50 protein-coding genes, 1 tRNA gene and 2 pseudogenes are annotated in these 57,547 nt (G+C 33.5%); 26 read left to right on the forward strand and 27 right to left on the reverse strand.

The window, feature by feature from the left end:
* Both PHR76_RS08240 and gyrA read right to left on the reverse strand, forming a co-directional pair.
* Positions 1–711: pseudogene (locus PHR76_RS08240) on the reverse strand (hypothetical protein); the annotation flags it as partial.
* A gap of 25 nt (positions 712–736) precedes the next feature.
* On the reverse strand, positions 737–3,319 hold the full coding sequence (gyrA, locus tag PHR76_RS08245; RefSeq protein WP_300060847.1) for a DNA gyrase subunit A: 2,583 nt from the start codon (positions 3,317–3,319) through the stop codon (positions 737–739).
* A 257-nt stretch (positions 3,320–3,576) separates the two neighbouring features.
* On the opposite strand from gyrA, the gene PHR76_RS08250 reads away from it, so the two are divergent.
* Both PHR76_RS08250 and rimK read left to right on the forward strand, forming a co-directional pair.
* Positions 3,577–6,126 (forward strand): ATP-dependent Clp protease ATP-binding subunit, encoded by a 2,550-nt coding sequence (locus PHR76_RS08250; RefSeq protein ID WP_300060850.1) that lies wholly within the window; start codon positions 3,577–3,579, stop codon positions 6,124–6,126.
* A gap of 86 nt (positions 6,127–6,212) precedes the next feature.
* A complete protein-coding gene (rimK, locus tag PHR76_RS08255) occupies positions 6,213–7,583 on the forward strand; it encodes a 30S ribosomal protein S6--L-glutamate ligase (RefSeq protein ID WP_300060854.1) in 1,371 nt (456 codons plus the stop codon).
* A 46-nt stretch (positions 7,584–7,629) separates the two neighbouring features.
* Here rimK and PHR76_RS08260 read toward each other — a convergent pair whose 3' ends face one another.
* On the reverse strand, positions 7,630–9,324 hold the full coding sequence (locus tag PHR76_RS08260) for a T9SS type A sorting domain-containing protein (RefSeq protein ID WP_300060856.1): 1,695 nt from the start codon (positions 9,322–9,324) through the stop codon (positions 7,630–7,632).
* 54 nt (positions 9,325–9,378) lie between these two features.
* A complete protein-coding gene (gene hutH / locus PHR76_RS08265) occupies positions 9,379–10,878 on the reverse strand; it encodes a histidine ammonia-lyase (protein ID WP_300060858.1) in 1,500 nt (499 codons plus the stop codon).
* A 116-nt stretch (positions 10,879–10,994) separates the two neighbouring features.
* Between hutH and PHR76_RS08270 the strand changes: the two genes are divergently transcribed.
* Entirely contained in the window at positions 10,995–12,371 is a 1,377-nt protein-coding gene (locus PHR76_RS08270; RefSeq protein WP_300060861.1) for a TlpA disulfide reductase family protein, read from the forward strand.
* Positions 12,372–12,374: 3 nt separating this feature from the next.
* Here PHR76_RS08270 and PHR76_RS08275 read toward each other — a convergent pair whose 3' ends face one another.
* The 3 genes from PHR76_RS08275 to PHR76_RS08285 form a co-directional block, all read right to left on the reverse strand.
* Complete coding sequence (locus PHR76_RS08275) at positions 12,375–13,874, reverse strand: NAD(P)H-hydrate dehydratase (protein WP_300060862.1); 1,500 nt, start codon at positions 13,872–13,874, stop codon at positions 12,375–12,377.
* 310 nt (positions 13,875–14,184) lie between these two features.
* The gene (locus tag PHR76_RS08280; RefSeq protein ID WP_300060865.1) at positions 14,185–14,784 is read right to left on the reverse strand and encodes a GNAT family protein; all 600 of its coding nucleotides are present in this window, start codon (positions 14,782–14,784) and stop codon (positions 14,185–14,187) included.
* A 33-nt stretch (positions 14,785–14,817) separates the two neighbouring features.
* Positions 14,818–15,483 (reverse strand): uracil-DNA glycosylase, encoded by a 666-nt coding sequence (locus PHR76_RS08285; protein ID WP_300060868.1) that lies wholly within the window; start codon positions 15,481–15,483, stop codon positions 14,818–14,820.
* A gap of 113 nt (positions 15,484–15,596) precedes the next feature.
* On the opposite strand from PHR76_RS08285, the gene PHR76_RS08290 reads away from it, so the two are divergent.
* The 3 genes from PHR76_RS08290 to PHR76_RS08300 all read left to right on the forward strand — a co-directional run bounded on the left by PHR76_RS08290 (position 15,597) and on the right by PHR76_RS08300 (position 18,403).
* On the forward strand, positions 15,597–17,768 hold the full coding sequence (locus tag PHR76_RS08290; RefSeq protein WP_300060871.1) for a DNA mismatch repair protein MutS: 2,172 nt from the start codon (positions 15,597–15,599) through the stop codon (positions 17,766–17,768).
* A gap of 2 nt (positions 17,769–17,770) precedes the next feature.
* Entirely contained in the window at positions 17,771–18,187 is a 417-nt protein-coding gene (locus PHR76_RS08295) for a thiol-disulfide oxidoreductase DCC family protein (protein WP_300060874.1), read from the forward strand.
* A gap of 78 nt (positions 18,188–18,265) precedes the next feature.
* Positions 18,266–18,403, forward strand: a complete 138-nt coding sequence (locus PHR76_RS08300; RefSeq protein ID WP_300060877.1) for a hypothetical protein — start codon at positions 18,266–18,268, stop codon at positions 18,401–18,403.
* A gap of 39 nt (positions 18,404–18,442) precedes the next feature.
* Here the strand turns inward: PHR76_RS08300 and PHR76_RS08305 are convergent, their stop codons facing one another.
* The 3 genes from PHR76_RS08305 to aroC are packed head-to-tail and all read right to left on the reverse strand — an operon-like array spanning position 18,443 to position 21,788.
* Entirely contained in the window at positions 18,443–19,402 is a 960-nt protein-coding gene (locus PHR76_RS08305; protein WP_300060879.1) for a choice-of-anchor J domain-containing protein, read from the reverse strand.
* A gap of 42 nt (positions 19,403–19,444) precedes the next feature.
* A complete protein-coding gene (locus PHR76_RS08310; protein ID WP_300060882.1) occupies positions 19,445–20,722 on the reverse strand; it encodes a dicarboxylate/amino acid:cation symporter in 1,278 nt (425 codons plus the stop codon).
* Between the two features lie 4 nt (positions 20,723–20,726).
* On the reverse strand, positions 20,727–21,788 hold the full coding sequence (gene aroC / locus PHR76_RS08315; protein WP_300060885.1) for a chorismate synthase: 1,062 nt from the start codon (positions 21,786–21,788) through the stop codon (positions 20,727–20,729).
* A gap of 133 nt (positions 21,789–21,921) precedes the next feature.
* Between aroC and PHR76_RS08320 the strand changes: the two genes are divergently transcribed.
* The gene (locus tag PHR76_RS08320) at positions 21,922–22,710 is read left to right on the forward strand and encodes a hypothetical protein (RefSeq protein WP_300060888.1); all 789 of its coding nucleotides are present in this window, start codon (positions 21,922–21,924) and stop codon (positions 22,708–22,710) included.
* A gap of 66 nt (positions 22,711–22,776) precedes the next feature.
* Positions 22,777–23,265, forward strand: coding sequence for a hypothetical protein (locus PHR76_RS08325; RefSeq protein WP_300060891.1), 489 nt, complete (start codon positions 22,777–22,779; stop codon positions 23,263–23,265).
* Between the two features lie 50 nt (positions 23,266–23,315).
* Here the strand turns inward: PHR76_RS08325 and PHR76_RS08330 are convergent, their stop codons facing one another.
* From PHR76_RS08330 to PHR76_RS08340, 3 genes are all read right to left on the reverse strand, one after another.
* Entirely contained in the window at positions 23,316–23,738 is a 423-nt protein-coding gene (locus tag PHR76_RS08330) for a protease complex subunit PrcB family protein (RefSeq protein ID WP_300060894.1), read from the reverse strand.
* A 1-nt stretch (position 23,739) separates the two neighbouring features.
* A complete protein-coding gene (gene bshA / locus PHR76_RS08335; protein WP_300060897.1) occupies positions 23,740–24,888 on the reverse strand; it encodes an N-acetyl-alpha-D-glucosaminyl L-malate synthase BshA in 1,149 nt (382 codons plus the stop codon).
* An 80-nt stretch (positions 24,889–24,968) separates the two neighbouring features.
* Entirely contained in the window at positions 24,969–25,430 is a 462-nt protein-coding gene (locus PHR76_RS08340; protein WP_300060900.1) for an Lrp/AsnC family transcriptional regulator, read from the reverse strand.
* Positions 25,431–25,598: 168 nt separating this feature from the next.
* Between PHR76_RS08340 and PHR76_RS08345 the strand changes: the two genes are divergently transcribed.
* The 11 genes from PHR76_RS08345 (at position 25,599) to ribB (ending at position 36,603) form a co-directional block, all read left to right on the forward strand.
* Positions 25,599–26,807 (forward strand): aminotransferase class I/II-fold pyridoxal phosphate-dependent enzyme, encoded by a 1,209-nt coding sequence (locus PHR76_RS08345; protein WP_300060903.1) that lies wholly within the window; start codon positions 25,599–25,601, stop codon positions 26,805–26,807.
* Positions 26,808–26,918: 111 nt separating this feature from the next.
* Complete coding sequence (nhaC, locus tag PHR76_RS08350) at positions 26,919–28,400, forward strand: Na+/H+ antiporter NhaC (RefSeq protein ID WP_300060906.1); 1,482 nt, start codon at positions 26,919–26,921, stop codon at positions 28,398–28,400.
* Between the two features lie 265 nt (positions 28,401–28,665).
* Positions 28,666–29,301: a peroxiredoxin gene (locus PHR76_RS08355; protein ID WP_300060909.1), complete on the forward strand. Its 636-nt coding sequence runs from the start codon at positions 28,666–28,668 to the stop codon at positions 29,299–29,301.
* Between the two features lie 40 nt (positions 29,302–29,341).
* Positions 29,342–29,656 carry a thioredoxin family protein gene (locus PHR76_RS08360; RefSeq protein ID WP_300060912.1) on the forward strand — a complete coding sequence of 105 codons (315 nt, stop codon included), beginning with the start codon at positions 29,342–29,344 and terminating at the stop codon, positions 29,654–29,656.
* Positions 29,656–29,913, forward strand: a complete 258-nt coding sequence (locus PHR76_RS08365; protein WP_300060915.1) for a hypothetical protein — start codon at positions 29,656–29,658, stop codon at positions 29,911–29,913. The genes PHR76_RS08360 and PHR76_RS08365 overlap by 1 nt, the downstream gene beginning before the upstream one ends.
* A gap of 118 nt (positions 29,914–30,031) precedes the next feature.
* The gene (gene tpx / locus PHR76_RS08370) at positions 30,032–30,529 is read left to right on the forward strand and encodes a thiol peroxidase (protein WP_300060917.1); all 498 of its coding nucleotides are present in this window, start codon (positions 30,032–30,034) and stop codon (positions 30,527–30,529) included.
* Positions 30,530–30,536: 7 nt separating this feature from the next.
* Positions 30,537–30,911 carry a diacylglycerol kinase family protein gene (locus PHR76_RS08375; protein WP_300060969.1) on the forward strand — a complete coding sequence of 125 codons (375 nt, stop codon included), beginning with the start codon at positions 30,537–30,539 and terminating at the stop codon, positions 30,909–30,911.
* Positions 30,912–30,948: 37 nt separating this feature from the next.
* On the forward strand, positions 30,949–33,384 hold the full coding sequence (locus PHR76_RS08380; protein ID WP_300060920.1) for a DNA translocase FtsK: 2,436 nt from the start codon (positions 30,949–30,951) through the stop codon (positions 33,382–33,384).
* 1 nt (position 33,385) lies between these two features.
* Positions 33,386–34,027 (forward strand): outer membrane lipoprotein carrier protein LolA, encoded by a 642-nt coding sequence (locus PHR76_RS08385; protein WP_300060923.1) that lies wholly within the window; start codon positions 33,386–33,388, stop codon positions 34,025–34,027.
* 7 nt (positions 34,028–34,034) lie between these two features.
* The gene (locus tag PHR76_RS08390) at positions 34,035–35,462 is read left to right on the forward strand and encodes an LptF/LptG family permease (protein ID WP_300060925.1); all 1,428 of its coding nucleotides are present in this window, start codon (positions 34,035–34,037) and stop codon (positions 35,460–35,462) included.
* A 10-nt stretch (positions 35,463–35,472) separates the two neighbouring features.
* Positions 35,473–36,603, forward strand: coding sequence for a 3,4-dihydroxy-2-butanone-4-phosphate synthase (gene ribB, locus PHR76_RS08395; protein ID WP_300060928.1), 1,131 nt, complete (start codon positions 35,473–35,475; stop codon positions 36,601–36,603).
* A 51-nt stretch (positions 36,604–36,654) separates the two neighbouring features.
* On the opposite strand, the gene PHR76_RS08400 is transcribed toward ribB, so the two are convergent.
* Together PHR76_RS08400 and PHR76_RS08405 are read right to left on the reverse strand one after the other, a co-directional pair.
* Positions 36,655–36,861: a helix-turn-helix transcriptional regulator gene (locus PHR76_RS08400; protein ID WP_300060931.1), complete on the reverse strand. Its 207-nt coding sequence runs from the start codon at positions 36,859–36,861 to the stop codon at positions 36,655–36,657.
* Positions 36,862–36,864: 3 nt separating this feature from the next.
* Complete coding sequence (locus PHR76_RS08405) at positions 36,865–37,401, reverse strand: DUF2975 domain-containing protein (protein ID WP_300060933.1); 537 nt, start codon at positions 37,399–37,401, stop codon at positions 36,865–36,867.
* Between the two features lie 484 nt (positions 37,402–37,885).
* Here PHR76_RS08405 and PHR76_RS08410 point away from each other — a divergent pair, with 484 nt between their 5' ends.
* The 5 genes from PHR76_RS08410 to PHR76_RS08430 are packed head-to-tail and all read left to right on the forward strand — an operon-like array spanning position 37,886 to position 43,854.
* A complete protein-coding gene (locus PHR76_RS08410) occupies positions 37,886–39,592 on the forward strand; it encodes an amidohydrolase (protein WP_300060935.1) in 1,707 nt (568 codons plus the stop codon).
* Between the two features lie 15 nt (positions 39,593–39,607).
* The gene (locus PHR76_RS08415; RefSeq protein ID WP_300060937.1) at positions 39,608–40,381 is read left to right on the forward strand and encodes a glucose 1-dehydrogenase; all 774 of its coding nucleotides are present in this window, start codon (positions 39,608–39,610) and stop codon (positions 40,379–40,381) included.
* A gap of 11 nt (positions 40,382–40,392) precedes the next feature.
* On the forward strand, positions 40,393–41,292 hold the full coding sequence (locus PHR76_RS08420; protein ID WP_300060939.1) for a DMT family transporter: 900 nt from the start codon (positions 40,393–40,395) through the stop codon (positions 41,290–41,292).
* Between the two features lie 9 nt (positions 41,293–41,301).
* On the forward strand, positions 41,302–42,756 hold the full coding sequence (gene cls, locus PHR76_RS08425) for a cardiolipin synthase (protein WP_300060941.1): 1,455 nt from the start codon (positions 41,302–41,304) through the stop codon (positions 42,754–42,756).
* Positions 42,757–42,765: 9 nt separating this feature from the next.
* Positions 42,766–43,854, forward strand: coding sequence for a mechanosensitive ion channel family protein (locus PHR76_RS08430; RefSeq protein ID WP_300060943.1), 1,089 nt, complete (start codon positions 42,766–42,768; stop codon positions 43,852–43,854).
* A 153-nt stretch (positions 43,855–44,007) separates the two neighbouring features.
* Here PHR76_RS08430 and PHR76_RS08435 read toward each other — a convergent pair whose 3' ends face one another.
* Together PHR76_RS08435 and PHR76_RS13180 are read right to left on the reverse strand one after the other, a co-directional pair.
* On the reverse strand, positions 44,008–44,385 hold the full coding sequence (locus PHR76_RS08435; protein WP_300060945.1) for a GreA/GreB family elongation factor: 378 nt from the start codon (positions 44,383–44,385) through the stop codon (positions 44,008–44,010).
* Positions 44,386–45,074: 689 nt separating this feature from the next.
* A pseudogene (locus tag PHR76_RS13180) lies at positions 45,075–45,403 on the reverse strand (DUF1810 family protein).
* Positions 45,404–45,728: 325 nt separating this feature from the next.
* On the opposite strand from PHR76_RS13180, the gene PHR76_RS08440 reads away from it, so the two are divergent.
* Positions 45,729–48,728 (forward strand): ATP-binding protein, encoded by a 3,000-nt coding sequence (locus PHR76_RS08440; RefSeq protein WP_300060947.1) that lies wholly within the window; start codon positions 45,729–45,731, stop codon positions 48,726–48,728.
* A gap of 349 nt (positions 48,729–49,077) precedes the next feature.
* Here the strand turns inward: PHR76_RS08440 and PHR76_RS08445 are convergent, their stop codons facing one another.
* The 9 genes from PHR76_RS08445 to PHR76_RS08485 form a co-directional block, all read right to left on the reverse strand.
* Complete coding sequence (locus tag PHR76_RS08445) at positions 49,078–49,629, reverse strand: hypothetical protein (RefSeq protein ID WP_300060949.1); 552 nt, start codon at positions 49,627–49,629, stop codon at positions 49,078–49,080.
* A 256-nt stretch (positions 49,630–49,885) separates the two neighbouring features.
* Positions 49,886–50,167: a hypothetical protein gene (locus tag PHR76_RS08450; protein WP_300060952.1), complete on the reverse strand. Its 282-nt coding sequence runs from the start codon at positions 50,165–50,167 to the stop codon at positions 49,886–49,888.
* Between the two features lie 117 nt (positions 50,168–50,284).
* A complete protein-coding gene (locus PHR76_RS08455; protein ID WP_300060954.1) occupies positions 50,285–50,563 on the reverse strand; it encodes a hypothetical protein in 279 nt (92 codons plus the stop codon).
* Positions 50,564–50,747: 184 nt separating this feature from the next.
* A complete protein-coding gene (locus PHR76_RS08460; protein ID WP_300060956.1) occupies positions 50,748–51,293 on the reverse strand; it encodes a hypothetical protein in 546 nt (181 codons plus the stop codon).
* Between the two features lie 101 nt (positions 51,294–51,394).
* Complete coding sequence (locus tag PHR76_RS08465) at positions 51,395–51,589, reverse strand: hypothetical protein (RefSeq protein ID WP_300060958.1); 195 nt, start codon at positions 51,587–51,589, stop codon at positions 51,395–51,397.
* A 3-nt stretch (positions 51,590–51,592) separates the two neighbouring features.
* Complete coding sequence (locus tag PHR76_RS08470) at positions 51,593–52,162, reverse strand: hypothetical protein (protein ID WP_300060960.1); 570 nt, start codon at positions 52,160–52,162, stop codon at positions 51,593–51,595.
* Between the two features lie 152 nt (positions 52,163–52,314).
* Entirely contained in the window at positions 52,315–54,159 is a 1,845-nt protein-coding gene (locus PHR76_RS08475) for a hypothetical protein (RefSeq protein ID WP_300060962.1), read from the reverse strand.
* A gap of 31 nt (positions 54,160–54,190) precedes the next feature.
* Positions 54,191–54,340, reverse strand: coding sequence for a hypothetical protein (locus tag PHR76_RS08480; RefSeq protein WP_300060964.1), 150 nt, complete (start codon positions 54,338–54,340; stop codon positions 54,191–54,193).
* Positions 54,337–54,918, reverse strand: coding sequence for a DUF6155 family protein (locus tag PHR76_RS08485; protein ID WP_300060966.1), 582 nt, complete (start codon positions 54,916–54,918; stop codon positions 54,337–54,339). Before PHR76_RS08485 ends, PHR76_RS08480 begins: the two co-directional genes overlap by 4 nt.
* 1,024 nt (positions 54,919–55,942) lie before the next feature.
* Here PHR76_RS08485 and PHR76_RS08490 point away from each other — a divergent pair.
* Positions 55,943–56,027: transfer RNA gene (locus PHR76_RS08490), tRNA-Ser, on the forward strand.
* A gap of 237 nt (positions 56,028–56,264) precedes the next feature.
* Here the strand turns inward: PHR76_RS08490 and PHR76_RS08495 are convergent.
* Complete coding sequence (locus PHR76_RS08495; protein WP_300060967.1) at positions 56,265–57,404, reverse strand: ATP-binding protein; 1,140 nt, start codon at positions 57,402–57,404, stop codon at positions 56,265–56,267.
* Between the last annotated feature and the right edge of the window lie 143 nt (positions 57,405–57,547).

A 57,547-nucleotide genomic window follows, 5' to 3' on the forward strand; every position in this document is an offset into this window, starting at 1 on the left:
TCCGATCTGATAAATTTCTCCACGCATTGAAGCTACTTTTTCATCTCTAGCATTTTCGTGTGAACCAGCCTTAATAAATAAATCACGTTCTGCTTTCGAGCTAAATAAAACTTCTTTTTTGGTTCCTTTATCAACAGCATAATACTCCGTTGCTTTCCCGGTGTAATTCATGTTTTTTAATTGAGCCAAATAGTCGATTGCCGTATCATAATCTTTTGTACGAATTGCACCATTAGCCGCATAATATAAAAAAACAGTGTCTTTTGGACTAATTCTATATGCTTCATACAATTTAACCGTACCTTCTTTGTACCTATCGTTTTTATTGTCTTCTACGGCTGAATTAATCAAATTGTCTTTTACAGACAACAAGGCAATTTCTGCCTGATTGCTATACTTGGATTTCCCAATTGTTTTCTCTAAAGCTATCGCATCTTGATAGGCTTTGGCTGCTCCAACTAGATTAGTTCCAGAATCTACATTGTTTTTTGAAAGTTCAAATAATGCATTCCCTTTTAAATAATAAAATTGTGCTTTTTCTGCATCTCCTGCATTAGCAACCGCTGATTCTGCAGCCATTAACGTATTCTTTACATTATTGGCATCAAAATTCTTAGTTGCTTTTTCCAACGCTTTAAATTGATCTTTTTGGGCTACTGAACCCATACTTAACAATAAAGCAAACGCTGGAATGACGTATCTACTTTTCATGGTAATTTAAATTTATAATTAATATTTATTCTTGGTTTTCATTTTGCTCATCGGTGTTCTCCTCGTCGTTATCAGTTTGTGATTCGTTATCAGCTGATTTTACTTCTTCACTAACATCTTCAAATTCGACTTCTTCTGCTTCTTCTTCTTTCATGACCTTAGTCACGGCGGCAATAGAATCATTTCCTTTGATATTAATAAGACGAACTCCTTGTGTGGCTCTTCCCATAACACGCAAATCAGAAACTTCCATACGAATGGTTAATCCAGATTTGTTAATAATCATTAAATCATCAGCATCTGTTACGGCACTAATTGAAATAAGAGCTCCTGTTTTTTCCGTAATATTTAAGGTTTTCACTCCTTTTCCACCCCGGTTTGTAATTCGGTAAACATCTACGCCATCGTCATCGACTAATTTGGTTCGTTTTCCGTATCCTTTTTCAGTTACCACTAATAATTGTGTGTCGTTAATAAACTCTTTATTTACAGAAACCATGCCAATTACTTCATCTTTCTCATCGGCAAGTGTAATTCCACGAACTCCAGACGCGTTTCTTCCCATCGGACGGGTCTTCCCTTCTTCAAAACGAACTAATTTCCCAGATTTAACCGCTACTAGAATTTGGCTATTTCCGTTTGTTAATTTTGCTTCTAATAATTCATCGTCTTCTTTGATGGTAATCGCTGCAATTCCGTTTTGTCTCGGGCGAGAATATTGTTCTAACGAAGTCTTTTTCACTTGACCTTGTTTAGTAACCATAATCACATAATGATTATTGATATATTCTTCGTTCTTTAAATCTTGGGTACAAATAAACGCTTTTACTTTATCATCATTTTCAATGTTGATTAAGTTTTGAATCGCTCTGCCTTTTGCTGTTTTACTTCCTTCAGGAATTTCATAAACCCGCATCCAGAAACATTTTCCTTTTTGCGTAAAAAACAACATGTATTGGTGATTGGTTGCAACAAATAAATGTTCTAAGAAATCTTGATCTCTTGTCCCCGCACTTTTTTGTCCAACTCCTCCTCTATTTTGAGTTTTATACTCCGATAAGTTGGTTCGTTTAATATAACCCGCATGCGAAATTGTAATAACCACATTTTCATCGGCAATTAAATCTTCAATACTTACATCGCCACCGGCATATTCAATGATAGAACGACGCTCATCACCATATTTATCGCGAATTTCAACTAACTCATCTTTAATTACTTGCATTCGCATTTCTTTGCTAGCTAATAATTCTCTTAAATACGTAATCAATTTCATGATTTCTTCATACTCTGCTCGCAACTTATCTTGTTCAAGACCAGTTAATTGACGTAAACGCATTTCGACAATTGCTCGAGCTTGAATTTCCGAAAGTGAAAAACGCTCAATTAATTTTGATCGGGCCTCGTCTCCGTCTTTTGAACTTCGAATTAAAGCGATTACTTCATCAATATTATCAGAAGCAATGATTAAACCTTCTAAAATATGAGCTCTTTCTTCCGCTTTGCGTAAATCAAATTGAGCTCTTCGAACGACTACTTCATGACGGTGTTCTACAAAATAATGAATCAAATCTTTTAAATTCAACATTTGCGGACGACCTTTCACAAGAGCAATGTTGTTCACACTGAACGAAGATTGCAACTGCGTATACTTATATAAGGTATTTAAAACTACATTTGGAACGGCATCACGCTTCAATTCGTAAACAATACGCATTCCGTTTCTATCGGACTCGTCTCGAATATTTGAAATTCCTTCGATTTTTTTATCATTAACCAAATCAGCAGTTTTTTTAATCATATCTGCTTTATTGACTTGGTATGGAATTTCGGTTACGATAATTGCTTCCCTGCCATTGCTTTCTTCAAAACTCATTTTGGCACGCATCACAATTCGACCACGTCCTGTTTTAAAAGCTTCGCGAACGCCTTCATAACCATAAATGATTCCACCTGTTGGGAAATCGGGAGCTTTGATGTAATCCATCAATTCGTCGATTTCTATTTCTTCATTATCGATATAGGCCAAAATACCATTGACAACTTCTGTTAAATTGTGTGGAGGCATATTTGTTGCCATACCCACCGCAATACCTGAAGCTCCATTTATCAAAAGGTTAGGCACTTTTGTAGGCATTACTTTAGGCTCATAAAGCGTATCGTCAAAATTCAGTTGAAAATCAACGGTTTCTTTTTCGATATCCGCCATGATTTCCTCTGAAATCTTTCGCATTCTAGCTTCTGTATAACGCATTGCTGCCGGACTATCGCCATCTACCGAACCAAAGTTACCTTGACCATCCACAAGCAAATAACGCAAACTCCACTCTTGAGCCATACGAACCATCGCATCATAAACAGAGGTGTCACCATGTGGGTGATACTTTCCAAGCACTTCTCCAACAATTCTGGCCGATTTTTTGTGAGCTCTATTCGAAAAAACTCCTAAATCATACATTCCGTAAAGAACTCTACGGTGTACTGGCTTTAAACCATCTCTAACATCTGGTAAAGCACGTGAAACAATAACTGACATCGAATAATCAATGTAAGCTGATTTCATTTCGTCCTCGATGTTAATAGGAATTAACTTTTCTCCTTCAGACATAAGTATTTATAGATTAAAATTATAATTATTTCAAAACGTGCTAATATACGAATTTTTCTCGCTTTTTAAAGCAAAAGCAAGAAGTAATTTTCATGATTTATTAACAAAAAAGCCTTCTTTTTAGTTTATAATTTAGTAGCACATTCGCTTTTATTATTCATTATTTTTTTGTCAATTAGCTGACAATAGAATGGTATCGGTACAATCTTTGCATTTACCACTCAGATTCACTAAATTTACTTATTAAAAAAAATGCGATGGATGATAATTTTTCTCCAAGAGTCAAAGATGTAATTACCTACAGTAAAGAAGAAGCCTTGCGATTAGGCCATGATTTTATAGGTACAGAACATTTGATGTTAGGAATTTTAAGAGACGGAAACGGAAAAGCAATTACGATACTCAATAATCTAACTATTGATTTAGATTATTTACGAAAAAAAGTGGAAGTGCTTAGTCCGCCAAATCCAAATGCCGAGGTAGGTAATGAAAAGAAAAACCTTCACCTTACCCGTCAAGCGGAACGTGCTTTAAAAACTACTTTTTTAGAAGCCAAAGTCTTTCAAAGTTCTTCGATTAGTACGGCACATCTTTTGCTCTGTATTTTAAGGAACGAAAACGATCCGACGACTAAATTATTAAACAAGCTCAAAATCGATTACGATACGGCTAAAGAACAATATTTAAATATGATACCAAATAACAACGAAGACGAATATAATGACAGCTTTCCTAAAAGCGAATCATTTAATGATGATTCCGGACAAGATGACAGTATAAAAGAAGGCAATTTTAATAATCCCGCCAATAAAACCAATAAAAAATCTAAAACTCCGGTGCTAGATAATTTTGGACGTGATTTAACCGAAATGGCCGAAGAAGGTAAACTCGACCCCGTAGTGGGCCGTGAAAAAGAAATTGAACGCGTTTCGCAAATTCTAAGCCGAAGAAAGAAAAACAATCCGCTTTTAATTGGTGAACCAGGTGTGGGAAAATCAGCAATTGCCGAAGGATTGGCGTTGCGAATTATACAAAAAAAAGTGTCTCGTATTCTTTTTAACAAACGCGTCGTGACCCTTGATTTAGCCAGTTTGGTTGCTGGTACAAAATACCGTGGCCAATTTGAAGAACGGATGAAAGCGGTGATGAATGAATTAGAAAAAAATGACGATATCATTCTTTTTATCGATGAAATTCACACCATCGTTGGTGCTGGTGGAGCAACAGGTTCACTTGATGCATCCAACATGTTTAAACCGGCTTTAGCAAGAGGTGAAATTCAATGTATTGGTGCCACCACGTTGGATGAATACCGACAATATATTGAAAAAGATGGAGCATTAGAAAGACGTTTTCAAAAAGTTATTGTCGAACCAACGACCATTGAAGAAACGATTACTATTTTAAATAACATTAAAGGAAAATATGAAGACCACCATAGTGTGACTTACACGCCAGAAGCGATTGATGCCTGTGTGAAGTTAACAAGTCGCTATATGTCTGACCGCTTTTTACCAGACAAGGCTATTGATGCTTTAGATGAAGCAGGCTCACGCGTTCACATTACCAACATTGATGTACCTATACAAATTTTGGAACTCGAAAAACAATTGGAAGACGTGCGAGTATCTAAAAATACTGTTGTTAAAAAACAAAAATACGAGGAAGCTGCCAAATTACGTGATGATGAAAAACGCATTGAAAAAGAATTAGCAATTGCCCAAGAACAATGGGAAATTGATTCTAAAAACAACCGAATTACCGTTACCGAAGACAATGTAGCCGATGTCGTTTCAATGATGACGGGCATTCCGGTGAACCGTATTGCTCAAACAGAAAGCAATAAATTAGCACATTTACCTGAATTAATTCAAAATAAAGTAATCGGACAAGATGAGGCGGTAAAGAAAGTCGCTCGTTCGATTCAACGGAACCGAGCAGGTTTGAAAGATCCTAATCGCCCAATTGGTTCTTTCATTTTCTTAGGCCAAACTGGTGTTGGAAAAACACAGTTGGCGAAAGTGTTAGCCAAAGAATTATTTGATTCTGAAGATGCTTTAGTTCGTATTGACATGAGTGAATACATGGAGAAATTTGCCATTTCACGATTAGTCGGTGCTCCTCCTGGTTATGTAGGCTATGAAGAAGGCGGTCAATTAACAGAAAAAGTACGTCGCAAACCCTATTGTGTAGTTTTATTAGATGAAATCGAAAAAGCACATCCTGATGTATTTAATATGATGCTGCAAGTGTTGGACGACGGTTATATGACCGACAGTTTAGGTCGTAAAATTGATTTTAGAAATACGATTATCATTATGACTTCTAACGTAGGAGCTCGTCAATTAAAAGATTTTGGACAAGGAGTTGGTTTTGGAACGGCAGCAAAAGTGTCGCAGGCCGATGAACATTCCAAAAGTGTGATTGAAAACGCCTTGAAAAAAACGTTTGCACCCGAATTTTTAAATCGGATTGACGATGTGATTGTATTCAATGCGTTAGAGAAAGAACATATTGATTTAATCATCGAAATTGAATTGAAAAAACTATATGCTCGAATTAAAGATTTAGGTTATTCTTTAAATTTATCAGACAAAGCCAAAGCATTTATTGCAGAAAAAGGATTTGACAGACAATTTGGAGCTCGCCCTTTAAAAAGAGCCATTCAAAAATATGTAGAAGATTCGTTAGCAGAGGAAATAATTACCTCTAAAATTGGCGAAGGCGATGAAATTTTTATGGACATAGAGGACAATGCCGAAGAGTTGACCGTAAAAATTAAAAAAGCAGAAAAACCAACGAGTTAAAAATTATTTTACAATAAAACCACGAATTCACGAATTGTATTTTTCGAGAATACGTGGTTTTTTTTATCTAAATATCTATTACAAAAATGTTAGACAATAAACTTATTCTTGGTAGTGAGGAATGGTGTTCTTTTCCAGAAATTGGTATTCCTATTATCAAAGCTCGTGTTGATTCGGGAGCCAAAACATCGGCACTTCATGCCCTTAATATTAGTCCGTTTTTAAAAGATGGCGAACATTGGGTTAAATTTGACATTAATCCTATTCAAAATAATGTCAAAACCATTATTCATTGTCAAGCACCGTTAATTGATAAACGAATTGTTAAAAGCTCTAGCGGTTTTCGGGAGCAACGATTTGTCATTCAAACGCAATTACAATTGGGTGAATTATCTTGGACAATCGAAATGACCTTAACTAATCGAGATTCCATGGGATTTCGAATGTTGCTAGGTCGCGAAGCCATGAGCGGCAGAGCCTTAGTTGATCCGGAACAAAAATATTTATTAGGCGAAGCAACTCCTGCGAATTTAAAAAATATGTATCCCGAAGTTTTAGCTGAAAAAAGCGGCTTGCGAATTGGCTTATTAGCCAGTAATCCTGAACTCTATAGCAATAAACGAATCATGGAAGCGGGTGAACGCAGAGGCCACGAAATGCAGTTTCTAAACATCAAAGAATGTTATATGCGGTTGGATGCCAATACACCAGAAATTCATTACCGTGGCGGAAAAATACTCACCAATTTTGACGCGGTAATTCCACGAATTCGTCCCAACATCACGTTTTATGGTTGTGCATTAACGAGACAATTTGAAGCTTTGAAAGTATTTTGTCTGAATTCATCTTCTGCTATTACACAATCACGGGATAAATTATATTCCTTGCAATTGCTTTTAAATCATGGTATTGATATTCCAACAACGGGGTTTGCAAATTCACCCTTAGATACCGATGATTTGATTAAGATGGTTGGCGGAACGCCCTTGATTGTGAAGCTTTTAGAAGGAACACAAGGAAAAGGAGTTGTTTTGGCAGAAACTAAAAAAGCAGCCGAATCGGTTATCAATGCATTTAAAAGTTTGAATGCCAATATTTTAGTACAAGAGTTTATTAAAGAGGCCAACGGAAAGGATTTGCGGTTGTTTGTTATTGACGGAAAAGTAGTGGCAACAATACAACGGGAAGCGTTGGCGGGCGAATTTAGAGCCAACATCCATTTGGGCGGAACAGCTTCTGTTATCAAGCCTACAAAAGAAGAAAAAATAATTGCCATTAAAGCCGCAAAAGCCATGGGATTAAAAGTGGCGGGTGTGGATATTATCCGCTCTAGCAAAGGACCGCTTTTATTAGAAGTGAATTCATCTCCCGGTTTAGAAGGAATTGAAGGAGCAACTAATAAAGATATTGCTGCTGAAATGATTAAAGCGATTGAAAAGAATTTTAAGATGAAGTAAAACATAAAAAAGACCGAAATAGTTTATACATTTTCGGTCTTTAAGTTTAAAATGATTTTACAATTTTTTTTATGGTTTTTTTATGGTTTATAAATTCGATTTCTACCAAATAAACTCCACGCTGTAACGTATTTAAATTTACTTGAAAACGTTCGGAATTAACACTTAAATAGCTTTTCACTTCTTTTCCAAGTAGATCAAATAGCTTAATTGTTTTTATTTTATTTGGATAATCAAAAGCTACATAATCTTGAAAAGGATTGGGATAAATAACACCCTGCTTTTCACTTATTTCATTAATTGATAAATTTTCTAAGGAGAATTTACTCAAAAAATTGTCGCTTTCGTTGTTATATTCATTAATAAAGGAGTCGGGTGTGCTTAGGTTCTCATTGTTTGTGTTTCCTAACAAATAAAAACCGTTCGCTGTAAACATCGCGTTACGCCCACCATCACCATTTTCTAGACCAAAATAGGTTCCCCATAATTTATATCCAGCAAGATTATATTTCATAACAAACGCATCTGTATCACCTAAAGTTAATTCTTGTTTATAGCTTCCGGGTGTGCCCATTTCACTTAAACTTGACGTTCCAGTGACATATAAATCATCCTCATGAAGCACTATAGAAGAAGACAAAGTATGACTGAAAACATTTGGATTTGCTCGGCCTGAATAGGTGCTCCATTCAATTGCTCCGGTAGAAGTCATCTTAGAAATAAGAAAAGAAAAACTTCCGCCTATATCTTCTTGAAAAGCTCCAGGAGTGGCAAGGTTATTATTACTTGTTGCAAAACAAAAATATAATTCGTTATTTTTCCCTACAAGGTGATTACTTCCTAAAGCAAAATCCTGAGCTATACCTCCAAAATAGGTTCCCCAAATTCTGTTGCCCTCAAAATCAAATTTAGCTAAAAATAAATCGGCACCAGAATCAGCCGTTTCTTTATGACTCCCGGTTGTACTATAAAAAGTAAACCCACTCGCTTCATTTGAAAAAACCATTCCCATTAAGTAAATCCCTTCTGAACAGACAACAATATTTCTAAGAAAACTTAAATTATTAGGTCCATAATAGGTTGCCCAAATTTTATTTCCTAAACTATCTAACTTTGCTATAAAAGGCAAAGCAAATCCTTCTTCGTTAAATTCTTTAAAGGAGTTTGGCGTTGCTAAATTGGTCGTGCTTCTGCTCTCGCCTACTAGATAAATATCATCTTGTTCTGAAAGAGAGAGGTTAAATAAATTATCTGATAAATTGCCTCCTATACATTTACTCCAAATAAAATCTCCATTTGTAGTCAACTTGGCAACATATCCATCATTGATTCCGTTTAAGCTATTGGAAGAAATAATATTTCCATCTGTACTCCCAGTTGTTCCTATGATAAAAAGATGGTTGTCTTTTATTTTAAGATGGGTAATATTATCATTTTCAGTCCCACCATAATTTCTAAACCAAATCAAATCTCCGTCAGAGTCAAATTTTGCGATGAAACCATCTAAATTACCATGATGATTATATAAAGAGTCGTCATCGCTGTATAAATCAAATTGACTTTGAATTGAACCAACAATATAAATATGATTTAACTCATCTATAGCCGAATTTAACACCGTTAAATCATTGCTTTCTGAGTGAAAATAAGTACACCATTTTAGAGAATAATCAAAGTTTTCAAATTGAGCATGAGAAAAAAAAGGAACGGTTAAAAGAATTAATTTCAAAAGATTTTTCATATCCAATAAGTTAATATACATATATATATAAAATGAAATTGAATTTTCCTATAACTAGTCTACTTCAATCTCAAAACTCCTCAAAAAAGCAATCGTTTTTTCGATATCATAATGCAAAATACGATCTTCTTTGACAAAAGAAACTTCTTCGCGATAAGATTTGATAAACATTTCTATAAAATCACTTGATTTCAATGGTCTTCTAAACTCCAAAGCTTGTGAAGCATTCATCAATTCAATAGCTAAAATACGTTCAAGGTTTTCAACGACTTTCAAACATTTAGTCGCTGCATTGGCTCCCATCGACACATGGTCTTCTTGTCCATTGCTGGAAACAATACTATCAATACTGGCTGGAGTGGCCAATTGTTTATTTTGACTTACGATGCTCGCCGCTGTGTATTGCGGAATCATAAATCCAGAATTCAGTCCCGGATTATCTACTAAAAACGCGGGTAAACCCCGTAATCCTGCAATCAACTGATAGGTTCTTCTTTCGGAGATACTTCCTAATTCTGCCAACGCAATGGCTAGAAAATCTAGCGGAAGTGCAAGCGGTTGACCGTGAAAATTTCCACCAGAAACAATCAAATCTTCACCCACAAAAATATTTGGATTATCGGTAACCGAATTAATCTCTGTTTTAAAAACACGTCGCACATATTCAATTGTATCCTTTGAGGCTCCATGAACTTGCGGCATACAGCGGAAAGAATACGGATCTTGCACATGTTGTTTGGGTTGACTAATAATTTGACTTCCTTCTAAAAAATCAGTGATTTGTTGAGCCGTTTCAATTTGTCCTTTGTGCGGACGAACCAAATGAATTAATTCATGAAATGGCTCAATTCTTCCATCAAAACCTTCTAAAGAAATGGTTCCGATTAAATCGGCTAAATACGATAATTTAGAAGATTTTAGTAGAATATAAACGCCATAAGCACTCATAAACTGCGTTCCGTTTAATAAAGCTAATCCTTCTTTGGATTGCAATACAATCGGTTGCCAACTATAATGAGCCAGCACCTCTTTTGACCACACTTTTTTTCCTTCAAAATAGACTTCACCTTCGCCCAATAAAGGTAAGCTTAAATGAGCTAACGGAGCCAAATCGCCAGAAGCTCCTAAGGAACCTTGCGTATAAATTACCGGCAAAATGTTTCGGTTATAAAATTCGATTAATCGTTCTACCGTTTCTAACTGAACGCCTGAATTTCCATAACTCAACGATTGAATTTTTAGCAAAAGCATCAGCTTCACAATGGGTTGCGGCACTTCATCTCCTGTTCCGCATGCATGCGATTTTACTAAATTCTCTTGTAAAAGAGTTAGGTTTTCGTTTGAAATAATGACATTACATAGCGACCCAAAACCCGTGTTAATTCCGTAGATGGGTGCGTCATGTTTACGCATTTTTTCGTCTAAATAATTTCGGCATTTCTGAATGTTCACTTTGGCTTCTTCAGATAGAGCCAATGCTTTATTTTCAATTATAATTTGATTGATAACGTCCAAAGTAAGTACATCGGAACAGATATAATGATGATGATCCATTTATTGATTGGTTGAGTTTTCAAAATTCCGCAAACGTTTGCATAAAAACAAAAGAAATACCTTTTATTTAATAACAATCGAACAATTTCAGTATTTTTAAACCAAATTTTAAACAAATGAAAAATATCCTCTTCCTTTTTAGTTTGATTTGCGTTGTGGCTTGTCAAAAAAACGAACAATTTACCCTTCTTTCTGGAACGATTCAAAATGCTGATTCTACTAAAATTACGTTAGAAGGAATTAACTTTTCAAAAGAAATTTCAATGAAAAACGGAATTTTTGCGGATACCTTGACCTTGCCTTATGAAGGATTGTATAACCTGATTTTGAATGATGAAAATATGTTTTTTATTTATCTTGAAAACGGTTTTCAATTGAATTTTGTGACGGAAAGCGACGATTTTTATCAAAAAATGAACTTTACAGGAACGGGCAGTGCCGAAAACAATTTTTTAGTCCTAAAAAGAACCGTCGAACAAAAAACATACGGCCTTCTTACCTCGCGTGCAGAAGCCATAAAAGTATATTCGGTTGATGAAAACGCTTTTTTAGCGAAAGGGGATTTATATAAAAAGGAAATGAATCAACGCATTAAAGATTCTAAAATTCCAAATTCCAAGTTTTTAGCGACAGAAACAAAAGACATCGACTTTTATATCTTAAAAATGAATGATAATTTTCCGCGTTACCATGCTTTTTTCACTGAAAATCCTGATTTTAAACCTAGTGCTAATTTTCCAAAATTAACGGCGGATTTTAATATGGATGACGAAACGCTTTACCTCAATTCATTTTCTTATCAAACCTTAACTTCTGTGGCTTTTCAGGAATATATGTATGATGAATCAGATGATAAATCCTTGCCGATAGAAAAAGGTTTTGCAAAATTAAAAACCTTATCGAGTAAACGCATTCAAAGTGATTTGGTTAAAATGATGAGTTATGAATTTAATGGAGAGACGCCAAATTTAGAAGCGGTTTATAAAGAGATGATGGCTTATGCGGTGGATGAGCAATTTAAAAAGAAAATCACAGAAAAATTTGAAATTCTAAAAAACATTACCAAAGGCTCTCCCTCTCCTACTTTTGATTATGAAAATGTGAATGGTGGAACAACTTCCTTAGAAAGTTTAAAAGGTAAATTGGTATATATTGATGTTTGGGCAACTTGGTGCGGACCTTGTATTGGTGAAATTCCAGCTTTAAAAGAAGTTGAAAAAACCTACCATGGAAAGAACATTGAATTCGTAAGTATCTCGATTGATGACCGAAAAGACCATGAAAAATGGAAAAAAATGGTAGCTGATAAAGAGCTAAAAGGCATTCAGTTGTTTGCCGATGCAGATTGGAAATCTGATTTTGTAAAAAAATATGCTATTGATGGAATTCCGAGGTTTATACTCTTAGATGCAGAAGGCAAAATTGTCAATGCCGATGCTCCACGACCATCTGACCCTAAATTAATTGATTTGTTAACAAAAAACGGTTTGTAAAGACTAATTTGAATTCAATTCTAAGAAAGCTTTACCTAAATAATGGATAATATCAGAAGCAATAAAACTTTCGTGACCTATTTCTGGCACCGCTAGGTTGGCTGTTTTTCCGTGTAAATAAACGCCAATTAATGCGGCATCAAAAGCGGTATAACCTTGTGCACGAAGACTCGTAATCATTCCAGATAACACATCGCCACTTCCACCGGTAGCTAACGCTTGATTTCCAGTTGGATTCACAAAAACCGTTTTGTCGCTGATGATTAAGGTATATGCTCCTTTTATCAATACAACCAGTTGATATTGTTGGGCTAATTGTTGTGTTTTTTTAATTTTATCAAAATCATCTTGCCAAGTGCCGATCAAACGTTCTAATTCTTTGGGATGTGGCGTTAAAATAGAATTTTCAGGAAGTAATGTCAACCACTCCGGATGCGTGGCCAGTATATTTAAACCATCGGCATCAATCAGTACTGGCAATTTGTTCTTTAACAAAAAATCATAAAAAGCGGCAATTGTTTCTTCTTCTTGGCCAATTCCCATTCCGATTCCGATGGCTTTGGGCGTAAACTCAAAATCAATTTGGGTGATTTTTTTATCATTCTCATCTGTAATCACCATGGCTTCTGGCGAAGCTGTTTGCAGGATTTCATAGCCGCATTTTGGAATAAATACTGTGGCTAATCCACAGCCTGAACGTAAAGCGGCTTGAGCGGCTAACACCATCGAACCTATTTTTCCATAACTTCCTCCAATTAATAAAGCGTGGCCTTGGGTTCCTTTATGTGAAAATTTAGCAATTGGATGATATCTTTTTTTGACTTCCTTCACATCGGCATAAAAAAACGAGGTTGGTGTTTTATCGATTGCTTTGGAGTCAAGTTCAATATTTAAAATAACAATTTCAGTCACAAATGCTTCGTTTTCTGGCATAAAAAAAGCAAGTTTTGGAAATTGAAAGGTTAAAATTACATCCGATTGAATCGCTAATTCCGTTTTTCTAGTTAAAAAAAGACCAGAAGGAACATCAATAGCCACTTTAAAACTAGGTTGCTCATTTAATTTTTGAATGATTTTTTGCACCCAAGGAGCGAGTTCACGCGTGAGACCAATTCCAAAAATGGCATCAATAATAATGTCTTGATGGTCTATGGTTGGAAAAGTAGCCGATTCATCCAATAAAGTATGGTTTAAATTTACTTCTTTTAAGCGTTGCAGATTTGTTTTAAAATCTTCGGAATACGACGTGGCAAAAGGAATAACATACACTTGCACCGAAAAGTAATTTTGTTTTAATAAACGAGCAACTACGAGTCCATCACCGCCATTATTTCCAACACCACAAAACAGATGAAACACTTTCTTTTTATCTGAAAAATGATTCACTATCCACAAAAAAACTTGAAGAGCGGCCCGTTCCATCAATTCTAACGAAGTGATTTGTTGCTGCTCCATCGTTAATCGATCTAGTTCATGGATGTTTTTTGAATCAAAGATTTTCATGATTTTGTCTCCTCGTAAAAATTAACTGGTAAGCAATGGAAAGGCTTTGAGTTGAAATTCCGCTAGCAGTTGCACAAATAAATTTGGCATCACACTTTGCTCAATCAAATTTACAGAATTATTAAATAGGTTAAACACTTTCTGTTTGAATTTTAAAAAATGCTTCACGATTTACTCTTACAAAATAGAAAACAATTCTTACAAAAACGGAGGGCTTAAAAACATAAACTATAAAAATTTGCGGATTAGCGGTTAACATATAAAATCCCGTGAAACGGAAATTCAAACACAGTCCAACTTAGATGCATGCCTAAAGCGAGCACAACTTTCTCAAATTCTCTTTCACACTTTGCTCCCATTCCGCTTTCAAAATACTCAGTACAATACTACTTCGTCGTTCACCATTTGGTTTTACTCCGTTACTTCGCAAAACACCTTCTTCCACACAACCAATTCGTTTCATGGCAGCAATGCTTCGTTTATTTTGCTCATCAGCACGAAATTCAACCCGTTCCATTTGCATAATTCTAAAAGCAAAATCGAGCAATAATAACTTACATTGCTGATTCAAACCTGTTCCTTGAAATGCTTTACCATACCAAGTAAATCCCAATTGAAGCGATTGAGCAGCCAATTGAATATCATAAAATCGTGTGCATCCCGCAATCGCGTCACGGGTTTTATCATAAACCACAAAAGCATATTCTCGCTGGTTTTCTCGCCCTTCTAAAGCCAACTGAAGGTACTTTTGCAGGGCCAGCTCATTACTCGCAGGAACCAATGAATAGGTCCACAGTTCGGGTTCTTCTTTTGAAAAATGAACTAACAAATCATAATCTTCTGCAGATAATGGTCGCAATTGAACCCTATCATTTTCCAGAATATAGGAAGTTTTAAAATCAAATGCCATAGCTATAATCTTAATTGAATTAAATATAATCTTTTACCAATCGATTGGTTTTATGTTCAAATTGGTTAAAATCGCATTGGTTTTACTAAAATGTTTATTGCCAAACCAAAAACCGCGATTGGCACTCAATGGCGAAGGATGTCCCGCCTCCAAAACAAAGTGATTCTCTCTGTCAATTTGCTTTCCTTTTTTATGAGCAAATCCGCCCCAAAGCAAAAAGACAACATCCTTTTTTTCAGTCGAGATAAGCTTGATAACCGCATCTGTAAACTCTTCCCAGCCTTGCCCTTGATGACTTCCTGCTTCACCCTCGCGAACGGATAATGTGGCATTTAATAATAAAACACCTTGTTTGGCCCAGCGTTCTAAATTTCCAGAAATGGGAATGGGTACGTTTAAATCATTTTCTAATTCTTTAAAAATATTTCGCAAGGAGGGCGGAAAAGCTACGCCATCATAAACCGAAAAACATAAACCGTTTGCCTGACCAAAACCGTGATACGGATCTTGCCCAATGAGAACTACCTTAACGTTTTCCCAGGTACAAGAAGCAAAAGCTTCAAAAATAAAATCTTTATTGGGATAGCATCGTTGTGTTGCATATTCTTGCTCCAAAAAGTTTTGTAATTGAATAAAATAAGGCTTTGAGGTCTCTAAAGCTAATTTACTTTGCCAAGAAAATGGTAATTCTAGATTCATTGGTACTCATTTTTCACAAAGTTAGGAATACTTTTAAGAAAACATCAACAAAAGTCCAACACCATTACAGAAAAATTATCGCTAAATTTGCGTAAAATTGCGATACTACATACATGATTTCTATTACCGAAAAAACAAGAAAAGATTTAGAATTTGATACCGTTTTACAAACTGTTTCAGACCGTTGTCATACCGAAATTGGTAAAGAAAAAGCATTGGCAATTGTACCGTTCTCCACAAAAGAACGCTTGATGGAAGCCTTATGGCAGACGTCTGAATATTTGTCTTCTTTTTCTAATAACAACGCCTTACCTAACCACGGCTTTGAGTCGGTTACCAAAGAAATAAAGTTTATCGGAATTGAAGATAGTTTTTTAGAAGTGGGTAGTTTTCAAAAAATTGCACAATTATCGGAAACGGCAAATACATTGCTTTTGTTTTTAAAAAAATTCAGCGATTATTATCCCACGTTAAACCAACGGGCTTTAGAAGTAGAATACACTAAATTTATCGTACAAAAAATTGAGGAAGTGGTAGACAAATACGGTGAAATTAAAAATAATGCTTCTGCTGATTTAATTCATATTCGAAAAGAAATGAGTGTGGTTCGCGGCAAAGTGAATCAAAGTTTCGGAATGGCATTAAGTCAATATCAGTCGTTAGGATATCTCGATGATATTAAAGAAAGTTTTGTTGAAAACCGTCGTGTTTTAGCGGTTTTGGCCATGTACAGACGAAAAGTTAAAGGAAGTATTTTAGGAAGCTCAAAAACAGGAAGCATTGCCTATATTGAACCGGAAGCAACCTTGCGATATTCTAGAGAATTAAGCAATTTAGAATATGAAGAACGAGAAGAAATTACGCGAATTTTAAAACAATTGACCAATGCGATTCGTCCGTATAAAGAGCTTTTAAATCAGTACCAAGACTTTCTGAGTGATATTGATGTGATTGCTGGAAAAGCAAAATATGCTTTTAAAATCAATGCTATTCTACCAACAATTACGACAGAAAAAAGATTGTTTTTTAGAGATGCCTATCATCCTATTTTATATTTAAATAATACTAATAAAGGCGAGAAAACGTTTCCGCAAACTATTGAATTAGATAATACGAGTCGGATTATTGTTATTTCTGGTCCGAATGCGGGTGGAAAAACCATCTCCCTAAAAACTATCGGATTATTACAATTAATGCTTCAAAGTGGTTTGTTAATTCCGGTTCATGAACGAAGCGAAACCTTTATTTTTGATCGTATTTTAACTGATATTGGCGATAATCAATCTATAGAAAATCACTTAAGTACGTATAGTTATCGCTTGAAAAACATGAACTACTTTTTGAAAAAGTGCAATGCAAAAACACTGTTTTTAATTGATGAATTCGGAACTGGTTCTGACCCCGAATTGGGTGGAGCATTAGCAGAAATTTTTCTAGAAGAATTTTATCATCGGGAAGCGTTTGGTATTATTACGACGCATTATTCCAACTTGAAAATATTAGCCAACGAACTCCCCTTTGCTTCTAATGCCAATATGCTTTTTGATGAAAAGACGTTAGAGCCGCTGTATCAACTAATTTTAGGCCAAGCGGGAAGTTCTTTTACATTTGAAGTCGCTCAAAAAAACGGAATTCCGTATGGATTAATTAATCGAGCGAAGAAAAAAATTGAAGGCGGCAAAATACGATTTGATAAAACCATTGCTACGTTACAAAAAGAACGTTCAAAAATGGAAAAAACAGCTACCAATTTAAAGGAAGAAGAAAGCAAAGCCCGTGAGGAAGGTAAGAAAATGGAAACCATCAATGCCAAAATTCAAGATAAACTTGAGCGTTATCAGGAATTATACGATTCGAATCAGCGGTTGATTTACATGGGCCAGAAAGTAGATGATTTAGCTGTAAAATATTTTCAAAATAAAGATAAAAAAGTGTTGATTGGTGAGTTATTAAAAGTGATAGAAATAGAAAATGCCAAGCGGAAAAAAGTTTCTGCAAAAGAAATAAAAGAAAAGGAAATCGTTCAAAAACAAATAGTTGAAGAAGTTACGGTTAAAGTAGACGAAATTAGACAAGACAAAAAAGAAAAAAAAATAAAAGCTCAAAAAGTAGCTGCCGAAAAACCAAAAGTAGTGCTTAAAGTCGGTGATCGCGTGCGAATGATTGATGGCAAAGCAGTGGGAACTCTAGATAATATTGAAAAAAACAAAGCAACTGTAAATTATGGTGTGTTTACCTCGAAAGTAAGTTTAGATAATTTAGAATTTGTAGAAGCAAAAAAATAAAAATGAACGAATTACCCGAAGGAAAAAAAATAATTCTTTTTGATGGCGTTTGCAATCTTTGTAATCATGCCGTACAATTTATCATCCAACACGATGCGAAAGATGTTTTTCGTTTTGTGGCTTTGCAATCTGAAACCGGACAAAAAATATTAACCCATTTGGGTGTAGCTTCGTCTTCAATTGACAGCATTGTTTTATATGTACCTGGCGAAGCCTATTATATTAAAGCAGAAGCAGCCATGCAGATTGCGAAAGATTTAAATAGTTGGCATAAAATAATATCGTATATGTCTTTTACGGGTTCATTTGGGAATTTTGTGTATGATTACATTGCAAAAAACCGCTATCAATGGTATGGAAAAAAAGAAGCTTGTATGATTCCAACACCCGAATTGAAAGCAAAATTTTTAGATACTTAATTAAGAATTACAACTGATAAATATCATAAATTAAAACGGTTAAATTTCTTATATTTGACTAACTTTAAACTTAATCAAATGAACAAATTAACATTAGCACTTTATTCGTGGGAAAACGGAGCTATAATTATGGTTGGCGTTTTTGGCTTAGTAATTATCGGACTTATAGCAGCCGTCATGATGATGATGAATAGTGACAAAAAGAAAAAAGACTAAGTTTTCACTTAGTCTTTTTTTTAATCTTGTTTGATGAACTTATTTTTTGATAAATTTCTTAGTTGCAATTCCTTCTTCCGTTGCGATATTAATAAAATACATACCTGCAGCTAAATCAGAAACAGCGATGTCTGCTTTATCTACTCCACCTAATTCTACTGTTTTCATAATTCTACCATTCATGTCAGAGATTGAAACTGCATTTACTGCAATTTTATCTAAGTTAGCAATAGAAACTACTGTAGAAGCCGGATTTGGATACATTGAAAATTTAGCATTAAAATTATCTTTAACACCTAAAGTAGTAGCGGTAATTTTAAAATCGTCTACCATAAAGAAATAGGCGTCAGAAGAAACACATTGAATTCCAACACGAATTTGTTGGTCATTAAATGAAGCTGGGATATTAACAATTCTAACAGTCCAGTTTGGATAAGAAGCAGAATAAGGTGTTGCAGCTCCTCCAATTAATGTAAAATCAGTTGATGTTAGCGGAGTTCCTGTTCCTGAATAAATCCCTACTTTATAACGCTCATTTCCGTAGCAATTAGAAAGATTTTTTACCCAAAAGCTAATTGTATTACCTGTTCCTAATTGAACCACTGGGCTAATTAACCAATCGTTATTAGCAACTGCTGTTTGTTGGTTAGAGTTTGGCACACCAGCCCAACAACCTACATATTTTGTACCTGTTCTAGGTGCAAAAGATCTTGTTTCAGTGTCAGCAGTACATTCTAAATTTTCATCGGTTGCACCTGCTAAAGCAGGATCAAAAACCATAAAGGATTGTGGTACTGAAGCCGTTGGCCAAAATTCATATCCATCTGGATACCCAGAAGGATTGTACGTATTTAGTAAGTCTAAATCTATACCATCCCATTCGCCAAAGCTGTCAATGGTAAAGCTATCATAACTTTCAAAGCTATCCTCAATCAAGGTAATTTGAGAAAATCCTGAAAACGAAGCCAACAATGTTAAAGAAAGTAATAATTTTTTCATAATTTAATTATTTAATATTTTTACGAAAATAAGAAAATTTTTTTAATCTTCCCTATCAACTGGATTTAATTTACCAACAGAATGTGCCACGATAGTTGAAACAGTAGCATCACTAGTAACATTAACCACCGTTCGACACATATCTAAAGGCCTATCAATAGCGAATATAAGTGCTAAACCTGCTTCTGGAATTCCTGCTTGTCCTAAAACGATGACAAGCATGACCATTCCAGCACTTGGAACTGCTGCAGAACCAATTGATGCGAGTGTTGCGGTGACAATAATCATCAATTGTGTTTGTAAATCCAACGGAATCCCCATTACTTGAGCAATAAAAATAGCGGCTACCGCTTGGTATAAACTCGTTCCATCCATATTAACTGTTGCTCCTAAAGGGAGGACAAAACTAGCTACTTCTTCATCTACCCCAACGTGTTCTATTACTCTTTCCATCGTAACGGGCAACGTAGCCGCACTTGAACTCGTTGAAAAAGCTAACAATTGAGCGGGTGCGATGGCTTTAAAAAATTTGACCGGAGAATGTTTTGTAAATACATATAATAAGGTAGGATATAAAACAAAAGTCATTATTGCTAAGCCTAAAATTACAGTAAATGCATAAACCAATAAAGCATTTAAAGTAGAAAAATCGGGAATCTCAACCATTAACGCAGCCATCAACGCAAATACTCCAATTGGAGAAAAAAGCATAATAATATCGATGATTTTCAAAATAACTTCATTTAAACCTTTAAAAAAATCAACAACAGGTTTTGCTTTTTGTTCCTCAATTAAAATTAAGCCAATTCCTAATAAAATTACAAATAAAATAACTTGTAGCATCGAGGCATTATCCGTCATGGCTAAAAAGAAATTATCTGGAACAACATCAATTAGAGGTTGCAATGGGCCACTACTTTTTGCTTTTTCGGCTAATTCAATTTTTTGAGCGGCTTCTCCAGCAAAATTTTCCAATAAGCTTTGACGGGATTCTTCATTGATAAATTCACCTGGTTTTATGACATTAGCCAAAACCAATCCGATAGAAACCGCAGAAACTGTTGTAAATAAATATAAACCAACCGTACGTCCTCCTAATTTAGATAATTTAGCAATATCTTTTAAATCGGATAAACCCACAATTAACGAAACGACAATTAAAGGAACCGCAATCATTTTTAAAAGATTGATAAAAATAGTACCGAAGGGCTTAATCCAATCGACAACAATTCCTTTCATTTCCAGGTTTTGCATAACAAAACCGAAAGTCAATCCTAAAACCATTCCGATAACAATTTTCCAGTGGAGAGCTAATTTCATATATTTATTGGTATATTTTGTTTAGTAAATAAAAATCGGCCAAAACCAAAGCGGCCATGGCTTCTACGATGGGAACAGCTCTTGGCACAACACAAGGATCATGACGACCTTTGCCTTCCAATTCGACACTATTTCCTTTATTATCAATGGTTTGTTGTTTCTGCATGATGGTGGCTACGGGTTTAAAAGCCACTCGAAAATAAATATCCATCCCGTTTGAAATTCCACCTTGAATTCCACCAGACAAATTGGTTTTTGTTGAGCCATCCAGATTAAATAAATCATTATGTTCACTTCCTTTCATTTGAGCTCCACAAAAACCACTCCCCAATTCAAAGCCTTTAACCGCATTGATAGAAAGCATTGCTTTTCCTAATTCGGCATGTAGTTTATCAAAAACTGGTTCGCCCAAACCGATAGGTACATTTTGTATTACACACATAATCATGCCGCCAACGCTATCGCCTTCTTTTCGAATTTCTTTGATATGGGCTTCCATTTTAGCCGCGGTTGCTTCATCGGGACAGCGAACGGGATTGGATTCAATTTTAGAAAAATCTAATTCTTGATACGGTTTGTCAATAAAAATAGTTCCAACCGAAGAAACAAAAGCATTAATTTTAATAAAAGAAATCAATTGTTTTGCAATAGCTCCAGCAACAACTCGGCAAGCTGTTTCTCTAGCCGAACTTCTTCCTCCACCACGATGGTCGCGAATTCCATATTTTTTTTCATAAGTAAAATCGGCGTGACTTGGACGAAAGGTATCTTTTAAATGCGTATAATCGTTCGTTTTCTGATTGGTATTGTTAATCATAAATCCAATAGGTGCACCTGTCGTTTTTCCTTCAAAAATACCGCTTAAAAACTGTACTTCATCGGCTTCCTTTCGTTGCGTCACTAGAGCAGATTGACCGGGTTTTCTGCGATTCATTTCGGTTTGAATAGCTTCAAAATCAATTTCTAAACCAGCAGGACAACCGTCAATTACACCGCCGATAGCTTCGCCATGCGATTCTCCAAAAGTGGTTAATTTAAACACAGTACCGAAACTATTTCCTGCCATAAATGGATTGTTTTGAACAAAAATAAGTTTTTTATAACAAACTAAGAAGATTAATTAGATTTGAATAGAAGAATCCGCACAATTGTTAACTCTTTTTTGCGTTAATTTGTTTTCTTAAACACGATAAACGGATATGAAAACAACATTTGGAATTCTTTTTAGCCTACTATTACTTACAATTTCTTGCTCTTCTGATGACGAAGGTAGCTCAAATGCAGATTATTTACCTTTAAATTTTGGTAACAGTTGGACTTATGAAGTCAATGCTCCCAATACAACTTTTGATAAAATTAATGTAGGTGCCGAAGTCTTAATCCAAAACAAAACCTATCAAAAGATGGAAGTAGCAGCGGTTCCAACTGGGTTTTATGCTACACTTTTAAATGAAAATGGTTTGCGAAAAGAGAATGCCAAAGTGCTTTTTGCAGGTGATTTAGCACTGGATTTAGGAATTGATATTCCGCTAAACTTCTCATTATCCGATTTTGTTCTAATTGATGCTCAAGCAAATAACAATACTGTTTTAGCTTCTCAATCTAATAGTATTTCGCAAGATTTTAATGGTTTTCCGATAACAATCGATTATAGTATCAAATCAACCGCTTTAGAATCGTTATCGAGTTTTACTACTTCAAAAAATGAAACCTATCCAAATGTCAAAAAAGTAAAATTTGCTTTAACTATTAAGGTAACTACGTTACAAACTATTCCTGGAACTACGATTACGATACCAATTACGATTTTAAATAATCAAGACGTGCTTTTAGCAACACATTATTATGCTGAAAATATAGGAATGGTTTATGGAAATACCGTTATTTCCTATAATTTAGCCATCAACCCATCAGAATTTGGTTTAGACATTCCCCAATCAGGCTCGCAAACCCAAGAAGAATTCTTAACTACTTATCTATTAAATTAAATTATCCTGTACGATTAAGGCTTATTATACGTTACCTTTACAAAAACATTATAAATAACTTTAAATATGAAAAGAATTCTTTTATCACTTGTCTTATTAATTGCATTGTCATTTCAAGCTTCTGCCCAAGAAATTTCAAAAAATGCTTTAGGATTACGGCTTGGTAGTAATGATGGGATTGGAGCAGAAATATCCTATCAACGCGGACTTTCATCAAACAATCGACTAGAGCTAGATTTGGGGATTCGCAATTCTGATGATGACGATGCTTTTAAATTAGTCGGCCTTTATCAATGGGTTTGGACTATTGAAAATCGTTTTCAATGGTATGCTGGTGTTGGTGGTGGAGTTGGAACGTGGGACAACAACAATAAAAACAAAGATTATGACGATGGCTCTTTTTTGTTGTTAGCCGGAAATATTGGAATTGAATATAATTTTAGTATTCCGCTTTTACTTTCTTTAGATTATAGACCAGAACTTTACTTTGGAAACAATTATCGCAATGATAATTTTGGTTCAGATATCGCGTTGAGTATTCGTTATCAGTTTTAGAACAACTAACTCGTTAAAAGTCCATTTTAGTGAACTAAAATGGACTTTTTTTATTTTATAATGATATTCTTTTTAGAGTTGATTTTTACAATCGTCATCGGATTGGTCATCACCGAGGTTGCCATTCCTGTTGGAGCATTTTCTTTTATAGTCACAATAACATCGTTTTCCAATTCTTGAATACTATCGATACTAATTGAATAGCCACCCGAAGTTTGTGGTCCCATATTCAATAATAAAAAATTTGCGGTATAAATATCGGATGCTTTTACTTTCTTTTTTAAATCGGGGTCGTTTAAAAGCATTTTAAATTCTTTTGCCTCTGTGATAATTTCAAAAAATTTAAATTCCGCTCCGCCATATTCTGATTGTTTTAAAATCTCAAACATTTCCGTTTTTTCTGAGGCAATTGGTTTTGGAGCACAAGCAAAAATAACCAACGCAATTGTGGCGATAAAAATTGTTTTTTTCATACTATTCTGTCTCTTCGATTAAATTATTCGCCAACGCTTTTTGATAAACCGCTTCATATAGGGGTAGAATTTTTGCAAGATCAAATTGTTCTGCTACTTCCAACGCATTCTTTTTAAAAGTGGCTAGTGTAGCTGGATTCGCTAAAATCTTGATTGCATTTTTAGCCATTGATTCAATATCGCCAACATTGCTCAAGTATCCCGAAAAACCTTCGCTATTGACTTCGGGTAAACCGCCAGTATTACTAGAAATTACGGGTACGCTACAAGCCATAGCTTCTAAAGCGGCTAAACCAAAGCTTTCGGTTTCAGAAGGCAATAAAAACAAATCTGAAAAACATAATATTTTATCAATTTCGTGACTATTTCCAAAAAAGATTACCTTGTTGGCAATGCCTAATTCCTCACACAATGATTCGGCTTTTTCTTTTTCAGGTCCGTCACCCACCATCATTAATTTTGCTGGAATTTGTTGCTGAATTAAATGAAAAATTTTAATAATATCAGGAATTCGTTTTACTTTTCTAAAATTAGAAATATGTGTAATAATCATTTCAGAATCGTGAGCCATCAAGGAGCGATAACAGGGTTCTCCTTCTTTAATTTTAGCATTTTTCAATTCAATAAAATTGGGAATGACTTCAATTTCTTTCGTAATATTAAAAAGTTTATAGGTTTCGTCTTTCAAACTTTGCGAAACCGATGTAACAATATCCGACTTATTAATACTAAAACTCACTGCTGGTTTATAATGCGGATGATTTCCCACAAGGGTAATATCTGTACCGTGTAAAGTGGTAACCATTGGAATATGAATACCTTCATCTTTTAACATTTGTTTAGCCATGTAACCAGCATACGCATGCGGAATAGCATAATGCACGTGAAGTAATTCGATTTTATACAACTTCACCATATCGACTAATTTACTAGACAACGCTAATTCATAAGGTTGATAATGAAAGAGCGGGTATTCTGGCACATTCACTTCATGATAAAATACCCTTGGATTTAATAAGGCTAAGCGAACGGGTTGACTGTAGGTTATAAAATGAATTTCATGTCCCCGATGAGCTAATTCTAGCCCTAATTCAGTAGCAACAACACCACTTCCTCCAAACGTTGGATAACAAACAATAGCGATTTTCATGCAAAAATATTAGATAAACAAAGCTACTCTTTTTGAATCGAGCGAATGATAAGAAATAGTTAAAATTGTTTTTTTTTCATTTAGTTAAGTTCAAAAACGGTTGTATTCTTGACTTCTCCAATCATAAAAGAACTATGAGTGCTTCCAATATAATGTAAGGCTGTCAGTTTTGTGACCATGAATTCACGGTATTCTTCCATACTTCCTAAGCAAATTTTAAGAATATAATCATAATCGCCACTTACGTGAAAGCACTCTACTACTTCGCTTAATTTTATCACTTCATTTTCAAAAACTGTAAGGTATTCTCGAGTGTGTTGCACTAATTTGATATGACAAAAAACCACAAAACTTTTATTGATTTTTGAACGATTTAAAAGTGCCACATAATGCTGAATGATTCCGTTTCGTTCTAATTTTTTTATTCGTTCATAAACCGCAGTAACAGAAAGATTCAATTTTAGCGATAACTCTTTTGTAGTTTGTTTAGTATCTACTTGAAGCAAAGCAAGTAATCTTTTATCAATTTTATCTAAATCCATTTGATGTTGTTTTAAAAATTTCGGTTAAAGTTAGTTAACGGATTCGAAAATAGTTTAAAAAACTATAAAAAATTAAAATTACAAAATAAAAAACTAAATTTTAAATCATCCCTTGATTAATAATCTAAAAATAATGTAATTTGTTAAACAACTTTTAAACTACTACCGATGAAAAACTCAGATTTCAATCCTGCCGATCAAATTCAAGACTTACAATATTTTGGCGAATTTGGAGGTGTTAACCCTTCTATTTCAGATAGTTCCACCTATACTTTTTTGTCTGCCAAAACAATGTTCGATACGTTTGAAGGCAATGCAGAAGGTTGTTATTTATATTCACGTCATTCTTCACCTAGTAATTTATATTTAGATCGAGCTCTTGCCGCTATGGAAGGAACAGCGAGTGCCAATGTAGCTGCCTCTGGAATGGGAGCAATTACGCCAACACTTTTGCAATTATGTGGCAACGGAGACCACATTGTTTCTAGCCGAACTATTTATGGCGGAACCTATGCTTTTTTAAAGAATTTTGCTCCGCGATTAGGTGTAAAAACAAGTTTTGTTGATATTACAAAGTTAGATGTTGTAGAAGCAGCTATCAATCAGCATACTAAAGTTTTATATTGTGAAACCGTTAGTAATCCTTTATTAGAAGTTGCCGATATTACTTCGCTTTCTAAACTTGCAAAAAAACATAACTTAACGTTAGTTGTTGACAATACCTTTTCGCCATTATCCGTTTCTCCTATCAAGTTAGGAGCTGATATTGTTATACATTCACTTACAAAATATATTAACGGAAGTAGTGACACTGTTGGTGGTGTAGTTTGTGCCTCACAGGAATTTATCAATGACTTAAAAAATGTAAATTCAGGGGCAAGCATGCTTTTAGGTCCAACCATGGATAGTATGCGAAGTGCAAGTGTGATGAAAAATTTAAGAACGCTTCATTTACGGATGAAACAACACAGTTATAATGCGGCTTATCTAGCTGAAAAATTTGAAAAAGATGGACTTAAAACCGTTTATCCAGGATTAAAAAGTCATCCAAGTCACCAACTTTATTCAACAATGATTAACCCAGAATTCGGTTATGGCGGTATGATGACCGTGGACGTTGGTTCTCTAGACAAAGCCAATGCGTTAATGGAGTTGATGCAAGAAAAAAACCTTGGTTACCTAGCCGTAAGTTTAGGGTTTTACAAAACCTTATTTAGTGCTCCGGGTTCGTCTACTTCATCAGAAATTCCAGCTGAAGAACAAAAAGAAATGGGCTTGTCTGACGGACTCATTCGTTTTTCGATTGGTTTAGATAACGACATCGAACGCACCTATCAAATGATGAAAAAATGCATGATTGAGCTTGGTGTTTTATAAAAATCATCCTGCTCAATTTAACGAAAATCCGATTCAACATTGAGTCGGATTTTTTTTGTATTAAATTTAATTTCATGTTTTTTTTATATATTGCATCCACAAAAAAAATAAATGGAAAGCCAAGACATTAAAACTCAAGATCCAAAAGACGAGCAACTTATTGAAAATAAGGAACTTTCAATTTTAGAAGCCCTCACTCCTATTTTTCTCTTAATATTAATTTTGGCTTATAACGTTTATGCTTTTGGTGATAGTGCTACCTCAGGTCCGAATCAATTTGCTTTAATTTTAGGTGGAGCCATTGCTGCCATTGTCGGTTTTCGAAATAAAGTTTCGTATGGTGCCATGATGGAAGAAATTGCAAAAAACATAAAATCAACAGCTGGAGCCATCTTAATTTTGCTATTAGTAGGAGCTCTTTCAGGAACTTGGTTGTTGAGTGGGGTCATTCCAACCATGATTTATTACGGACTCCAACTACTCCATCCCGCAATCTTTTTACCTGCTTGTTTAATTATATGTGCGGTAATTTCTATTGCTACTGGAAGTTCATGGACGACCTCGGCTACTGTTGGAATTGCTCTAATCGGAATTGGTTCTACTATCGGAATGCCACTCGGAATGGTAGCTGGTGCCGTGGTTTCTGGTGCTTATTTTGGAGATAAATTATCGCCGCTTTCCGACACAACCAACCTTGCTCCTGCGATGGCTGGTACCGATTTATTTACGCACATTCGCTATATGACACTCACCACCGTGCCCACCATGATAATTACTTTTATAATTTTTATCTTTTTGGGTTTAGCTCAAACTACCAGTGGAATAGGTGATAATTCGGCTACCTTACAAGCAATAAAAGAAACCTTTACAATAACGCCTTGGTTATTTTTAGTTCCTGCCATCGTTATTTTATTAATTATAAAAAAAACAGAGCCACTTATAGCGTTGTTGATTGGTACTTTACTTGGTGGTGTTTTTGCTTTAATTTTTCAACCAGAATTAGTAGCCAAAATTGGAGGAAGCAATGAGTTAACCTTTATTTCTGGCTACAAAGGCGTGATGAATTCAATCACCGTTGAAACAGCTATAGAAACTAAAAATGAAATGTTATCCGAATTATTTTCTTCCAAGGGAATGTATGGAATGTTAAGTACCATTTGGTTAATCCTTTGTGCGATGGTTTTTGGTGGAGTCATGGAGGCAATTGGTGCATTAACACGAATAACAGACTCCTTATTAAAACTCTTTCATACCACTTTTGGATTGTTTGCGAGTACGGTTGCGAGTTGTTTAGCGTTAAACTTAACGGCATCAGATCAATATTTAGCTATTGTAGTTCCCGGAAAAATGTTTGCCAAAGCTTATCGCGATAAAGGTTTAGCCCCAGAAAACCTGAGTAGAACGCTAGAAGATTCTGGAACGGTGACTTCTGCTTTAATTCCTTGGAACACATGTGGAGCTTATCAATCTGGGGTTTTAGGGGTTTCTACTTGGAGCTATTTGCCTTATGCGTTCTTTAATATTATTAGTCCGTTCATGACACTAATTTTTGCAGCTTTTCAGATTAAAATCAAACAATTAAATTCAAAATAAGTAATTAAAAAAATAATTAAGCTGTTATTTTTTTAATTTAATACAACTTTAACCATATCAAAAACATCCTATTTTAACAAAAAAATAGAAAAATATTCAATATATTGAGTTAAATCGTACTACAAATACATAATATATTAGCAAAAACAGTCTGTATCATCATTTCAAATAGCTCTATTGGTAAAAGGTATGACTTATGTCATTTGTACTCACAAATTAAGTCTTAAATTTGCAATAGAATAATAACTATAAAAACAATATAATTATGTCATTAGTAGGTAAAACATTTCCAAACATCACCGTTGACGCCATTTCTGAAATGGGTGATAATTTAAGAATCAATGTACTTGAAGAAGCTTTAAACAACAACAAAAAAGTACTTTTATTTTGGTATCCTAAAGATTTCACATTCGTTTGTCCAACAGAATTACATGCTTTTCAAGATGCTTTGGGTGAATTTGAAAAAAGAAACACTATCGTAATTGGTGCTTCCTGTGATACGAACGAAGTACATTTTGCATGGTTAAATACACCTAAAAATAACGGAGGAATTGAAGGCGTAACTTATCCAATTCTTGCAGACACCACTAGAAATCTTGCTGCTGCTTTAGATATTTTAGATGCAGAATGGGTTTATGATGAAAACTTGAATGATGAAATATTAGAAGGTTCAAATGTAACTTTTAGAGCAACTTATCTTATTGATGAGGCCGGAAAAGTTTTCCACGAAAGTGTAAATGATATGCCATTAGGTAGAAATGTAAATGAATATTTACGTTTAATCGATGCGTATACACACGTTCAAACCAAAGGAGAAGTTTGTCCAGCAAATTGGGAAGAGGGAAAAGAAGCAATGCATGCTGATCGTTCAAGTACTGCAGCTTATTTGAGCCATAACTAAAAAACATCAACTCTTTTATTTTTTAACTTAAAATAATATTATGTTAATCGAATTAACTGAAGATACATTACACGACGTAGTAAAACAAAATAACAAAGTTGTGGTTCAATATTCTGCTTCATGGTGTGGCAATTGCCGAATTATGAAACCGAAATTTAAAAAATTAGCCTCAGAAAACGAAACATTGACCTTTGTACTAGTAGATGCAGAAAATGCACCGGAATCAAGAAAACTAGCCAATGTATCTAATTTGCCTACTTTTGCTACGTTTCTAAACGGGGTTTTAGTCAATCAAACACAAACCAATAAAGCGGAAGTTTTAGCCGAATTGGTTTCAGAAATTGCTCAGAACTAATGAAATTACCAATCATCAAACACCTCACGCAATTCATAGAGGAAAACGACCAAGATTATTTGGTTGAAACCATTGAAGTATTAGAGGCTTTAACCGAAGTTTCTTCCTTAAAAGAAGAAGAATTGGATGTCATTGGAGAGTTAATTTCAAACTTGTATGGTGCTTTAGAAGTACACAAATCTATTCAAAGCGGGATGGAAAAAAAAGAAGCTTTAAATTCTTTTATGAGCCGCGTTTTAGGTTCAATTGATAAATAATTTCCAAACAAATACCTCTTTAAAACGCTTTCTTCGGAAGGCGTTTTTTTTGTTCACTAATTCCACTTAAAAATCACTAAAATTTTCTTACTTTTGAAATCTTATAAAATATCAACTTATGGCAGTAATTACTTTGGGTGGAAACCCTATACATACCTCTGGTGAACTTCCTAAAAAAGGAATACAAGCACCTAATTTTACTTTAGTAAAAACCGATTTATCAATTGCAACCTTAGCAGATTATGCGGGAAGCAAATTGGTTTTAAATATTTTCCCAAGTATTGACACAGGAGTTTGTGCTACCTCAGTTAGAACTTTCAATCAGAAAGCAGGGGAATTAATAAACACTAAAGTACTGTGTATTTCACGTGATTTACCTTTTGCTCAGAAACGTTTTTGCGGTACAGAAGGGCTTGAAAATGTAGAAAATTTATCTGATTTTAAAGAGGGTAGTTTTGGTGATGCTTATGGTTTAACCATTACAGATGGTCCGTTGGCAGGCTTACATTCTCGTGCGGTTATCGTAGTAGACGAAAAAGGTCTAGTTACTTATGCTGAACAAGTACCCGAAATTGGACAAGAACCTAATTATGAAGCAGCTTTGGCTGCCCTATAATCCCATTATGGAATTTCAAAAAGACAACTCCCTTTTCACTGGTCGTTTAAAAAGCATGGTTTTTGCTTTAAAAGGAGCTTTTAAACTATTGACCACCGAACACAGCGTAATGGTTCAATTTTCGCTAGGGATTCTTATTACCATTGCTGGATTTTATTTTCAGATTTCAAAAACGGAATGGTTATTGCAAACCTTAGCTATAGGATTAGTGCTTTCTATTGAAGGATTGAATACTGCTGTTGAAAAAATAGCCGATTTTATTCATCCCGAATTTCATGAACGCATTGGATTTATTAAAGATATTGCGGCAGGAGCTGTTTTTTTTGCTGCAATGACCGCCATAGCAATTGGAGTCATTATTTATATTCCGTATTTAACCTAAAATTTTAAATTAAAAAAAGTAAATCTGTTGGTATAAAATGGCTAAAACATCGACAAATACTACAAAAAAACAAGCGATGACAGACAAGGAACTTAAAACACCTTGGAAGTTTAACAAACAACACAAATTTTTATTGGGTTGTTTTTTGCTATTAGTATCACTCGTGCTATTTTTATCGATGATTTCTTTCTTTTTTTATTCAAAAGAAGACCAAAGTGCAGTTCACAGTTTTGCAGATAGAGCGGTTGAAGTCAATAATTGGTTAGGAAAAGTGGGAGCTTATTTAGCCGATTTCTTCCTCCATAAAGGATTTGGAATTGCTTCTTTCTTGCTTGTTCGACTTTTATTTTTATCAGGAATCTACTTGATTCTAAATTTATCGTTTAAAAAGCTAAAGAACACTTGGTTTTGGGATTTATTTGCAATGGTAAATTTCTCCTTATTATTTGGTTTTTTCTCCGATTATATTCCTGAATTAGGCGGTGTGATTGGCTTCGAAATGAATTCTTTTATTCAAGATTTCATGGGTAAACCAGGTACTTTAATCGTTCTTGTTTTTAGTTTATTAATCTACTTGATTTTTAGAGTGAATGTTTCGCCAGAATCATTTCAAAAACTTTTTGAACGAAAGAAAAAAGAAGTCAAAGACGATTTATCGGAAGCAGAACTTGCGTTTAACCAACCGTTGCCCAAAGAGGAAATTAAGGAAGATGAAGAAGACATAATTTTGATGAAACCTTCTGCTTTTGAAATTAATAAATACGATTTAAAACCAACCATCGAGCATTCGTCAGAAATTGATTTGATGCCGAAAGCCAAAACAGATGAGTCAAAACTAGCTATAAAACCAAAGGAAGTTGAACTAATCCATACTGATGACGAACATTTTGTGATTGAAAAAGCGACCGAAGAAGAACAACTCGAAGAAAATTTAGCGGAGCGATTAGTGGCCGATTTTGGCGAATTTGATCCCACCTTAGAGCTTTCAAAATATAAATTTCCAACACTCGATTTATTGAAAGATTATGGTTCTGCCGGAATTACCATCAATCAAGAAGAATTAGAAGAAAATAAAAATCGCATTGTCGATACCTTACGAAATTATAAAATTGATATTGCACAAATTAAAGCAACCGTCGGTCCGTCGGTGACTTTATATGAAATTGTGCCAGAAGCTGGTGTTCGAATTTCTAAAATTAAAAGTTTAGAAGACGACATCGCCTTATCGCTTTCTGCTTTAGGAATTCGTATCATCGCTCCAATTCCAGGAAAAGGAACGATTGGTATTGAAGTTCCAAACAAAAATCCAACCATGGTTCCGATGAAATCAGTATTGTCATCGCAACGTTTTCAAGAAGCAGAAATGGAATTGCCAATTGCTTTAGGAAAAACCATTTCTAACGAAACCTTTGTGGTTGATTTAGCTAAAATGCCGCACTTGTTGATGGCTGGAGCAACAGGTCAAGGAAAATCGGTTGGTTTAAATGCGGTACTAACGTCGCTATTATATAAAAAACATCCTGCGGAAGTCAAATTTGTATTGGTCGATCCAAAAAAAGTAGAGCTTACTTTATTCAATAAGATTGAGCGACATTATTTGGCAAAACTACCTGATAATTCAGATGCCATTATTACAGACAATACCAAAGTAATTAACACGTTGAATTCGTTGTGTATCGAAATGGATAATCGGTATAATTTATTGAAAGATGCAATGGTTCGGAACATCAAAGAATATAACGATAAATTCAAAAACCGAAAGCTTAATCCAAATGATGGTCATCGTTTTTTACCCTATATTGTTTTAGTTGTGGATGAATTTGCCGACTTAATTATGACTGCTGGAAAAGAAGTGGAAACACCAATTGCTCGTCTAGCTCAATTGGCTCGTGCGATTGGAATTCATTTGATTATCGCTACACAAAGACCTTCTGTCAACGTTATTACAGGTTTAATTAAAGCGAATTTCCCAGCTAGAATTGCATTTAGAGTAACTTCCAAAATAGATTCACGAACCATTTTAGACACACAAGGAGCCGACCAATTAATTGGCCGTGGTGATATGTTATATACCAACGGTAATGATTTAGTGCGAGTACAATGTGCTTTTGTGGACACGCCAGAAGTAGAACGCATCACGGAATATATTGGTTCTCAAAAAGCGTATGCCACTGCTTATTTGCTTCCAGAATACTCTGGGGAAGAGAATGGCATAGTGCTTGATATAGATATTTCTGAACGCGATGTGATGTTTAGAGAAGCAGCCGAAATAATTGTAATTGCTCAACAAGGCTCGGCTTCACTTTTGCAACGAAAATTAAAATTAGGATACAACCGAGCTGGTCGATTAATTGACCAATTAGAAGCAGCTGGAATTGTAGGCCAATTTGAAGGTAGCAAAGCAAGAGGTGTAAACATTCCCGATTTAAACGCGTTGAATGAATTTTTAAATAATGAACAAAACAATGCCTAAAATGAAAAATTTAACTTTTATTACTTTATTCTTTTTATTGACTTTTACTGCCTTTGGACAAGATAAAAAAGCCAAAGACCTGCTAGACGAAGTCACCGCAAAAGTAAAAGGTTATGAAAATATTGCAATTGATTTCAAGTATTCACTTCAAAATACGAAAGAAAACATCAACCAAGATAGCAAAGGAAACGTGATGTTAAAAGGAAATTTATATTATTTAAATTTCATGGGGTTAACCAAAATATTTGACGGAAAAAAAACCTATACGATTGTTCCAGAAGATGAAGAAATTACCATTTCTAAAGTCGATGACAAAGATGAGAATGCCATTACGCCTTCTAAAATGTTGACTTTTTTTAATTCAGGATATAAATACTATTGGGATGTTTTACAAGACATTAAAGGAAGAAAAATTCAATACATTAAACTCGTTCCAATTAGTTCAAAAGACCAACGCAAAGAAATTTTATTAGGAATCGATGTGCAAACAAAACATATTTATAATTTGATTGAAGTAGGACGCAACGGTACAAAAACAACACTCACTGTTAATTCTTTCAAAACCAATCAACCGATGTCAAAAAATCAATTTATCTTTGACGAAAGTAAATATAAAGGTTACTACATCAATAGAATAGACTAATTCTGAGTTGAAAATACTGGATCGCTATATACTGACTTCCTTTTTAAGTACATTTGCTACGGTATTTGTTATCCTCTTTTTTATCTTTATTTTACAAGGAATTTGGCTTTTTATTGCCGACTTAGCTGGGAAAGATTTAGATTTTTATCTTATCATCAAATTCTTATTATTCTATTCTCCCAAAGTTGTTCCGTTGGTTTTACCACTTTCAGTTTTGTTAGCTTCTATTATGACTTTCGGAAATTTTGCCGAAAATTATGAATTTGCAGCCATGAAAGCTTCAGGAATTTCTTTAAAAAGAGCCATGTATTCCCTTGCCATTTTTATTAGCGGTTTAAGCATTGTGGCTTTTCTTTTTGCCAACAACATCATTCCACAAGCAGAATATGAGTTTGTGAATATTAAAAAAACCATTGTGCAACAAAAGCCTTCCATGGCTATTGCCGAAGGACAATTTAGTAAAATTGGCAACTATAATATTAAGGTCAGCAAAAAACATGGTAAAAATAAAAATCTTTTAGACGACATTACCATTCATAAATTATCCAATTTAGGTGTTGGTGCCAATGTTATTATTAAAGCTAAAAACGGTGAATTAATTAGCGATGAAAAAACAAATTTCCTTCAATTGGTTTTATATGATGGAAATTATTATGAAGACATTCAGCCAAAAAATTATAAAGACAAAAGCAAAATGCCTTTTGCTAAAAGCTCATTCAAAAAATATATTATCAATTTTGATTTAGCTCCGTTACAAAATTCAGAAGGAAACACCAATGATATTACCAATACTAATTCCATGCTTAATGTGAACGAATTGGTTTATACCATCGATTCCTTAGAAAATAAAATTGGAAAAGATTTTGAATCTTATTCAGAAAACATCAATCAGCGACTCACCATTGTCAATACCAAATTGGTCGATCAGCCCGTAGTAAAGGATACTTTAGTAAACGATATCACCTCAATTTTAGAACCTTTTCAATTATCTCAAATACTTGAATTTGCTCGTGGAAATGTTTCAAACATCAAATATTCTATTGATGGATCAAATTATGAATTTGAAGGAAAAATTAAAAACATTAATAACCATTGGCTCGCGTTATATGATAAATTTGTTATTGCATATGCGTGTTTACTGATGTTTTTTATTGGTGCACCAGTTGGGGCTATTATTAGAAAAGGCGGATTAGGATTGCCTATTGTTTTTGCCATGATTGTTTTTATTGTCTATCATTTTATCAATGTTTTTGGAAAAAAAGTGGCACAAGAAAACGGTATTCCTCCTTTTCTGGGTTCCTGGTTATCTTCCATTATCCTCACACCTATCGCTATATTACTCACCTATAGAGCCACAAACGATATTGGTTTGATTAATATGGAAGTGATTTTACAACCGATTACTAAATTCTTTAAGAAAAAAGAAGCTAAATAAATTTTATAAAATGTCTACACCTATTCAGTTGAATACGATCGAAGAAGCTATTGAAGATATCCGCCAAGGAAAAATAATCATTGTAGTGGACGATGAAGACCGCGAAAATGAAGGTGATTTTTTGGCTGCAGCCGATAAAGTAACTCCAGAAATGGTCAACTTTATGGCTACGCATGGTCGTGGACTCATTTGCACCCCTTTAACAGAAAGACGTTGTTCCGAATTGGAACTTCGCTCAATGGTAGCCAACAATACCGATCCGATGGAAACCGCTTTTACCGTTTCTGTCGATTTGAAAGGTCATGGCGTTACCACTGGAATTTCGGCAGCAGACCGTGCCAAAACCATTGCAGCTTTAGTGGATGAAAATACCAAACCTTATGAATTAGCTAGACCTGGGCATATTTTCCCGTTAATTGCAAAACAAGGTGGCGTATTGCGAAGAACGGGACACACTGAAGCCGCTATAGATTTTGCTCGTTTAGCAGGTTTCTCGCCTGCTGGTGTGATTTGCGAAATCATGAATGATGATGGAACAATGTCACGTTTACCGCAATTAGTAGAAGTAGCGAAGAAATTTAATTTAAAATTAGTTTCTATTGAGGATTTAGTGGCGTATCGAATGCAACATGATAGCTTGATTCAAAAGAAAGAAGATTGTGAAATTCAAACTCGTTTTGGAACATTTCGTTTGCGAGCCTATTTGCAAACCACCAATAAACAAGTGCATTTGGCCTTGTCAAAAGGAAGTTGGAACAAAGGCGATGCGGTGCTAACCCGAATCAATTCGAAGCAAGTGAACAACGATATCTTAGAATCATTAACCAATAATTCTGAAAAAAGATTGGAAGACATGTTTGCTAAAATTAATGAAGAAGGTCGCGGTGCTGTGCTTTTTATAAATCAAGAAATTCCGTCGATTGAATTATTAAATCGAATTGGCGAGTTAAAAATATTACAAGAAAAAGGACAAATGAAAGCTCCACCTATCAAAATGGATGCTAAAGATTTTGGAATTGGAGCCCAAATTTTACACGATATCGATATTTCTAAAATTAGATTACTTTCTAATTCTGAACAAACCAAACGAGTAGGTATGATTGGTTATGGTTTAGAAATAACTGATTATGTAAATTATTAAGAGCAGGCCTAAACACATTTAAACCTGCTTTGTTTAGCAATTAAATTCGTTTTACTCTTTGCTATATTCTAATATATCACCCGGTTGACAAGCTAATACTTCACAAATGGATTCTAGCGTACTAAACCGAATGGCTTTTGCCTTACCTGTTTTTAAAATAGAAAGATTAGCAAGCGTTAGGCCTACTTTTTCGGATAAATCATTGAGTGACATTTTTCGTCTTGCCATCATCACATCTAAGTTTACTATAATTGCCATAAGTTAAATTGTTAATTCATTTTCAGCCTGAAATTCAATTGCTCGGTTTATCAAATGCGTCATCACAAAAAGAATGACCGCCATAAACAACCACACGTCTCCCCCACCCATACTCAAAACATCAATTGCCGGCATTTGCACGCCTTGCTGAACTAACCAATCGGAATAATTCTTACCCCAAATACAAAATAGGCCAATTCCTAGTGCCAAATAGCCAATATGCTTCACACTTTCTTTGACTTCAATAGTAAATGGCTGTCCAAAACTAGCTTTTTTATCCATCGAAAGTTTAACGATAACATAGAATAAAATCGCTTTTAAAACGGATACCGTAATCATTAAGAATAGAATGACTCCAAAGTAACCTGAATCAAATTGAAATAAATGCTCCAGTTTTAAGTAGGAAGCGTTAATTGGATTAATGAAAAAAGTAAAAAAGGCATTAAAAATAAAACTCCCTGCTTCTACGCACAATCCAATAAAAAGTATCCAAGCTACGACATTCAAAAAAATTAAAATCTGTTTAGAAGTTGTTTTCATCTTTTAAATTTAAAGTTACAGAGGACAAATATAAAATATATTTATTGATAAACAATAAATTTTAATCTTTTTAAGATAAATTTTAATTGATTAACTATTTATTGTGTATTTAATTTTTAAACTTATTATGTTTTGATATATCCAAAAAAATATATTTAAATTGGTTTTAGTAAATGATTTTAGCTCAATAAAAAAAAGCCAGAATTCTTAATTTATTATGAAAGCGAAAATTACTATTCATTTAGAGATTAACTTTATAAAACTAGAACGTTTATAAATCAGTTCTAAACGGCATGCTTAATGTTGCTAAATAATCTTAAAATAATAGAAAATGAACTCCTTTAGCTATTATGAACGGATTGATCAAGTAATTCATTGACTAAATTGTTAGTATAGAAAGTTTTGAAAAATAAAATCAATGCTTTTTTCGGATTATATCGACAAAAATTTTCTATTTTTAATATCTAATCCAAAACTACCTAAAATGAGAAAACTTCTATTAGGATTTCTATTATTTTCTTTATGGAGTTGTAAAGAGAATAATCAAATGCCGAATGAAAATTCACAACTTTATTTCAATGGTGATATTCTTACTATGGAAGATGATATTCCTAAATATGTTGAAGCAATTGTTAGCCAAAACGGAAAAATTATATTTGTAGGAAATAAAGCTGAAGCTGAATCAAAATTCAAGAATTTAAAAAGAATTGATTTAAAAGGCAAAACGTTATTGCCAGGATTTATAGATCCTCACAGTCATTTTAGTATGGTTTCAAATACAATGGGACAAGTAGATTTAAATCCGGAACCAGTTGGAAAAATCAAAACTATTGAAGATATTCTTCAAAATCTTAAAAATTATAAAGAAAACAACAAAATTTCTGATGGTGAATGGATTTTTGGTTGGGGATATGATGACGGGCAATTATTGGAAAAACGCCATCCTACAAAAAAAGATATAGATAAAGTTTTACCCAATAATCCTGTCTATTTGCAACATACAAGCGGACATATGGGTGTTGCCAATTCATTAGGTCTTAAAAAATTAAATATTTCAGCCAATTCCAAAAGTCCAGAGGGTGGTAATATAGATCGTTTCCCAAATTCAAAGGAGCCAACTGGTTTAGTGCAAGAAACCGCTATGTATCCTTTTATTAAAAACATGTTAGAAATTTTAGCTAGTAAACAAGCTGACTATTTTAATACAACCCAAAATTATTATGCATCAAACGGAATTACAACGGCCAATGATGGAATGACAGATAGAAACACAATCAAATTTTTTCAATCGCAAGCCGATTCCGGAAAATTGATTATCGATTTGATTGCACTAGCAGGTTATTCTGAATTAGACAGCAATTTGGCGGACACTTCTCTCCGCTTCAAAACTTACAAAAACGGGTTTAAAATACAAGGAACAAAAATCGTAGCCGATGGTTCTCCTCAAGGTAAAACAGCATTTTTCTCTAAACCTTTTTTGACAGAAGTTCCAGGCTGTCACCACGACTGCAAAGGTTTACCAAGTTTAACACAGGAAGCATTGAATTCCTTATTTAAAACAGCATACAATAAGAATAATCAATTATTTATTCATTGCAATGGGGATGCAACGATAGATATGGTTTTAGAAGCACACGAGAAAGCATGTGCAAAATTGAATCAACCTTTAGACAAAGATCGTAGAACCATTATTATTCATTCGCAATTTGCACGATTGGAACAATTAAAAAAATTTGCAACCTACAACATGCAGCCCTCTTTCTTTACAAATCATGCTTATTTTTGGGGTGATATACATGTAGAAAATTTAGGAAAAACGCGAGCTGATTTCTTAAGTCCAATGGTTAGTTCCAAGCGTTTAGGGCTAAAACCAACTAATCACTCTGATGCAACAGTTACCCCTATTGATCCATTATTTACTATCTGGACTGCTGTTAATCGGGTTTCTCGTTCAGGGAAAATAATTGGCGAAACAGAAAGAACTACACCATATATGGCATTGCAAGCGATTACTTCTTTCGCAGCCTTTGAATTTTTTGATGAGAATTTAAAAGGGACTTTAACCAATGGAAAATTAGCTGATTTTGTTATATTAGACAAGAATCCAATAAAAGTGAATCCAATGGAAATCAAAAACATTAAAATTATAGAAACAATAAAAGATGGAAAAACAATATTTAAAAAACAATAATCTAAAACCTATTTAATGAAAACTTCAGAATTATTCAATTTAAAAGGAAAAACAGCGATAGTAACTGGTGGAGCTAATGGAATTGGAAAAGCTACCGCAGTTATATTAGCACAACATGGTGCCAATATTGCCATTGGTGATTTTAATTTAGAAGATGCACAAAAAACAGCCAAAGAACTTGAAACTTTTGGTATTAAAGCTATTGCAGTTTCTTGCAACGTCTTGAAAGACGAAGATTTAGTTAATCTAGTAGAAACTACCGTTAAAGAATTAGGAGGTGTTCACATCTTAATAAACAATGCTGGCGGCGGCGGCGGCGGAAGAGAAAATCCATTTAAAATTTCAGTTGATGCCATCAGACGTGATTTCGAATTAAATGTATTTAGCGGTTGGAGATTATGTCAATTAGTAGTTCCTCATATGAAAAAAGACGGTTATGGTTCTATTGTTTTTACCACTTCCATGTCGAGTGTAAATAAAAGTCCAAATATGAGTGGTTATAGTGGCTCAAAAGCAGCTGTGAATCATACAGTAGCAAATTTAGCACATGATTTTGGTCCAGAAGTTCGCATAAATGCAGTTGGTCCAGGAGCAACAAGAACTGCCGCTTTAGAAAGCGTTTTAACTCCTGAAATTGAGAAAGTAATGTTGGCTCACACCCCAATAAAACGTTTAGGGAAAGCAGAAGATATTGCAGGGGCGATGTTGTATTTTGCTTCTCCTATTTCTGAATGGGTAAGCGGTCAAACTATTTTTGTAAATGGTGGTGGCGAACAAACCTTAGAATAAAAATTGCATTCATGAGGAAAATTTTCAATAACCGATGGTTTCTATTAGTATTCATTTCCTTAACTTGGGGCAGCTCTTTTATATTGATTAAAAAATCACTTTTGGTTTTTTCTCCTTATGAAATCGGAGCGATCAGAGTAGTTGGTTCAGGTTTAATTTTAGCGATAATAGGCATTCCAACATTGCTACGAATGAGAAGGAACACCTTGTTTTGGATTATTATTGCTGGTTTTTTTGGAAATTTTCTTCCCATGTTTTTATTTCCAATTGCTCAAACACAAGTGAGTAGTTCATTAGCAGGAATTTTAGATTCTCTGGTGCCGATATTTATTTTGATATTTGGATTTGTATTTTTTGGAATTAAAAGCAAATTTACTCAAGTGCTGGGTGCCGTAATCGGGTTTATTGGAGCAGCAAGTTTGATTTTTTTTACTAAAGGTAATTCTGAAAATTCTCAATTTGGTTATGCCATGTTAATTATTTTAGGTGGTGCTTCCTATGCTATAAACTCGCTGATTGTAAAAGAAAAACTCCCCAATTTAGATGCTATAAAACTAACAGCAGCAGTTTACAGTTTTTGGGCTATTCCTTCATTGGTTATCTTATATTTTACAGGAATGATTCAAAATTTTGAAATGAAAACGGCTTATGTAGAACCACTCTTTTACATGGCTTTTTTAACCGTATTCGGAACAGCTATAGCGATGCTTTTATATTTCAAATTGATTCAAAATACTTCTGCGGTTTTTGCAAGTATTTCGAGCTATCTTTTGCCCGTTGTTGCTATAATTTGGGGAATTTTAGATGGCGAAGAGTTCAGCTTCTGGTATATTTTGGGAGCCATTTTAATATTAATAGGGATTTATTTAATTCGAGAAAAGCCGAATAGTCCTAAAATAGTTCCTAAATAAAAATTCGTTATGAATTGGCTATTGATTTTACAATTTGCTTATTATCTTCTCATCCTTTTAGTGATTTTAAGAGTGCTTTATGATACGCGTAGTAGCACAAAAGCATTAGCTTATATCTTATTCATTGTTTTTGTTCCTATAGTGGGAATGGTTTTTTATTTTTCTTTTGGAATCAATTACCGAAAAAGGAAATTATATACCAAAAAAATTGTGGTTGATGAACCTCTTCGCTTGCAGATTCTCAATAAGATGAATACGCATTCAGACGAAATTAGTAATTCAGGCTTGATTCCAGAGAAATACAAAACACTAACCGAATACATTCGTCGTGCTGGAAACAGTCCGTTAACTGCCAATAACAAAGTAAAACTACTGATTAATGGCGAAGAGAAATTTCCGGAATTAATAGCTGCTTTAGAAAAGGCAAAATCCCATATTCATCTGGAATATTACATCTATGAAAATGATATCACAGGAAATCAAATAGCCGACATCCTAATTAAAAAAGCAAAAGAAGGACTAGAAGTACGTTTTCTATATGATGATTTTGGAAGTCATGGTTTAGGTAAATCATTTATCAAAAAAATGAACGAAGCCGGCATACAAACTGCTCCTTTTTATAAAATTAGATGGTATGCTTTAGCGAACAGAATAAATTACAGAAATCATCGAAAAATTGTTATTATTGATGGTGTAATTGGATTTGTAGGGGGTATTAATATGAGTGATAAATACAGAAACGATGTAACGCTACCTAACAACTTATTTTGGCGTGATACGCATTTGATGCTGAACGGACAAGCTTCCTCCTATTTGCAATATGTTTTTATGTGCGATTGGAATTTTTGTAGTAAATCTAAATTAATTTATAAAGAAACCTATTTTCCTCAAATTTCGACTTCTAATGCGATTGAAAATGAAGTCGTTCAAATAGCAACTTCTGGTCCAGATAGTTCACAACCTGTCATTTTTTATTCTCTTTTGGAGGCCATCAGTAATGCTAAAAAAAGCATTTACATTACAAGTCCCTACTTTATTCCTGGTGAAAGTTTGATGGATATCTTAATTATTGCCATCCAAAGCGGATTAGATGTAAAGATTTTAATTCCAGGGATTTCCGATTCTAAAATGGTAAATGCCGCAGCAAGTGCTTATTATACAGAACTACTTCATCATGGAGCAAAAATTTATGAATATAAAAAAGGGTTTGTACATGCAAAAACTATGATTATAGACAATGATTTAGCAATAATTGGGTCGGCTAATATGGATTTTCGTAGTTTTGATCTTAACTTTGAAGTCAATGTAATGGTATTTAGTACAACCATCGCAAACCAATTAACAGTAGCATTTGAAAATGATTTAAAAGTAGCCGAGCAAATCGATAAAGACATTTGGCTTAATAGACCAAAATATATCCATTTATGGGAAAAAATGGTACGATTACTCTCTCCTTTTTTATAAAAATTAACTATGAAAGATTATTTAATGACATACCAATCACACATTCTATACATTATCGTTGTAATTTTTTCGGTAGTTGTTTTGAATATATTGACTTATTTTATTGACAAATGGTATAATTCTAAAAATGTTTTACATCTTGAAAACGATAAAATTAAACCGCTAAAATTATTAAAACGAACCTTAAATACACTTTGGTTTGTTTTAGGTGTAATTGCTCTAAGTTTTGTATTTGTAGATAGAAGCAAAGACAAAGAAATTATTGGATTTTTTAAACTCGTTAGCTATTTGGGTCTTGTTGCCGTTGTTACCATTGTGGCCGTTAGCACAACCAATCGTTGGTTTAATAATAAAATTCATGAAAAGACAGCCAATAAAAATGATCCTACGAGTTTTAAGTTCTTACGATATTTAGCAATATTCAGTATTTGTTATACTGGAATTCTGATGGCTTTATTTGCTTTTCCTTCTTTTAGAACACTAGCTCAAACAGCTTTGGGAGGTGCTGGACTTCTTGTTATAATAACGGGAGTTGCATCGCAAGAAGCGTTATCAAATATTGTGGGTGGCATCTTTATCATCTTATTTAAACCATTTAAAATTGGTGATATAATTAGAGTTACTGATTCAATGGTTGGTGAAGTGGTCGATTTAACAATGCGGCATACTTTATTAAGAAATTTTGAAAATAAAATGATTATTATTCCGAATTCTATAATCAATAAAGAGAAAATTGTGAACTACGATTTTGGGGAGTCGAAGAATTGTGAATATATAGAAATAAATATTACTTATGACAGTAACATGAAACTTGCAAAAAAGATTATGCAAGAAGAATGTGAAAAACATCCGCTTATTTATGACAACCGCACTATTATAGAAATAAATGAAAATGAACCTATTGTAAAAACAGCCCTCATTAATTTTAATGATTATACAGTAACTTTAAGAGCTTGGGCATGGTCTGCTAATTATTCTGACTCATTTACGTTAAAAACAAATGTATTTGAAAGTATCAAAGTTCGATTTGATCAAGAAGGAATACAAATGCAATTGCCGCTCAAAATAATTTCAACAAATAATACTAATTCCTTATAATCATTTTTCGCGGTATAATAATCATTGGTAGCTGTTGTCTTTGAATTCAATTGTTTTCAAATTCTTTCTGACGGCTTCAAGTTGAAAACGGGAGATATACTCAAAAAAAAAGCCAGAATTATTAATTAAATTCTGGCTTTTTTATAAAACACATTAGTCTAATCTTTCTACATTCGTAATTTCGAATTGCTTTTCTTCTTCGCCAAAATTCCATTTCACTACATCTCCGGTTTTATTTCCTACCAATGCTAATCCCATTGGACTAATGATTGATTCGGTATTGTTTTTTTTCTTCGCTCTAGCAGGAGCCACAAACGTGTAAATTTCTTCTTCGTTCGTCTCTAAATTTTTAATATTTACTTTCGAGTCAACCGTAACTACATCTAAAGGTAGATTTTTACGCGTAAGTTGCTTTGCCTTTTTTAGTTGTAATAATAAGGTTTCTTCTTCTAATGGAGTTACTTTTTTTCTTCTAATTAAATCTTTAATTAAATCGTAAATTCCAGTTGTTAATAATATTTCTTGTGTCATGAGTTGTTTTTTTGTACCAATCATATGATGCTTTTTTTACAAAATACCCAAACCATCATCCTTTTTTTAAAAAAAAAATTGGAATAAATGACAAAAGGCATCAATAGCGATTGATGATTAAAATTATATAGGATAAAATAGAATGGAATCAGAAGATTTCCCTGTCTTGGGTTTGACAGGGATTATTTTATAAACTCTTTAGAGCATCTTAAAAAGGAATCATCGTGAAGATAGGTCAACGAAAAAGTAAGCTCGTTCACTTTATTTTCACAAAAATAGCGTTGGTAATTCATTTTTTTATAATAAAAGACTAAGGTACAAAATATTACCAATTTCCAAAAGTTTTTAACAATTCATATAGAAATACAAGTTGATTTGTATTGTTTAAGAGTTTCTAAAAGCTCGTTTTGGATTCTGATTATGTTTTTGCCAATTTCTACAATAAGGTCTGTGGATATACTATTTTAGCTTCCAGTTAAAGTTAAGAATAAAATCTTATTTTTAACATATGAAACGAAAAAGAAAAATTTATATATCTAGAATTCCCTTTTTGCCATTTTGTGTTGTATTTAAATCAAAAGTAAATTAGTGGTGTGACAAAACGTGTCGTTTTAATTTATTTTATACGTTTTGGATGAAATCACTAAACAAATTATGAAGATTACTATTGTTAAAAAAAATCATTTATTTTATATCATTTTTAAGGTTTTAACATCTAAATTACCTTCAAATAATTTCTGTATAATTTTTTTAAAAATGCAATTATTTGAATCATTTAACATTGAAAAAAGGGTCATGCATGATTTAAGTCTTTTATCGTCAGGACTTCCAAAGATTATTTTGGGATTACTTTCATTCCGATTCAGGAGTTCATTTGTAATTTTCTTTAATCTTGCCCCTAGAATGGGGTAATTAAGGTATTCTTTGTCTTCGTTCAAGTCTTTTATTCCAAAATTCACGCTGTTTCACTTAGTCCAAGTGCTTTTAATTGTGGAAAAATATACCACATCCAATCCATTGGAACAGGTTTTCATCCAGAGCATGGAAAACCTTTGCGTCCGATTACGGATTATATGGTACAGAAATATGTGAGGAAGCTTAAGGATTAAGCTATAAATTCTAGGAATCTAGTAACTCCCAAAGGTTTTCAAATACTTCTAAAGTTATCCTATCAGTTGTTTTTGTCATATTGAAAATTGACTTTCAACTGTTCTAAACATCTTCGAGTAATCAGTAAAGACTTGATTAAATCTTGAATAAGAGCAGAAAGTTCAATATATTTGATACTATTTATTTGTTAAATAGGTTATACCCTTCCGAAGGACAATGGCAAAACTCTTGAAATGAGCAACAGAAAAATCACCACAATTTTAGGCAAAGCCATTAGAGAAGGGAAGTATTTGAACATATACTACAAAAACAAACAAGGGGAAACCAAACCCTTCTGGATTTGTATTTTAGATATTTTCGGTGATGATAAAATGGTGGTGGACATGTTTAATGTCAACAAAGATGAGCCTATTCTCAAATGTACGCTTTCGATATCCAGCATTCAATCGGCTGAAATTCTGAAATTCTCCCACTATGATGTGCCTGAGAAATTAATAAAAAAGCTACAGGAGGACGAAAGTTTATTCGTTTATGAATTTGACCGATACAATAATGCGATTTTAAATTATTATTTAGAATGTTACAAAGCCAACAGCGACCCTTTTTTACATCAAGCCTATTTATTGCCAGAGATTGATTTGACAGTACTGACTCAGCAAAGCCCGTTTCAATTATCAATTGAACAACAACACTACCTCCTCAAAGAAATTTACCACAATGAATACAACAAGTTTCAGGAATACAAATTGGCCCTAAGTGAATTTTCTATTGATATGGCCTCCAAAGGTAAGTTTGTAGTAGCCTACCGGGAGTTGACATATAATCCGGTAAAGATGACTATTCAAATCAGTAAAGGCACACACTTTAACCCCAATTTTTATATCAAAGATGTGAAGTACGCTTTATCATATTATACCGATATGAGCACAGCTGATTTTGAAGATTTCTACCTAAGCGACCCATCTACGACCATTGAATGGTTAAGTGAAAATTTTAAAGTAGGTGAATTACCCAATACGCGACCCGAAGTAGTCGTCTTAGGGTATTCTAAAATTGATATAGCTCCGGTGTTTGATCAAATCAATACCGAACAACAAAACAAGGAAATGCAAATTCCGTTGAAAGCGTTTTTTAAAAATGCATCCTTATTAGACCGAAAAAACAGAAAAGAACCCCACATCGTGTTGTACGATAAAAATGTGAACATTGACCAGTTACGAACCATCTATAATTCACTCAAATATCCTATTACGTATGTGCAAGGTCCTCCCGGAACTGGAAAAACACAAACCATTTTAAACATTGTCGTCAACTGTATCACCAATACTAAAACCATACTGATTTCTTCCAATAACAATATTCCCATTGATGGCATCAAAGAAAAATTAACGTTAGGAAAGTACCGCGATAAACAAATTGTTCTTCCCTTCATTCGGTTAGGAAACAAACAATGTACGCTAGAAGCTTTGCAAACTATCAAAAAACTGTATGAATTTGAAACGACCGATGTACCAAAAGAATCGCTTTTGCTCAATCTAAAGGAAAATTCAAAAGAGCGAAACAAACAATTGGTGGAAAAGTTACAGCAGTATGAAGAACGAACCGATTTACAACAGAATCTTGAATTTATAGAAGGATTGTTGTCCAGAGGTGATTATTATTTATTGAAATTAGAAAAAGAAAAACTGGAAGAGAAATTACATTCTATACCGGTAACTAAAGAAGAAGATGTAAAAGGCATTTTTGAAATCATTGAAGGGAATTACAAGTTACTTCAATTTTTCTACTTTGAATCGTTAAAGTACATCAAGCGTTTAAAAACGAAAGACTATATTGAATTAATTGAAATTCTCCACATTGAGGAAGAAAATGAACAAATTAAAGAATTTAATAATTGGTTGAGCGACGATAAAAACATGGAAAAGTTTACCAAAGTATTTCCAATTATTTTAACCACCAATATCTCCAGCCGCCGGTTGGGACAAAAGTTCAAATTTGATTTATTAACCATAGACGAAGCCGGACAATGTGATATTCCAACCAGTTTAGTGCCTATTTCTAAATGTAAAAACATGGTCTTGATAGGCGACACCAACCAACTACAACCCATTATCCTGTTTAATGAGCACAAGAATGATAAACTGATGAAGCAGCTCAACATTGATACGGATTACAGTTACTTCCATCACTCCATACTGTCGGCCTATAAAAAAATGGACAGCATTTCAAGGGAAATTTTATTGAGCTATCATTACCGCTGTGGGAAAAAAATTATAGAGTATTCCAACAAACGCTTTTATGAACAACGTTTAAACCTCTCGGCTATCAAAGAAAATGGGAATGTTGAATTGCTTGTGGTGACCAATGCCAACCAAAAGTATAAAAACGCACAACTGGAAGAAGCCATTGAAATTGTAAAGTACATCAAGAACAACAAGTTGACCGATGTATTCATTCTTACTCCGTTTAGAAACCAAGAAGAAGTACTTCAGCATTATGTGACCCAAGCCAAAGAAGCCGGAGTGATTGCTGATTCCGTAAGTTGCGGCACCATTCACAAAGTGCAGGGCCAAGAAAATAAGACCATCATCATCTCCACTTCCCTTTCCACCAAAACCAGCCGAAAAACCTACGATTGGATTAAAAACAACAGCCAATTAATAAACGTGGGCATTACCCGAGCTAAAGAAAACTTGATTGTCGTCACCGATTTAAACGCAATTGATGTTTTATCGCGTAAAGACGATGATTTGTATGCCTTAATTGACTATGCCGCCAAAAACGGTACCACTCACGTTACTCAAAGTGCAGTGAATAAATTAACCATTGGTTTTTCCAACAATTCCAAATTTGAAGATGAGTTTTATAAAACCATGCAACATTATTGTTCGCTCAAGGATACTCGTTTCAGGCGAAATGTAAAAGTGGTGGACATATTTCCGGAGGAAAAAGACAATCCGTTGGTAAATAAAAAGGAATTGGATGGCGTACTCTTTCAAAACAATCAACCCAAAGTGGTCTTTGAATTGAATGGGCAAGAGCATTATCACCACAAAAACACCATGAAATCAGATGCTCTTAAAATGGAGCTATTGAAAAAAAAGCAGCTCAAATTGCTGTTCATTCCCAACCAATATGTGAAACATTATGAATTTATCCGTGAATTAATTAATAAGTTTAATGGTGATGTGTACCAAAGAACCTTATTTGATAATTACGATAGTAGTCATTGAGAATTGAGGAGAATGTTTGTTTAGCATTTTATTTCAGTTTATAACGAAAAATAATATTCTTTACTGTTTTGTGCCATCAATTTTCCTCTCAAAACTAGAAAATCTTGATAATCATCAATTCCCATTTCCATAATTTCAAGAGGCACACAATTCGCTTTCAAATTCGCTTTCTATTCCTGAGCGTTTGATAAACCACTAACCAATCGAGTATCAGAATCCATTTGTGACACAATTAAATCAAAATACTCTTTTGGGTGAAGGGCAAAGTAAGAGCCATTCGCCGAGCAGAGTACTATTGGAAGAATTGGGATAGCTTGGGGCTTTTCATAGGAAGACTTTGCGGAGGGAGTTACTCCATTCCTATTGTCATCACAATTTGGTTGTTACTTTTTGCCCGTTTGTAGTCTTCATTGAGTATCGACGTTATTCCCGAACCGAGCGTAATTCTGGTTGGTTTAAGAAATCCGTCATAAACAATTTGGTTATTAAAAGGTAAAATGGTTGCCTCTACTAGAATTGGGATACGATCAAAAAAATGGTCAAATCGGTCGCCTAATGCTTTTACTTCATAAAACATGTTGCTTTTTGTGTCGATGAAAATGGCGTGATTTTTCAAACATTTAAAAATGATGAAGTCACTGCTAATTGACGTATTAAAACCTCCCAATATTTTGATTTGTTCAGTCGTTAATTCGTCAAAATGGGTCGAGATGTAATCATCCAATAATTCTTTGTTGTCTAGAAAATAATTGCGGCAGTTTAATTTTACGCTAAAGTCTGTTTCTACAAAATCAGTAAATTCCATTTTTTTGTCAATTATTTTACTTTGCTGACCAACGAAAAAAAGTAATCTAAGATGTGCTTCTAAAAATGTTTTATATTCTATGTTTGTAAGTGTCATTTACTTGTTGTTTTTTTAGTTTTTAATGCGAACTGGGATAAATAAGATATCTTATTTTCTTTTCTATCACCACTTCCTTTCCTGGCTTTGTCCACTCGACGATAGGAGATAGCTCATTATCTTTTTTTATTTAAAAAGTATCAATCTGCGAATCAGCGGTGTATTTTAAAATGTTGCGGCTAAGTCAGAGACGCCGAGCAGTGTGCTGTCAAAGAAGACTTTGGATAGCAGGGTTAAAAATATGGGGGAAATAGCATCATGTATTTTTAATCTTCCCAAACGCCACCTCATCACAAAACCCCATTAAATAAAAATCATCAAGTTCATCGGTCTTCCATTTTCCTTTTAGATATTTAAAACCATATACCCGCCTTTTTTCATCATCATGATTATTAAAGACAATCTCCAATTGGTCTTTGGCTTTAAAAACCATCGGCATATCAAAAGCATCTCCTTCATTCAATCGGTTTTCTAGTATGATTTTATTGATTTCAAAATCGACCTCCATCCAGTCGTTGGGCATCACAGACAGCCCCATAAGGATCTCATTTTTATCCTTATTCCGTCGATACAACGCCCAATAGTGCTTCAACTTTTCAGTGGAAGTTGCTTTGCACGTACAGAATTTTATGGTAGAGGTTATTTTACACATAACTTACGCTTGATCATCTAAATAATCTTGCCAAATTTCCTCCCATTCTTTTAAATAAGCCATCGCAGAGTCATAACTATAAAAAGTTTGTTTTGCAGTCTCATTAAATTCTTGCTTCTCAAGTTCTCCTGTCAACGGGTGTCGAATATAAGCATACCGTGTTTTAAACTCTATCGTTAAGGTATGAGGTGTGCTTTCTTCAAAAATATTTAAGTGGAACGATTTGATGGTCGATAATTCAACACTTAATCCAGCGTGCGTTATTACTCTTGGTGCATTCATTTTTTTTTATTTAGTATTCTAACTATTATCCACAATCCCAATCTCCTGTTCACTCAACACATACAACGCATAAACCATAAAATCAATCTCTTGCTCTAAAACACTCGTGGCTGGTGAAAGTTTTTTATTTATAAACTACGATTAAGAAAATTGAAGTTAATAGTTGAATTAAAAATTTGATGAATTACTCTCTATAACCCTCATAGATTACATAATGTTGAGACCATTTTTGTTTGATTTTAATATAATTTTGATTGTATTCTAAGATACACAATCTAAAACCCGCATTGGGTGATTGAGTCACTGTTTTGATGCAATTACTACCATCTTTAAAATAAATTATTGGATATATTATTTTTACAATCGTGTATTTATAATCATAAACCCAAGTTCCTCCCAATAAAGCTCCAACAGGTTTTTCAATTTTACGAACTCCGGATTCATCTGTATAAATTCTAAAACTCAAACTACCGAGGGAAATTGGTTCAAGGTCTTCTATCTCTTCAATTTCGGTTATATTTTCTCCAATACTATCTAATTTTGTCCTTCTTATTAAACGCCAACTGCCCTCAACTTCATCAAATCTTGTTGAAACACTATTGTCTTGACAATCGCATATTAAATCTGGTTCATTTGTAGGGTCATCGGATGACGTACATCCTGATATTATAAATAAGGCTGTACAAAAAACTAAGTTTGAAATTCTTCTTTTTTTAAATAAATTTTTCATGGTACTCTTGTATTAATTAATCACTTTTTGAGTTTATCATCTAAAGATGTTCTAAAATTTTCGTTTTTATTTTTTACTGTTTCGTTTTTCCCATAATCTAACTATTCACTACAATCAAAATCCCTCTCCTTCAACCCATACAATTCACAAACCTTTTCAACACTATAGTTAAAATCTTTCATATCCAAAAGAGCCAACTTAACTTTAATCGCTTTCTCACGTTCAGCACTAATACGAAACTCCGAATGCATTAAAGCAGTCAGTTCATCCCTGTCTTTTGTTTTCTTGTTTCCCATTTTCTAACTTTTAAATAAATCTGAATAATTAGTTTTTACCAATTCGATTATTTGTTTACTTACTGATTCGCTGACAACTCCACCAACAACCATTTCAGAAAGTTTACCAATAAAAATTTCAGTCCAATGTTTCTTATTCAAAAAATACAAATCTTTTAATTCCTCAAACTCTTCAAACAAATCATTATAAGTTACCTCTTGACCAAGTTTTAAAGTATTTAAATTTTCTAGAATTTTTTGTAATGTTTCATTAATACTAGTTCTTTCTTCTTTATTAAAATCAATTGGAGTAAGTTGCAATTCTAAATCTTCAATTTCTTCTTGTAAAAAGAATAAAACATTTTCATAGAATTTGTTGTAGTCACAATTTTTTAAATCATGACATACTTGTAAATGAGTCTCGTATTCAATTTTTATTATTTTGATGAGATGATTTACAAACTCAATTTTATGGGGTGTTTTTCGATATTCAAAAAGTTGATTTCGTACTTTAGAAATAAAGTTTTTATATAAATCACCCGTATTTAAATTGTATTCTAAAAACTCTTGTGCTTGCTTCTGAATTAAATTCATTTTTTAAATTTACTTTATCTCCCCCGATAACTATCCCATGAATCCTTTCGTGTGGTCAATATTCCTTCTTCTTCCCTTTCTTACTATAAACGTATACTTCTCATACGGCTCATCCAAAACTCTGCTCCGCAAATATCTCCTGACATTACAATCTACTTACTCAACGCCTTTAAAATTCTTTCTTCGCTAATTACAATATCTCTAAAAAGGACATGAGGGAATTCTTGATATTTTGAAGTTTTAAAACCATTAAAAATTTTAATTAAAGTTGGAGCAGTGATAAGTGATAAATTCATTTCTGTATCCATTTCACAGTCATAAATAAAATCATCACTAAACTCTGGAGCAACAAGTAGAATTTTCAAAATTCTTAAATTGTTTTTTAAAGCAAGATTTTGATATGATTTAAGCTGTCTAGAAACTGAGCTAAATTTGTTATATCCTTTTTCTTTAATCGTTTTACATTCAACAATGATGATTTCATTATTATTTAAATTTAAAAGGATATCCATCATATCATTTTGAGTATTCAATTGAGATTTTAATTTTTCATCAATATTGAAACCCAATCCCTTAAAAATAATCTTAGTTAATTCTTCAAATTTTAAACCTATCTCACTCTCTTTAATAATAATACCGTTTTCTTTTAAAACATTTAAATTTCGATAGGCTACATTTTCAAAATTTTCTAAATAAAGATTTTCTACATCTTTATAATGATCAAGGATATTCAATAAATCATCACCACGTTGTTTAATCTTATTGTCTTTTATAAATTTTGACAAATCTTGTTTATTAAGTAAATCTAAAATATCACGTGGTTTGATATTATAATCAAGTAATAAACTTGCAATTAAAACATATTCATCTTGCAATTCAAATTGTTCTTTCAGTTCTTTATTCAACTTTGGTAATGATTGATTTAGTTCCGTCAACATTTTATCAAAACCGTCTAACGAGATACCTACTTTCTCATCTTTTTCAACATTCTCAAAATATTCAATAAGACTTTTAATTTTATCTTCTAAAGTGTTTCCTTTCAAATTAGGAATATTTAAACCTTTCTCACAAAGTTCATTAAGTGTCTTTTTCTTGTCAGTAAGACTCATTCCTTCTTTATAAATGTCATTTGATAATAACCCTGAAAAAGAAATACCCTCTTTTATTATTCCCTCAATTTTTTGACTAACAGTTAATTTTTTATCAATATTATGGCTTTTAGCAATTTGATTAATTACTGGTTCTCGAAGCAATTTCAAAGTACGACGATAAAATTTATCCGCTATTTCTTTTTCTCTTACTCGTCTTAGTAAACGAACCATTTCATCTGCCACATAAATTGTATTATCCTTTTTAGAATAAAAAACAACACCTAGATTTTTCAAATTATTAATTACATCTAAAATATCGTATTTTTTAATAGGTAAAATAGAATAATTGATGAGTTTTATTTCCTCCTGCGATAAACCAAGTTGTTTTGATAGTGTAAGTATAATAGATAATTCATCAGCGGTTATTTTTGCATCTCTGTTATTCGTTATATCATTATTATATGCAGTAAATAAACATGATTTATAGATTTGATAATCTCTTTTTCTAGTCTCACTGATTTCAGATTTTTCATTATCTAATTCTATATTAAGTAATTTTATTTTATTTTTCAAGTTTTTGATTTCGTTCTCATACAAACGAGAAAACCAATCTTGTTTCATAATGCAATTTCCATCACGAATAATAATATCAATTAGAATATCTAATTGAGAATTTGCCTCTTGAAATTCACTTACCAAATGATTTACAAATTCATCTGAAATTAACTCGAAAATATTAGATATGTTTTGACTATCTACTGTTTTAATAGTTTTGTCTGAAGTATTTAATATCTTTTCTATTTCTTTAGCGGTCTTCGGTTTTTTGGAAATGATATTGTCTATTATTTTTATAAAAGAGTTCTTTTCTAGCGAACCAAGTTTGTCTAATATTTTTTCTAGTTTCATATGTTGTGTTATTTATTCAATTGGAAGTATTTTAACGTTTTGCAGCTACCCGAAGGGCGGGACTTTTACCACAAAACTTGATTTGAAAAACTAATGTTTGATTAACCAAAAAACTGTCTTTGGAACACGAAACCCCGCCTTTTGGGTAGGTGCTGTTATAGCCAGTGGTTTTCTTCGTCATTGTCCGCCAAGTTTAATGATTTTTACTTTCTCTTGTTGCACTGATTTTTCGTCTGTGTCGTCCGAATAGTAAGCGAAAAAGTCAGAATGAACGTCACCTAAATAGTCGTGAAAGCCCCAACCAATGCCACTTGTGTCGCTAACAACTTTACCTGCTCGGTCTGCAAACTTGTTAAGCAAGTTTTCTTTTTTCATAAGTGTCAATGCGGCAACATAAGTTGTCTCCATACTTGAATAAAAACCTTCGTCAATGTCGCCAAAGTCGTTGGTAAATTTTACACCTGTCTCAACGTAAAACAGCATAAGGTCTGCAAGTAAGTCAGAGGAAGGTACTAGTTTTTTGAAGTCGCTGATTGCTTGTTTGCCGTCTTTGAGTTTGTAGTTGTAACCACGCTTTGGGTAAAACGCTTCAAAAACTTTGTCACGATATTTTTCAAAAAGTTCTCTCTCGTTGGGGTTTAAGTAAAAGTCAAAAAACTCTTTTACTGATTTGTTCTTTTTATACAAGTCCGCAACAAGGTCAATGAGTTTGTCCTTGTCGAGTTTTTTGAGTTCTTTTTTTAAGTCTGTCAGTCCCATATTTTTTAGTTGTTACGGTCGTCCTACCATTGGCTATAACTTCTCAAATATATACTATTCTTACAAATAATTAAACAGGCATTTCACCACTTTTTACAAATATAAAGGGCTTAGTATTATTTATTTTACGGTTTTCCGCATTCTCAATAAAAATTCATAGAAGTTCATCCCACCGATTGGCAAGAAGTTGTTTTTGGAATCACTAAAATCGTATAAATAGGCTTATTTCAAAAAGATATACTACAACTGATTTTGCTCCCTTTAGGGATGGGGGTAAACAAAATCAGCAGTCACCAAGTTTTTTTCTTTCCCCTACCCTAAAGGGTGGAAAAAAAGTGTCAATTTTTTTCTTTCCCCAACCCTAAAGGGTGGAAAAAAACTGTAGTTCAAACAGATATTCTACTGAAAATTACTCCCTGATTTTGCTCCTTTTAGTGTTGGGACAAACAAAATCAGCAGCAGTCACCATGTTTTTTTCTTTCCCCTACCCTAAAGGGTGGAAAAAAATCTTATTTCAGACAAACATCCTAATGAAAAACAACTCCCTGATTTTGTTCCCTTTAGGGCTGGGGTAAACAAAATCAGTAAAGAACCCCAACTGAAAACCAAATAACCACGAAATTTCTCAGCACCTTAGAACCTTAGCACCTTAAAAAAATGAGCTACCTCCTTTGTCGACATGACAAACTACGAGAAGATTGTGATGCAAGAAAACAAAATCAGTATATCATCAAATGCCATTACAGTCCCCCTTCTTATACCCCTCATTTTATAACCCTGTGCTTAGAGTAAAAAGAGAACTAAAGTTACTTTGATGACTTTCTCACGACTGTTCCTTAAGAAATCTCCCAATTTATTCGTTGAAACCCTTTTCGAGGGTATTAATTTAAACCAGAAAGATTCTGATAACGAAAGGTTTAGTAAACCTTTAAAAAAAAGTCGGATATTTAGTGATAAATCGTTTGTAGAAACAAAAAATCATTCTATATTTGCACTCGCAATCATAAAATGATTGTGTTTTATTGGAGAAATGGCAGAGTGGTCGATTGCGGCAGTCTTGAAAACTGTTGACTGTAACAGGTCCGGGGGTTCGAATCCCTCTTTCTCCGCAAAATTAAAATCCTAACGATTGATTATCAATTAGTTAGGGTTTTTTATTTGCTAAAAATCCCCACATTATCCCCGCATTTTTTGTGTTTTGCAAAAATATGTTTTTAAATTAGTCAATTTGTATTATGTGTCTAAGTTATATTTTGAAGAGTTTTATTTAGCATTCTGATTAAGATTTCTAAAAAGTTTATTAAAAAATGAAATTAATATTTCCACTTTTTATGATAGTGTCATTATTATTTACCCCATTTATCAATACAATATTTTGCAATATCTTCAATATCAGTATATGGCTCGCAGGATGTAGTTAAACGTACATAAAATTCTTTGCCTGATTGTCCATTTATGAAAATTGGATAGGTTTTACTTGGAAATACTGTTATAACAAAAATTTCCTTTTCATCAATTGTTACAAACTCACCGTTAATGTTACCCGAAATTCCTTTGAAATAATCTCTTATCAGTTTATCTATTTGTAAAGAAAAATAATCTCTATGATCTTTCCCTTTTGGTTGAGCTAGGGAATAATCATCTTGTAAGCCATTAATGGTTTTATCATCACCAACACCTATAAACAAAAAGCCTCCATTAGAATTTAAAAATGAACAAATTACTTTAGCAATGATATGCCTAACAAACATTCTATAGCCACTTGTATTACCTACTTTGTCATAATAATATAAAAGAGATGGCTTGAATTCAACCTGATTTGTTTCACCTCCTTGAATTAATTCTTCATATGTAATTGAAGTTTTTGTATCATGAGCAGATATGTCACCTTCTTCATCTAGTTCTTCATTTGTTAGATAAACATCATAGCCAGTCCAATCAAAAGGAGTTTTCAAAATATCATTGGGTTCCGTTATGTCACCATCAGCATCATAGAAATTAATTGTTTCCTTATAGTTTTTAAAATCATAACCAAAATAGTTATAATACCAATATTCGTGATTTAGACCATCCATAAATGATTGTGCCGAAGTACCACCATATTGAATACCGTGTATTAGATATTCATCTCCAATTATATCATTATAAATTTCATCTTCAATTGGATTGTCAATGACTAAGTAAACACCTATACCATTGCCATAACTGTTCGGAAAACCTTTACTAATCCCTTCAATTTTAGTAATTATTCCAGAATCTACAAAAGAAATAATATCTTCCCTTGTTTGTTTGTCGGAAACGTAGGTTTTATTAATACCCTGAAGTAATACGTCTATATAATTTTGATAAAAATCAAATGCTTGTTCTCTTGCTATTATTGGATTAGTATTTACAAATTTCTCATTGATTTCAATAAAATCAATATTACCGTCTTCAATAAAACGAATTAGTTTTGCCTTAACTATGTAGTGTATAGATACCTCCATATTATTTTTTTAAAAGTGGATATACTAATTTAGCTTCCAGTTAAAGTTAAGAATAAAATCTTATTTTTAACCTATGAAACGAGAAAGAAAAATTTATGATGCAGCTTTTAAGACCAAAGCTGTGCAACTAAGCAACGAAAGGG

Source organism: Flavobacterium sp. (assembly GCF_028689845.1).
Taxonomy (GTDB): domain Bacteria; phylum Bacteroidota; class Bacteroidia; order Flavobacteriales; family Flavobacteriaceae; genus Flavobacterium.

Coding starts and splice junctions, on each gene's coding strand:
- PHR76_RS08445 (WP_300060949.1), bottom strand. CDS start 49,629: ATGACACTTACAAACATAGAATATAAAACATTTTTAGAAGCACATCTT.
- PHR76_RS08435 (WP_300060945.1), bottom strand. CDS start 44,385: ATGACACAAGAAATATTATTAACAACTGGAATTTACGATTTAATTAAA.
- PHR76_RS08405 (WP_300060933.1), bottom strand. CDS start 37,401: ATGAAAACAACTTCTAAACAGATTTTAATTTTTTTGAATGTCGTAGCT.
- gyrA (WP_300060847.1), bottom strand. CDS start 3,319: ATGTCTGAAGGAGAAAAGTTAATTCCTATTAACATCGAGGACGAAATG.
- PHR76_RS08355 (WP_300060909.1), top strand. CDS start 28,666: ATGTCATTAGTAGGTAAAACATTTCCAAACATCACCGTTGACGCCATT.
- PHR76_RS08385 (WP_300060923.1), top strand. CDS start 33,386: ATGAAAAATTTAACTTTTATTACTTTATTCTTTTTATTGACTTTTACT.
- PHR76_RS08475 (WP_300060962.1), bottom strand. CDS start 54,159: ATGAAACTAGAAAAAATATTAGACAAACTTGGTTCGCTAGAAAAGAAC.
- PHR76_RS08250 (WP_300060850.1), top strand. CDS start 3,577: ATGGATGATAATTTTTCTCCAAGAGTCAAAGATGTAATTACCTACAGT.
- PHR76_RS08325 (WP_300060891.1), top strand. CDS start 22,777: ATGAAAAGAATTCTTTTATCACTTGTCTTATTAATTGCATTGTCATTT.
- PHR76_RS08260 (WP_300060856.1), bottom strand. CDS start 9,324: ATGAAAAATCTTTTGAAATTAATTCTTTTAACCGTTCCTTTTTTTTCT.
- PHR76_RS08300 (WP_300060877.1), top strand. CDS start 18,266: ATGAACAAATTAACATTAGCACTTTATTCGTGGGAAAACGGAGCTATA.
- PHR76_RS08340 (WP_300060900.1), bottom strand. CDS start 25,430: ATGGATTTAGATAAAATTGATAAAAGATTACTTGCTTTGCTTCAAGTA.
- PHR76_RS08285 (WP_300060868.1), bottom strand. CDS start 15,483: ATGAATCTAGAATTACCATTTTCTTGGCAAAGTAAATTAGCTTTAGAG.
- PHR76_RS08430 (WP_300060943.1), top strand. CDS start 42,766: ATGAAAGATTATTTAATGACATACCAATCACACATTCTATACATTATC.
- nhaC (WP_300060906.1), top strand. CDS start 26,919: ATGGAAAGCCAAGACATTAAAACTCAAGATCCAAAAGACGAGCAACTT.
- PHR76_RS08310 (WP_300060882.1), bottom strand. CDS start 20,722: ATGAAATTAGCTCTCCACTGGAAAATTGTTATCGGAATGGTTTTAGGA.
- PHR76_RS08360 (WP_300060912.1), top strand. CDS start 29,342: ATGTTAATCGAATTAACTGAAGATACATTACACGACGTAGTAAAACAA.
- PHR76_RS08380 (WP_300060920.1), top strand. CDS start 30,949: ATGGCTAAAACATCGACAAATACTACAAAAAAACAAGCGATGACAGAC.
- PHR76_RS08400 (WP_300060931.1), bottom strand. CDS start 36,861: ATGGCAATTATAGTAAACTTAGATGTGATGATGGCAAGACGAAAAATG.
- PHR76_RS08290 (WP_300060871.1), top strand. CDS start 15,597: ATGATTTCTATTACCGAAAAAACAAGAAAAGATTTAGAATTTGATACC.
- aroC (WP_300060885.1), bottom strand. CDS start 21,788: ATGGCAGGAAATAGTTTCGGTACTGTGTTTAAATTAACCACTTTTGGA.
- PHR76_RS08280 (WP_300060865.1), bottom strand. CDS start 14,784: ATGGCATTTGATTTTAAAACTTCCTATATTCTGGAAAATGATAGGGTT.
- tpx (WP_300060917.1), top strand. CDS start 30,032: ATGGCAGTAATTACTTTGGGTGGAAACCCTATACATACCTCTGGTGAA.
- PHR76_RS08460 (WP_300060956.1), bottom strand. CDS start 51,293: ATGAAAAATTTATTTAAAAAAAGAAGAATTTCAAACTTAGTTTTTTGT.
- PHR76_RS08495 (WP_300060967.1), bottom strand. CDS start 57,404: ATGGAGGTATCTATACACTACATAGTTAAGGCAAAACTAATTCGTTTT.
- PHR76_RS08465 (WP_300060958.1), bottom strand. CDS start 51,589: ATGGGAAACAAGAAAACAAAAGACAGGGATGAACTGACTGCTTTAATG.
- PHR76_RS08420 (WP_300060939.1), top strand. CDS start 40,393: ATGAGGAAAATTTTCAATAACCGATGGTTTCTATTAGTATTCATTTCC.
- PHR76_RS08480 (WP_300060964.1), bottom strand. CDS start 54,340: ATGACGAAGAAAACCACTGGCTATAACAGCACCTACCCAAAAGGCGGG.
- ribB (WP_300060928.1), top strand. CDS start 35,473: ATGTCTACACCTATTCAGTTGAATACGATCGAAGAAGCTATTGAAGAT.
- PHR76_RS08305 (WP_300060879.1), bottom strand. CDS start 19,402: ATGAAAAAATTATTACTTTCTTTAACATTGTTGGCTTCGTTTTCAGGA.
- cls (WP_300060941.1), top strand. CDS start 41,302: ATGAATTGGCTATTGATTTTACAATTTGCTTATTATCTTCTCATCCTT.
- PHR76_RS08440 (WP_300060947.1), top strand. CDS start 45,729: ATGAGCAACAGAAAAATCACCACAATTTTAGGCAAAGCCATTAGAGAA.
- PHR76_RS08415 (WP_300060937.1), top strand. CDS start 39,608: ATGAAAACTTCAGAATTATTCAATTTAAAAGGAAAAACAGCGATAGTA.
- PHR76_RS08345 (WP_300060903.1), top strand. CDS start 25,599: ATGAAAAACTCAGATTTCAATCCTGCCGATCAAATTCAAGACTTACAA.
- PHR76_RS08410 (WP_300060935.1), top strand. CDS start 37,886: ATGAGAAAACTTCTATTAGGATTTCTATTATTTTCTTTATGGAGTTGT.
- PHR76_RS08295 (WP_300060874.1), top strand. CDS start 17,771: ATGAACGAATTACCCGAAGGAAAAAAAATAATTCTTTTTGATGGCGTT.
- PHR76_RS08270 (WP_300060861.1), top strand. CDS start 10,995: ATGAAAAATATCCTCTTCCTTTTTAGTTTGATTTGCGTTGTGGCTTGT.
- hutH (WP_300060858.1), bottom strand. CDS start 10,878: ATGGATCATCATCATTATATCTGTTCCGATGTACTTACTTTGGACGTT.
- PHR76_RS08330 (WP_300060894.1), bottom strand. CDS start 23,738: ATGAAAAAAACAATTTTTATCGCCACAATTGCGTTGGTTATTTTTGCT.
- PHR76_RS08320 (WP_300060888.1), top strand. CDS start 21,922: ATGAAAACAACATTTGGAATTCTTTTTAGCCTACTATTACTTACAATT.
- PHR76_RS08470 (WP_300060960.1), bottom strand. CDS start 52,162: ATGAATTTAATTCAGAAGCAAGCACAAGAGTTTTTAGAATACAATTTA.
- PHR76_RS08375 (WP_300060969.1), top strand. CDS start 30,537: ATGGAATTTCAAAAAGACAACTCCCTTTTCACTGGTCGTTTAAAAAGC.
- PHR76_RS08365 (WP_300060915.1), top strand. CDS start 29,656: ATGAAATTACCAATCATCAAACACCTCACGCAATTCATAGAGGAAAAC.
- bshA (WP_300060897.1), bottom strand. CDS start 24,888: ATGAAAATCGCTATTGTTTGTTATCCAACGTTTGGAGGAAGTGGTGTT.
- PHR76_RS08485 (WP_300060966.1), bottom strand. CDS start 54,918: ATGGGACTGACAGACTTAAAAAAAGAACTCAAAAAACTCGACAAGGAC.
- PHR76_RS08450 (WP_300060952.1), bottom strand. CDS start 50,167: ATGGGGCTGTCTGTGATGCCCAACGACTGGATGGAGGTCGATTTTGAA.
- rimK (WP_300060854.1), top strand. CDS start 6,213: ATGTTAGACAATAAACTTATTCTTGGTAGTGAGGAATGGTGTTCTTTT.
- PHR76_RS08455 (WP_300060954.1), bottom strand. CDS start 50,563: ATGAATGCACCAAGAGTAATAACGCACGCTGGATTAAGTGTTGAATTA.
- PHR76_RS08275 (WP_300060862.1), bottom strand. CDS start 13,874: ATGAAAATCTTTGATTCAAAAAACATCCATGAACTAGATCGATTAACG.